The 56788-nt window shown below is 43.0% G+C and carries 65 protein-coding genes and 7 tRNA genes (1 of these 72 cut by a window edge); 5 read left to right on the top strand and 67 right to left on the bottom strand.

The genetic code is table 11. The features are described 5' to 3' along the window. The 15 genes from AN618_RS05100 to hisC all read right to left on the bottom strand — a co-directional run. Positions 1-257 carry the start of a TrkH family potassium uptake protein gene (locus AN618_RS05100; RefSeq protein ID WP_245628408.1) on the bottom strand. Its footprint begins 1117 nt before the window's first position, so 257 of the gene's 1374 nt are visible here — the first part of the coding sequence; it begins with the start codon at positions 255-257; the stop codon falls past the left edge of the window. Between the two features lie 18 nt (positions 258-275). Further along, entirely contained in the window at positions 276-632 is a 357-nt protein-coding gene (rplT, locus tag AN618_RS05095) for a 50S ribosomal protein L20 (protein WP_066352834.1), read from the bottom strand. 15 nt (positions 633-647) lie between these two features. Further along, on the bottom strand, positions 648-845 hold the full coding sequence (gene rpmI, locus AN618_RS05090) for a 50S ribosomal protein L35 (RefSeq protein WP_066352829.1): 198 nt from the start codon (positions 843-845) through the stop codon (positions 648-650). Between the two features lie 7 nt (positions 846-852). Next, positions 853-1434, bottom strand: coding sequence for a translation initiation factor IF-3 (gene infC / locus AN618_RS05085; protein ID WP_342670463.1), 582 nt, complete (start codon positions 1432-1434; stop codon positions 853-855). A gap of 149 nt (positions 1435-1583) precedes the next feature. Continuing rightward, on the bottom strand, positions 1584-3497 hold the full coding sequence (gene thrS / locus AN618_RS05080; protein ID WP_083515055.1) for a threonine--tRNA ligase: 1914 nt from the start codon (positions 3495-3497) through the stop codon (positions 1584-1586). Positions 3498-3805: 308 nt separating this feature from the next. After that, positions 3806-4414: a DUF445 domain-containing protein gene (locus tag AN618_RS05075; RefSeq protein ID WP_066352827.1), complete on the bottom strand. Its 609-nt coding sequence runs from the start codon at positions 4412-4414 to the stop codon at positions 3806-3808. Positions 4415-4525: 111 nt separating this feature from the next. After that, a tRNA-Val gene (locus AN618_RS05070) sits at positions 4526-4600 on the bottom strand. Between the two features lie 8 nt (positions 4601-4608). Beyond that, positions 4609-4697, bottom strand: a tRNA-Leu gene (locus AN618_RS05065). Positions 4698-4711: 14 nt separating this feature from the next. Then, positions 4712-4785: transfer RNA gene (locus tag AN618_RS05060), tRNA-Cys, on the bottom strand. Positions 4786-4799: 14 nt separating this feature from the next. Next, positions 4800-4874 (bottom strand) — tRNA-Gly (locus tag AN618_RS05055). A 6-nt stretch (positions 4875-4880) separates the two neighbouring features. Continuing rightward, positions 4881-4956, bottom strand: a tRNA-Phe gene (locus tag AN618_RS05050). A 10-nt stretch (positions 4957-4966) separates the two neighbouring features. Then, a tRNA-Asp gene (locus AN618_RS05045) sits at positions 4967-5044 on the bottom strand. A 12-nt stretch (positions 5045-5056) separates the two neighbouring features. Further along, positions 5057-5132: transfer RNA gene (locus tag AN618_RS05040), tRNA-Val, on the bottom strand. A 162-nt stretch (positions 5133-5294) separates the two neighbouring features. Then, positions 5295-5504, bottom strand: coding sequence for an alpha/beta-type small acid-soluble spore protein (locus tag AN618_RS05035; RefSeq protein ID WP_066352825.1), 210 nt, complete (start codon positions 5502-5504; stop codon positions 5295-5297). Between the two features lie 65 nt (positions 5505-5569). Next, positions 5570-6658 carry a histidinol-phosphate transaminase gene (gene hisC, locus AN618_RS05030; RefSeq protein ID WP_083515054.1) on the bottom strand — a complete coding sequence of 363 codons (1089 nt, stop codon included), beginning with the start codon at positions 6656-6658 and terminating at the stop codon, positions 5570-5572. A gap of 160 nt (positions 6659-6818) precedes the next feature. Between hisC and AN618_RS05025 the strand changes: the two genes are divergently transcribed. From AN618_RS05025 to mnmA, 5 genes are all read left to right on the top strand, one after another. Further along, positions 6819-7043: a NifU family protein gene (locus AN618_RS05025; protein ID WP_066352871.1), complete on the top strand. Its 225-nt coding sequence runs from the start codon at positions 6819-6821 to the stop codon at positions 7041-7043. A 146-nt stretch (positions 7044-7189) separates the two neighbouring features. Then, complete coding sequence (locus AN618_RS05020; RefSeq protein WP_066352820.1) at positions 7190-7642, top strand: RrF2 family transcriptional regulator; 453 nt, start codon at positions 7190-7192, stop codon at positions 7640-7642. A 47-nt stretch (positions 7643-7689) separates the two neighbouring features. Then, complete coding sequence (gene nifS, locus AN618_RS05015; protein WP_066352818.1) at positions 7690-8868, top strand: cysteine desulfurase NifS; 1179 nt, start codon at positions 7690-7692, stop codon at positions 8866-8868. A 2-nt stretch (positions 8869-8870) separates the two neighbouring features. Continuing rightward, positions 8871-9263 (top strand): Fe-S cluster assembly scaffold protein NifU, encoded by a 393-nt coding sequence (gene nifU, locus AN618_RS05010; RefSeq protein ID WP_066352817.1) that lies wholly within the window; start codon positions 8871-8873, stop codon positions 9261-9263. After that, a complete protein-coding gene (mnmA, locus tag AN618_RS05005) occupies positions 9250-10338 on the top strand; it encodes a tRNA 2-thiouridine(34) synthase MnmA (protein ID WP_187694881.1) in 1089 nt (362 codons plus the stop codon). Before nifU ends, mnmA begins: the two co-directional genes overlap by 14 nt. Positions 10339-10347: 9 nt before the next feature. Here mnmA and AN618_RS05000 read toward each other — a convergent pair whose 3' ends face one another. The 52 genes from AN618_RS05000 to AN618_RS04750 form a co-directional block, all read right to left on the bottom strand. Further along, complete coding sequence (locus tag AN618_RS05000) at positions 10348-10620, bottom strand: hypothetical protein (protein WP_066352812.1); 273 nt, start codon at positions 10618-10620, stop codon at positions 10348-10350. A gap of 5 nt (positions 10621-10625) precedes the next feature. After that, complete coding sequence (locus AN618_RS04995) at positions 10626-12050, bottom strand: flagellar assembly protein A (protein WP_066352811.1); 1425 nt, start codon at positions 12048-12050, stop codon at positions 10626-10628. A gap of 16 nt (positions 12051-12066) precedes the next feature. Beyond that, complete coding sequence (locus tag AN618_RS04990; RefSeq protein WP_066352809.1) at positions 12067-12807, bottom strand: sigma-70 family RNA polymerase sigma factor; 741 nt, start codon at positions 12805-12807, stop codon at positions 12067-12069. Between the two features lie 17 nt (positions 12808-12824). Continuing rightward, positions 12825-13310, bottom strand: coding sequence for a chemotaxis protein CheD (locus AN618_RS04985; protein ID WP_066352806.1), 486 nt, complete (start codon positions 13308-13310; stop codon positions 12825-12827). Further along, on the bottom strand, positions 13276-13914 hold the full coding sequence (locus tag AN618_RS04980) for a chemotaxis protein CheC (RefSeq protein WP_066352804.1): 639 nt from the start codon (positions 13912-13914) through the stop codon (positions 13276-13278). Before AN618_RS04980 ends, AN618_RS04985 begins: the two co-directional genes overlap by 35 nt. Before the next feature lie 10 nt (positions 13915-13924). Further along, the gene (locus AN618_RS04975) at positions 13925-14377 is read right to left on the bottom strand and encodes a chemotaxis protein CheW (protein WP_066352802.1); all 453 of its coding nucleotides are present in this window, start codon (positions 14375-14377) and stop codon (positions 13925-13927) included. Between the two features lie 20 nt (positions 14378-14397). Continuing rightward, positions 14398-16374: a chemotaxis protein CheA gene (locus AN618_RS04970; protein ID WP_066352800.1), complete on the bottom strand. Its 1977-nt coding sequence runs from the start codon at positions 16372-16374 to the stop codon at positions 14398-14400. Positions 16375-16407: 33 nt separating this feature from the next. Beyond that, entirely contained in the window at positions 16408-17046 is a 639-nt protein-coding gene (locus AN618_RS04965; protein ID WP_066352799.1) for a flagellar brake protein, read from the bottom strand. A gap of 15 nt (positions 17047-17061) precedes the next feature. Next, a complete protein-coding gene (locus AN618_RS04960; protein ID WP_066352798.1) occupies positions 17062-17931 on the bottom strand; it encodes a MinD/ParA family protein in 870 nt (289 codons plus the stop codon). Further along, on the bottom strand, positions 17931-19046 hold the full coding sequence (gene flhF / locus AN618_RS04955) for a flagellar biosynthesis GTPase FlhF (RefSeq protein ID WP_066352796.1): 1116 nt from the start codon (positions 19044-19046) through the stop codon (positions 17931-17933). The genes AN618_RS04960 and flhF overlap by 1 nt, the downstream gene beginning before the upstream one ends. Continuing rightward, positions 19047-21062 carry a flagellar biosynthesis protein FlhA gene (flhA, locus tag AN618_RS04950; protein WP_425402671.1) on the bottom strand — a complete coding sequence of 672 codons (2016 nt, stop codon included), beginning with the start codon at positions 21060-21062 and terminating at the stop codon, positions 19047-19049. A gap of 11 nt (positions 21063-21073) precedes the next feature. Then, positions 21074-22153, bottom strand: coding sequence for a flagellar biosynthesis protein FlhB (gene flhB, locus AN618_RS04945; RefSeq protein WP_066352794.1), 1080 nt, complete (start codon positions 22151-22153; stop codon positions 21074-21076). After that, positions 22150-22914 (bottom strand): flagellar biosynthetic protein FliR, encoded by a 765-nt coding sequence (gene fliR, locus AN618_RS04940; protein ID WP_066352793.1) that lies wholly within the window; start codon positions 22912-22914, stop codon positions 22150-22152. The genes flhB and fliR overlap by 4 nt, the downstream gene beginning before the upstream one ends. Before the next feature lie 15 nt (positions 22915-22929). Further along, a complete protein-coding gene (gene fliQ / locus AN618_RS04935) occupies positions 22930-23199 on the bottom strand; it encodes a flagellar biosynthesis protein FliQ (RefSeq protein WP_066352790.1) in 270 nt (89 codons plus the stop codon). Positions 23200-23213: 14 nt separating this feature from the next. Further along, positions 23214-23987: a flagellar type III secretion system pore protein FliP gene (gene fliP / locus AN618_RS04930; protein ID WP_066352787.1), complete on the bottom strand. Its 774-nt coding sequence runs from the start codon at positions 23985-23987 to the stop codon at positions 23214-23216. Continuing rightward, entirely contained in the window at positions 23984-24535 is a 552-nt protein-coding gene (locus AN618_RS04925) for a FliO/MopB family protein (protein WP_066352785.1), read from the bottom strand. Before AN618_RS04925 ends, fliP begins: the two co-directional genes overlap by 4 nt. A 13-nt stretch (positions 24536-24548) precedes the next feature. Then, positions 24549-24908, bottom strand: a complete 360-nt coding sequence (locus AN618_RS04920; RefSeq protein ID WP_066352778.1) for a response regulator — start codon at positions 24906-24908, stop codon at positions 24549-24551. 20 nt (positions 24909-24928) lie between these two features. Further along, positions 24929-26026 carry a flagellar motor switch phosphatase FliY gene (gene fliY, locus AN618_RS04915; protein WP_425402670.1) on the bottom strand — a complete coding sequence of 366 codons (1098 nt, stop codon included), beginning with the start codon at positions 26024-26026 and terminating at the stop codon, positions 24929-24931. After that, positions 26016-27014 (bottom strand): flagellar motor switch protein FliM, encoded by a 999-nt coding sequence (gene fliM, locus AN618_RS04910; RefSeq protein ID WP_066352772.1) that lies wholly within the window; start codon positions 27012-27014, stop codon positions 26016-26018. The genes fliY and fliM overlap by 11 nt, the downstream gene beginning before the upstream one ends. 16 nt (positions 27015-27030) lie before the next feature. Continuing rightward, positions 27031-27456 carry a flagellar basal body-associated FliL family protein gene (locus AN618_RS04905; protein WP_157081630.1) on the bottom strand — a complete coding sequence of 142 codons (426 nt, stop codon included), beginning with the start codon at positions 27454-27456 and terminating at the stop codon, positions 27031-27033. 14 nt (positions 27457-27470) lie between these two features. Further along, positions 27471-28238 (bottom strand): OmpA/MotB family protein, encoded by a 768-nt coding sequence (locus AN618_RS04900; RefSeq protein WP_245628406.1) that lies wholly within the window; start codon positions 28236-28238, stop codon positions 27471-27473. Further along, positions 28204-29013, bottom strand: coding sequence for a motility protein A (locus tag AN618_RS04895; RefSeq protein ID WP_066352769.1), 810 nt, complete (start codon positions 29011-29013; stop codon positions 28204-28206). Before AN618_RS04895 ends, AN618_RS04900 begins: the two co-directional genes overlap by 35 nt. Continuing rightward, positions 29006-29206: a flagellar FlbD family protein gene (locus tag AN618_RS04890; RefSeq protein WP_066352767.1), complete on the bottom strand. Its 201-nt coding sequence runs from the start codon at positions 29204-29206 to the stop codon at positions 29006-29008. The genes AN618_RS04895 and AN618_RS04890 overlap by 8 nt, the downstream gene beginning before the upstream one ends. A gap of 57 nt (positions 29207-29263) precedes the next feature. Beyond that, entirely contained in the window at positions 29264-30526 is a 1263-nt protein-coding gene (locus tag AN618_RS04885) for a flagellar hook protein FlgE (protein WP_066352765.1), read from the bottom strand. 84 nt (positions 30527-30610) lie between these two features. After that, on the bottom strand, positions 30611-30997 hold the full coding sequence (locus AN618_RS04880) for a TIGR02530 family flagellar biosynthesis protein (protein WP_066352763.1): 387 nt from the start codon (positions 30995-30997) through the stop codon (positions 30611-30613). A 29-nt stretch (positions 30998-31026) separates the two neighbouring features. Beyond that, positions 31027-31416 carry a flagellar hook capping FlgD N-terminal domain-containing protein gene (locus tag AN618_RS04875; RefSeq protein WP_187694880.1) on the bottom strand — a complete coding sequence of 130 codons (390 nt, stop codon included), beginning with the start codon at positions 31414-31416 and terminating at the stop codon, positions 31027-31029. 14 nt (positions 31417-31430) lie between these two features. Continuing rightward, positions 31431-32672 (bottom strand): flagellar hook-length control protein FliK, encoded by a 1242-nt coding sequence (locus tag AN618_RS04870; protein WP_066352761.1) that lies wholly within the window; start codon positions 32670-32672, stop codon positions 31431-31433. A 38-nt stretch (positions 32673-32710) separates the two neighbouring features. Continuing rightward, a complete protein-coding gene (locus AN618_RS04865) occupies positions 32711-33274 on the bottom strand; it encodes a MotE family protein (protein ID WP_066352760.1) in 564 nt (187 codons plus the stop codon). 5 nt (positions 33275-33279) lie between these two features. Further along, positions 33280-33732 (bottom strand): flagellar export protein FliJ, encoded by a 453-nt coding sequence (gene fliJ, locus AN618_RS04860; RefSeq protein WP_066352759.1) that lies wholly within the window; start codon positions 33730-33732, stop codon positions 33280-33282. Positions 33733-33738: 6 nt separating this feature from the next. Then, positions 33739-35064: a flagellar protein export ATPase FliI gene (gene fliI, locus AN618_RS04855; RefSeq protein WP_066352758.1), complete on the bottom strand. Its 1326-nt coding sequence runs from the start codon at positions 35062-35064 to the stop codon at positions 33739-33741. Continuing rightward, entirely contained in the window at positions 35057-35821 is a 765-nt protein-coding gene (locus AN618_RS04850) for a FliH/SctL family protein (protein ID WP_066352756.1), read from the bottom strand. The genes fliI and AN618_RS04850 overlap by 8 nt, the downstream gene beginning before the upstream one ends. Next, a complete protein-coding gene (fliG, locus tag AN618_RS04845; protein WP_066352754.1) occupies positions 35814-36821 on the bottom strand; it encodes a flagellar motor switch protein FliG in 1008 nt (335 codons plus the stop codon). The genes AN618_RS04850 and fliG overlap by 8 nt, the downstream gene beginning before the upstream one ends. A 12-nt stretch (positions 36822-36833) precedes the next feature. Next, positions 36834-38375, bottom strand: a complete 1542-nt coding sequence (fliF, locus tag AN618_RS04840; RefSeq protein ID WP_066352752.1) for a flagellar basal-body MS-ring/collar protein FliF — start codon at positions 38373-38375, stop codon at positions 36834-36836. A 19-nt stretch (positions 38376-38394) separates the two neighbouring features. After that, a complete protein-coding gene (gene fliE / locus AN618_RS04835) occupies positions 38395-38682 on the bottom strand; it encodes a flagellar hook-basal body complex protein FliE (RefSeq protein ID WP_066352750.1) in 288 nt (95 codons plus the stop codon). Between the two features lie 34 nt (positions 38683-38716). Continuing rightward, positions 38717-39160: a flagellar basal body rod protein FlgC gene (gene flgC, locus AN618_RS04830; RefSeq protein WP_066352746.1), complete on the bottom strand. Its 444-nt coding sequence runs from the start codon at positions 39158-39160 to the stop codon at positions 38717-38719. Positions 39161-39165: 5 nt separating this feature from the next. Further along, the gene (gene flgB / locus AN618_RS04825; protein WP_245628405.1) at positions 39166-39585 is read right to left on the bottom strand and encodes a flagellar basal body rod protein FlgB; all 420 of its coding nucleotides are present in this window, start codon (positions 39583-39585) and stop codon (positions 39166-39168) included. A gap of 187 nt (positions 39586-39772) precedes the next feature. After that, positions 39773-40558: a GTP-sensing pleiotropic transcriptional regulator CodY gene (gene codY / locus AN618_RS04820; protein WP_066352741.1), complete on the bottom strand. Its 786-nt coding sequence runs from the start codon at positions 40556-40558 to the stop codon at positions 39773-39775. Positions 40559-40600: 42 nt separating this feature from the next. After that, complete coding sequence (gene hslU, locus AN618_RS04815) at positions 40601-42004, bottom strand: ATP-dependent protease ATPase subunit HslU (RefSeq protein ID WP_066352739.1); 1404 nt, start codon at positions 42002-42004, stop codon at positions 40601-40603. Between the two features lie 14 nt (positions 42005-42018). Next, positions 42019-42549, bottom strand: a complete 531-nt coding sequence (gene hslV, locus AN618_RS04810; protein WP_066352738.1) for an ATP-dependent protease subunit HslV — start codon at positions 42547-42549, stop codon at positions 42019-42021. Next, positions 42549-43463, bottom strand: coding sequence for a tyrosine recombinase XerC (gene xerC, locus AN618_RS04805; RefSeq protein WP_066352736.1), 915 nt, complete (start codon positions 43461-43463; stop codon positions 42549-42551). The genes hslV and xerC overlap by 1 nt, the downstream gene beginning before the upstream one ends. Positions 43464-43582: 119 nt before the next feature. Continuing rightward, complete coding sequence (gene trmFO / locus AN618_RS04800; protein ID WP_066352735.1) at positions 43583-44896, bottom strand: methylenetetrahydrofolate--tRNA-(uracil(54)-C(5))-methyltransferase (FADH(2)-oxidizing) TrmFO; 1314 nt, start codon at positions 44894-44896, stop codon at positions 43583-43585. 3 nt (positions 44897-44899) lie between these two features. Next, positions 44900-46981, bottom strand: a complete 2082-nt coding sequence (gene topA / locus AN618_RS04795; protein ID WP_066352733.1) for a type I DNA topoisomerase — start codon at positions 46979-46981, stop codon at positions 44900-44902. A 9-nt stretch (positions 46982-46990) separates the two neighbouring features. Continuing rightward, on the bottom strand, positions 46991-48073 hold the full coding sequence (gene dprA / locus AN618_RS04790) for a DNA-processing protein DprA (RefSeq protein WP_245628404.1): 1083 nt from the start codon (positions 48071-48073) through the stop codon (positions 46991-46993). Between the two features lie 11 nt (positions 48074-48084). Next, on the bottom strand, positions 48085-48612 hold the full coding sequence (gene cobO, locus AN618_RS04785) for a cob(I)yrinic acid a,c-diamide adenosyltransferase (RefSeq protein ID WP_066352726.1): 528 nt from the start codon (positions 48610-48612) through the stop codon (positions 48085-48087). Positions 48613-48735: 123 nt separating this feature from the next. Next, the gene (locus AN618_RS04780; RefSeq protein WP_083515052.1) at positions 48736-50196 is read right to left on the bottom strand and encodes a YifB family Mg chelatase-like AAA ATPase; all 1461 of its coding nucleotides are present in this window, start codon (positions 50194-50196) and stop codon (positions 48736-48738) included. Continuing rightward, positions 50096-51739 carry a recombinase family protein gene (locus tag AN618_RS12595; protein ID WP_083515051.1) on the bottom strand — a complete coding sequence of 548 codons (1644 nt, stop codon included), beginning with the start codon at positions 51737-51739 and terminating at the stop codon, positions 50096-50098. Before AN618_RS12595 ends, AN618_RS04780 begins: the two co-directional genes overlap by 101 nt. A gap of 91 nt (positions 51740-51830) precedes the next feature. After that, positions 51831-52022: a hypothetical protein gene (locus tag AN618_RS04775; protein WP_066352724.1), complete on the bottom strand. Its 192-nt coding sequence runs from the start codon at positions 52020-52022 to the stop codon at positions 51831-51833. A gap of 142 nt (positions 52023-52164) precedes the next feature. Then, positions 52165-53220, bottom strand: a complete 1056-nt coding sequence (locus tag AN618_RS04770; protein ID WP_066352723.1) for a DUF3854 domain-containing protein — start codon at positions 53218-53220, stop codon at positions 52165-52167. 62 nt (positions 53221-53282) lie between these two features. Next, positions 53283-54533, bottom strand: coding sequence for a recombination directionality factor (locus tag AN618_RS04765; RefSeq protein ID WP_066352721.1), 1251 nt, complete (start codon positions 54531-54533; stop codon positions 53283-53285). 223 nt (positions 54534-54756) lie between these two features. Beyond that, positions 54757-55227, bottom strand: a complete 471-nt coding sequence (locus AN618_RS04760) for a hypothetical protein (RefSeq protein WP_066352719.1) — start codon at positions 55225-55227, stop codon at positions 54757-54759. Between the two features lie 17 nt (positions 55228-55244). After that, on the bottom strand, positions 55245-55973 hold the full coding sequence (locus AN618_RS04755) for a hypothetical protein (RefSeq protein WP_066352717.1): 729 nt from the start codon (positions 55971-55973) through the stop codon (positions 55245-55247). A gap of 73 nt (positions 55974-56046) precedes the next feature. After that, entirely contained in the window at positions 56047-56565 is a 519-nt protein-coding gene (locus AN618_RS04750) for a hypothetical protein (RefSeq protein WP_066352714.1), read from the bottom strand. Positions 56566-56788 lie beyond the last annotated feature (223 nt).

Genomic DNA, 56788 nt, shown 5'->3' with positions numbered 1-56788 from the left:
TGTCCAAAAATCGAATACTGGGTATACGTGTCAACCACCACGAGTCCCGTTACGCACGTGGCGGAAGTAGCAGTAAAAAGCGCGTTTAAAAATCCCACGCTCTCGCCGGTTCTCGACGCTACCGGCAAGGTGAGGAGCAAAGCGCCACTCAGGATCACCGCAGCAAACCCTAAAACCAAAATCTGAGCTGGTTTTAATCTCAGATTATGACCGAAAGCTACTGCTTTGATTTTTGATCGCCTCCTAATATCAGACAAAGCGATCGGAACTTAAACTTATTTTACATTTGCTTTAGCGATTTCCACCAACTGATTAAATCCCTCTTTATCGTGTACAGCCATTTCAGCCAGCATCTTGCGGTTTATCTTTATGCCTGCTTTCTTAAGCCCGTTTATGAATTTGCTGTATGAAATTCCGTTAGCTCTCGCGGCCGCATTAATCCTCGTGATCCAAAGTCTCCTGAAATCACGCTTCTTCAATTTTCGCCCGACGTATGCATACATCAGGGATTTTAAAACTGCCTGGTTCGCCATTCTAAAACGCTTGCTTTTTGCACCGTAATATCCCTTTGCTAATTTTAAAATCTTCTTGTGTCTTCTTCGAGCTGTAACACCTTTCTTAACTCTTGGCATCAAATATCCCTCCGTTTACTTATATGGTATCAGCTGTAGAATTCGCTTGTAATCCGCCTTGCTCACAAAAGCCGGCTTTCGCAAGTGCCTTTTCCTCTTTTGAGATTTGTGAGAAAGAAGATGGCTTTTAAACGCCTTTGCTCTCTTTATTTTTCCCCTTTTCGTAAGATTGAACCTTTTAGCAGCGCCTCTGTGGGTCTTCATTTTGGGCATCGTATCCTCACTCCTTAGTTGTATTTTGTTTTGGCGAAAGTATCATCACCATATTTCTCCCCTCTATCACCGGGGGTTTTTCCACAATTGCTTTTTCTTTTACACTTTCAGCCAATCTCTTTAATACATCCTCCCCCAGCTGGGTATGGGTTATCTCCCTTCCTCTAAATCTTACCGTGACTTTTACCTTGTTGCCGTCGTCCAAAAATCGCAGAGCACTTTTCACCCTTACCTGAAAATCATGCTCTTCTATGTTCGGGCTCATTCTTATTTCTTTCACGCTTATAACTTTTTGGTTTTTGCGAGCTTCCTTTTCCTTTTTGCTTTGCTCGTATTTGTACTTGCCATAGTCCATTATTTTGCACACCGGCGGTTTTGCCTGGGGAGCAACCTTGACTAAATCCAATTGTCTTTCCTGTGCGAGCTTTAAAGCTTCTTTTAGGGGCATTATCCCCAGTTGTTTCCCATCAACGTCAATAACTCTGACCTCTCGCGCTTTAATTTCATAATTTACTTCCAGTTCTTTTTCTTTTGTAATACCGTTCACCTCCAAAAAAATTAAATAAAATAAAGGGCAGGAAGAATCCACCTGCCCCCTTTTCCTTGTAAGAACCTTATAGGCTTTCGCCATAAGGTGAGAAGATGAATTCTTCTACTTTCTAGCTAAAATATTCTGTTTTCGATTACCTAGACTAATATATCATACGGCGTTTTATGATGTCAATCACTTTATCCGTTTTATTCTTTGTTTTTTATCCTTTCCTTTATCTCTTGGACAAACTCCTCTAAACTTTTCGTTCCTACGTCACCTTTTTCCCTTATTCTTACCGACACGGAACCTTCAGCCTCTTCTTTTTCCCCTACGATAAGCATATACGGGATTTTTTGCATTTGTGCTTCCCTTATTTTATAACCTACTTTCTCGTTTCTTTCATCTAATTCTACTCTAATATCGTGAGCTTCTAGCTTTCTTTTTACCTGCCTTCCGTACTCTAAAAATTTTTGACTTACGGGTATTACCTTTACTTGCACCGGTGCTAGCCAGACTGGAAACGCTCCGGCATAGTGTTCTATAAGGATTCCTATAAAACGTTCAAGGCTCCCGAAAATAGTCCGGTGAATCATTACGGGACGGTGCCTTTCACCATCCGGACCGATGTAGGTAAGGTCGAAGCGTTCTGGCATCATGAAGTCTAACTGAATTGTGCCGCACTGCCAGGTTCGACCAATGCTATCTTTCAGGTGAAAATCTATCTTCGGGCCATAGAAAGCTCCATCGCCTTCATTTATTTTGTAAGCGAACCCTTTTTTCTCCAAGGCATTTTGCAAAGCCGATGTGGCTTTTTCCCAAAGTTCATCAGGTCCCATAGAATTTTCAGGCCGGGTTGACAACTCTACGTGGTAATCAAAACCGAAAATCTTGTAAATATAATCCGCCAGTTCTATTACGTCCAAAATCTCTTCCTCAATCTGTGATGGCATGACGTAAATATGGGCATCGTCCTGAGTGAAGCTCCTCACCCTCATCAAACCATGTAGAACTCCCGAAAGCTCATGCCTGTGGACAAGACCTAACTCCGCCAGTTTCAAGGGAAACTCTCTGTAGCTATGGACCTGGCTTTTATATATCAATATCCCGCCGGGGCAGTTCATGGGCTTTATAGCGTACCCTACTCCGTCTATCTGGGTAAAATACATGTTCGATTTATAATGATCCCAGTGTCCCGAGCGTTTCCACAGTTCTTCGTTCAATATTATGGGAGTTTTTATCTCCTGATATCCTCTTTTTTGGTGTTCCTTTCTCCAGAAATCAACTAACGTATTCCAGAGTATCATTCCTTTGGGATGGAAGAACGGGAAACCGGGGCCTTCCTCATGCATGCTAAAAAGATCGAGTTCCCTCCCCAGTTTTCTATGATCCCTCTTTTTAGCCTCCTCCAGATTCTTTAAGTATTCTTCCAGCATCGATTTTTTCGGAAAAGATGTGCCGTAAATCCTCTGCAGCATCTTATTGCGTGAATCGCCCTTCCAGTAAGCACCCGCAAGGCTCGTCAGCTTAAAGGCCTTTATCTTGCCTGTGGATGGTATGTGAGGGCCTGCACATAAATCGAGAAACTCTCCGTTTTTATAAAAGCTTATCTTGGCGTCTTCCGGCAGGTTTTGGACCAATTCCACTTTGTAAGGCTCTCCCATTTCCTGCAATTTTTTTATCGCTTCTTCTCTTGTCACTTCCATACGGATGAATGGCTGATCTTCCGCTACAATTTTTTCCATTTCCTTCTCGATTTTCTCAAGGTCTTCAGGCGTAAAGCTCTCCTCCCTGTCAAAGTCGTAGTAAAAACCTTCTTCAATAGCAGGCCCAATGCCCAATTTAACGTCGGGGAAAAGTCGTTTTACTGCCTGAGCCATTACGTGAGAAGTGCTATGCCTGAACGCATTCCTTCCTTCCTCGTCCTCAAAGGTCAGAATTTCCACTTTAGAATCCTTATCCAGCTTGTAACTCAAATCCACAAGTTCGCCATTAACTTTGGCTACCAAAGCTTCATTTGCCAATTTGGGACTTATGTCCTTCGCTATATCCATAACGGTAATGCCTTTGGGATAAATTCTTTCTTCATCTCCCCTTAATAATACTCTCACTTGTTCCTGCATTGCCAACCACCTCTTTTCATATCAATTTTTTTACTAAAATTGAAAAACCTCCCGCCCCGCAAGGGACGGGAGGTTTGCTCCCGTGGTTCCACCCTTATTTTTTGACTCTTATGGCGTTAAAGGTGCCACCTGAGGACTCCGAGGCGGTTTTCGGCTTACTATTCTCAGGACCTTTCCAGCTGCCGGCCCCTCTCTGGGAGAAATCGTAAGCCTACTCTTCTCTTCATAGCCCCTCGATATTATTTAGTTTTAGTCAATTATAATCCCTTTAAATTGTAATGTCAAGTTTTAGAAGATGATTTCATGTATTAGTTGAAGAAGTGCAAAAAGACAGCCTGGATGAGGCCTATAAAGAATCCTATAACCCCGCCAAGCAACTCGATTTGTCTTAACTCTTTCTTTGAAAGCTTTACTATAAGTTCCTCAAGCTGATTTAAGTCAAGAGAATTCAATTTTTCTTCCACCATTGAACCTAATTTGAATTTTTCTTTTACCTTTGCTGTCAAGTCTTTCTTTAATTCCTCATAAACCATTTCGCCATTTCTGTCCACTGCATCTAGTAAAAAATTCGCTATTACCGTCTTCAACGAGCCAGGCAAATAAGCCAGCTTTTCATTGATTTTCTGCTCTATTATACTCTTAATACGCGACAGTATTTGAAGCTTCATTTCTTCCGCCGTCAATCGGTTTATTATATCATCTGAAGAGATAATCTCTCTTTCTAAAACTTCTCCTATATTTTTAGCTAGTTCCTTTCTCCTCTTGGGGATAAGGCCCTGAAATTCCATCCCCAGAATTTTTATCGGCTTCAAAGGGCGGAATATCAACCTTATCGCGAGCACGTTAGTCTGCCAGCCTATGAAAGCCCCTATTAAAGGTGTAAATACCAATTGAAAAATGGGGTAAATGCCTTCCATTCCTCAAACCTCACATTATTCCGCGTGACTTTTCCTCAAAGGCAGCAAATCAGCTATAAAAAAAGCCCTTATAAGGGCGTATTTCTTGCAGTTTGAAAGTTGGCATAAAAATGGTGGGCGCTGTAAGGATCGAACTTACGACCTCTTCCGCGTCAAGGAAGCGCTCTCCCACTGAGCTAAGCGCCCACTTTATGTGGTGCCGGGAACCGGAATCGAACCGGTATGGGTATTGCTACCCCCAGGATTTTAAGTCCTGTGCGTCTGCCAGTTCCGCCACCCCGGCCTATTTTCTTTTTTTGGAGGCGGCACCCAGATTCGAACTGGGGATAAAGGTTTTGCAGACCTCTGCCTTACCACTTGGCTATGCCGCCATTTAAATAAAAAATGGAGCGGAAGACGGGACTTGAACCCGCGACCCTCGCCTTGGCAAGGCGATGCTCTACCTCTGAGCCACTTCCGCACAAACTGGTGCCTTGGGGCGGAATCGAACCACCGACACGAGGATTTTCAGTCCTCTGCTCTACCGACTGAGCTACCAAGGCATGATTGATATGGCGACCCAGAAGGGACTCGAACCCTCGACCTCCAGCGTGACAGGCTGGCGTTCTAAACCAACTGAACTACTGGGCCGCATACCATTTTTGGTGGGCGAAACAGGGCTCGAACCTGTGACCCCGTGCTTGTAAGGCACGTGCTCTCCCAGCTGAGCTATCCGCCCTCGCGACAATTTTAAGTATACCCGATAATTAATTCGCTGTCAAAAACAATGAGATTTCTTTATAACTGTTTATTCGGTTTATCCATAAATTATCGCGTTTTTTCTTTGAATATCTGGTCAATATATCTGTCGTTCTTGTCTTTCCCGGCCTTCCGATTTCGATTAACTTTCTTTTTTATGCATATCTTCCCTGGCCTTGCGCATCAATTTCTTTACCATGTGCCCCCCTATTTTCCCCGTCTCTCTGGCGGTTAAGTTTTCCCATCCTCTTTTTTTAATGTCATCCTCCAGATTTAGTTCCCTCGCAACTTCAGCTTTCAATTTTTCAAGTTCTTTTTCTGATTTTTCTGCGGTCTTTTTATTTTTAGACATAGTTTCTCCCTCTTCTTTCCTTTCGTTTTTTATAAGTTTGCGCTAACGTTTTTATTTTTATGTATTTATTGCAAATGCTCTTTCAAGATGTCTTCGAGGGACTGTGCCAAAAATTCATTCTGTTCAGGTGTCCCCACGCTAAAACGCAACATATTTTCCACTTCTTTCCCTTCCGGCTTTCTTACAAGGATACCTTTTTCCAAGAGCTTTTGGTATACAAGGTCTCTTGGAACTTTGAATTTGCACAAGAGGAAGTTGGTACTGCTGGGGTACACCGTTATCCCAGGCAATTCTTTTAACTTGTTTTTTAATTCTTCCCTTGCCTTTATTATTTTCTTTTTTACCTCTTCCACCCAATCCATATGCTTTAAAACTTCAACTGCCGCTATCTGGGAAAAGAGATTTACGTTGTAAGGTGGCTTTACTTTATATAATTCTTCGATTATGTTTTCATCCGCCACCGCATAGCCGATTCGCAGACCTGCCAGGGAAAACACTTTAGAAAAAGTTCTAATTATGACCAAATTGGGAAATTGGGAAAGTCTTTTTATAAATGTCTTCCCGCCGAATTCAAAATATGCTTCATCTACGGCTACTATCCCGTTAAAATCTTTTATTAATTCAAATACATCGGGTTCCCTGAAGTAATCGCCGGTAGGGTTATTGGGATAACATATAAACATTACCTGGGGTGCATCCTTTTTAAACTGGCTTTTTATTTTCGGGACATCCAGCTTCCAACAGCAATCTGCGGAATCCTCTTCCAGCAGCAAGGGAACGCGAACTACTTTTGCACCGGATATTACAGAAAAGGTTTCGTAGCTTGGAAAAGAAGGAACGGGTATTATAACCTCCCTTCCCGGTCCGGCAAAAGCCAAAACTATATCGTATATAATCTCATCCGCTCCACTGCCTACAAATATCTTTTCCGGTTGTATTCCAAGATATCCCGACAGCGCTTCTCTCAGTTCATCACAGTTCGGGTCGTAATAATAGTTAAAGCTTTCTTTCCTAACCCGGTCAAAAATGGACTCCTTCAAATCTTCCGGCAGGTCGTAAGGGCTTTCATTAGCATGAAGCCTTATTGCTTCTTTTACTTTAGCAGGTTTATATGGAAGAAGGTTTACAAGGTCTTCTCTTTTATACTTCGTCATATCGTTATGTACCCCCATTCATACTTTAAATTAATAAAAACTATAACATGAGTTACGAAAAAAAGTCAACGAAATTGAGTAAAATAATTGATAGCAATGGAGAGTTTTGATATAATTGACCTTACCAAAAAACATTTTCCACGAAAGGAAGTGCTACATCTTGAAGGAAAAAATTGAAGAAGTTCTAAATAAGATACGCCCCTCCCTGCAGGCGGACGGCGGCGATGTGGAATTAGTGGATGTAGACGAAGAAAAGGGTATCGTTAAAGTAAGACTCACCGGAAGTTGCTTTGGTTGCCCGTTTTCAACCATGACTCTTAAAAACGGGATCGAACAGGTTTTAAAAGAGGAAGTGCCCGGAGTAAAAGAGGTACAAGCAGTTTAAAAAATAATTCATGATACCGCACCGCTTTTTAAGTTCGAACTTAAAAAGCGGTGTTTTGTTTTAACCAGCTTGACATTCTAGTTAATATGGAGTATATTATTTACAGAAAACCAACTAAAACGATAGGAATTAAGGGGCGAATCAAATTGAAACTCACGACTAAAGGCCGTTATGGTCTTACTGCCATGTTTGATTTAGCTGTCAATTACGGGAAAGGGCCTATTCCTTTGAAAAGCATCGCCGACAGGCAGAATATTTCAGAACATTATTTAGAGCAGCTCATAATGATTTTGAGAAAGGCGGGACTGGTAAAAAGCATCCGCGGCGCTCAAGGCGGCTATATGCTGGCCAAAAAACCTTCAGAAATAACGGTAGGCGATGTTTTAAGGGCCCTTGAAGGGCCGATTGGGCTTGTTGATTGCGTTCTGGAACAGGACCCGGTAGAATGTGACAAAGCAGAAACCTGCATAATGCGGCTAGTGTGGGAAAAAATAAGAGACAGTATAATTCAGGCGGTGGATTCGATAACGCTTCAGGACATGTGCGACGAAGCAGAAAAACGCAAGACCTCATCGGAAAGCTATATGTATTATATTTAGTTTACAAGAATAAAATTTCATTTTATCAAAAAAAAGGAGATGAACTTATGAAAAGAGTTTATATGGACCATGCCGGTACTACTCCGGTAAGGCGAGAAGTCTTAGAAGCAATGCTACCTTATTTTACGGAAAGATTCGGTAACGCCTCGACCATATATTCTTACGGCCGTGAAGCAAAGTCAGCCATAGAAGAGGCCCGCGAAAAAGTCGCCCACCTCATAGGAGCTGACCCACGAGAAGTATTTTTCACCGCAGGAGGTACCGAATCGGACAACTGGGCAATAAGGGGCATCGCCCATGCAAATAAGGAAAAGGGAAAACACATCATCACAAGCTCCATAGAACACCATGCAGTACTTCACACTTGCGAGGATTTGGAAAAAGAAGGTTTCAAGGTGACATATCTCCCCGTAGACAAATACGGTCTGGTAAAAGTCGAAGACGTAATAAATGCTATCACCGATGAAACAATTTTAGTCACCATAATGCACGCCAACAACGAAATAGGGACTATAGAGCCTATTGCAGAGATCGGGAAAGCACTTAAAAAGCTCGACAGAAAAATATACTTCCACACCGATGCCGTGCAGACTGTGGGGAAAATCCCGGTCAACGTCGATGAACTAGGGGTAGACCTTTTAAGCATTTCAGCTCATAAAATTTACGGCCCTAAAGGCGTCGGCGCTTTATATATCAGAAAAGGCACCAAAATTAAACCTTTCATGACCGGAGGTGCGCAGGAAAATAAAAGACGCGCAGGAACGGAAAACGTCCCGGGTATCGTCGGATTTGGCAAAGCAGCGGAATTGGCTGAAAAAGAACTTATGGAACAATATGAAAAGTTGTCTTATCTCAGAGATAAACTGATTAAAGGCATAATGGAAAGAATACCGCACGTAATTTTAAACGGGCATCCCACTCAGAGGCTGCCTCACAATGTAAACGTATGTTTCAAATATATAGAAGGTGAGTCCCTGCTCCTTAATCTGGATATGAAGGGTATTTGTGCGTCTAGCGGCTCTGCGTGCACCTCGGGTTCTCTCGAACCCTCACACGTGCTTTTAGCGATAGGGCTACCTCATGAAATCGCCCATGGTTCTTTAAGGCTCACTTTAGGAAGGGATAATACGGAAGAAGACGTAGACTACGTGCTTGAAGTGCTTCCCGGCATAGTGGAAAAACTGCGCAGCATGTCTCCGCTTTTCCCGTCAAAAGGAGGTAACTGAAAATGTACAGCGAAAAAGTGATGGAACATTTTACGAATCCCAGAAATGTGGGAGAAATCCCGGATGCGGATGGAATCGGAGAAGTTGGAAACCCGGTGTGCGGGGATCTAATGAAGATATATATAAAAGTTAAAGACAACGTGATCGAAGACATTAAATTTAAGACTTTCGGATGCGGAGCCGCCATAGCCACCAGTAGCATGGTTACCGAAATGGTAAAGGGAAAGACTATAGATGAAGCTTTAAAGGTCACGAACAAAGCGGTGGCCGAGGCTTTGGGCGGATTACCCCCAGTGAAAATGCATTGTTCAAATCTCGCTGCCGATGCTCTGCACGCTGCCATAGAAGATTACAAGAGAAAAAAGGAGAGGAAAGATGTCGCTGAACAAAAATAGAGTGGTGGTTGCCATGAGCGGTGGAGTTGACAGCTCCACCTGCGCTTATTTATTGAAGGAACAAGGCTACGAAGTTATAGGTATCACGATGCAAATCTGGCAGGACCCTTCCGAAGAATACGTATACCGGGAAGGGGGCTGTTGTTCCATCGGCGCCGTATATGATGCGCGTAAAGTAGCTGAAAAGCTAAAAATTCCTTATTACGTGCTGAATTTCAAGGAGTTATTCAACGAAAAGGTAATTGACTACTTTGTGGACGAATACCTGGTAGGAAGGACTCCAAATCCCTGCATAGCTTGCAATAAATACATTAAGTTCGAAGCCCTTTTAAAAAAGGCGATGGAAATCGATGCTTATTATCTAGCCACAGGCCATTACGCCAGAATAGAATACGACGGCGAATCCGGGAGGTACCTTTTAAAGAAGGGAAGGGATAAAACCAAGGATCAATCTTACGCCCTCTACAACTTGACTCAGGAGCAGCTTGAACATCTGCTGCTACCTTTAGGAGAATTCACAAAGAGTCAGATTAGAGAAATCGCCCGTAAAGCCGGTTTGCCCGTGGCGGAAAAGCCCGACAGCCAGGAAATCTGCTTCGTTAATACGAATTACAAAGACTTTCTCAAAGAAAGGGCGGTTGAGCGGATAAAGCCGGGACCAATTTTGGATACGAGCGGAAAAGTTTTGGGCCAGCATGAAGGAATTGCCTTTTACACCATCGGTCAGAGGCGGGGATTGGGTATTTCTGCGGGAAGACCGCTCTACGTAGTCAACATTGACCCGGAAAAAAATGCAATAATTGTAGGTGAGGAAAAGGACCTTTTTACCAAAGAATTTCAAGCGGAAAAAATCAATTGGATAGCTTTCGATTCGCTCACTCAAAAAATTAGGGCTTACGCAAAAATACGTTACAACTTTGAAGAAAAACCGGCCGAAATTCATCCTTTAGAGTCCGGCAACATAAAGGTCGTTTTCGACGAACCGCAAAAATCGGTAACGCCAGGACAGTCGGTGGTTTTTTATGACGGTGATTTGGTCTTAGGCGGTGGAATAATAGCTAAAAAGGGAGAATAACGGCAAAAGCTAAATTTTTACGTCAATATGATTGCTGCTTTTTTTAAAGGGTTTTTCCCTTTTTTTATTTTTTTCATCCTTTCTCCTTTCTTTTTCTGAAGTCACCTCAATTTTTTCCGATTTAGTGGGCGAATTTACTTTTCGCTTTTCTATTTCCTGCTGTTTTTGAAACTGCACGCCTAGCATGGTTTGAACCACTTTGCCGGATTCCTGCAGATTCTGATGTTCTTTTGCCACTTCCAAAGTCTTCGGAATAATTACCTGCATGTCAACGGGCCGCAAGGCCTTCACCTTCTTTCATACGGTCTTGACTTTATCTGACCTTCGTGATTGTAAAAGGTTACGTGTTCGTATTTGTCTTTTAGCCTCATGTTTGCATTGCCTATAACGATGTTCACGCCCGGGAAAACCGTATCGCTGGCAGAAATCTTAGCAAGCGTCATAGTCTCAATCAGCAGCGCCAGCCTTTCTTTTTCTTCTTCCAAAGCTTTCTTTTTTTCCAATAGTTCAGCTTCCGACTCCCTAAGCCTTTTTATCATATCGGTTCTTTCTGGGACTTCTATTCCTTTATTTACCTGCTTTGCTATAATGTCCAACGCAGTTTTGATTTTGGCTAAATTGCTTTCCACACTTTCAAGTTCGTGGTTTATTTCGTACAATCTTCTTTTGTATTCGGGGTTTACCCCCACCTCCACTATAGTCACGGTCGCCATCGGCGAACCTATCACGTTCGCCCTTATCTCCTTGCCTGCCCTTGCGCTGCCGCCTACCAAAAGGCCTTTTTTTCCTTTTACTTCTATTTTGTTTCCTGCCGAAACTAAGCTGTGCATTATTGCTTCATTCACTATTACATCTTTTCCGGCTTCTAAAGTGCAGTTTTCTGCAAACTTTGCCACAATGTCGCCGGCGGCTTTGACCATCCCTTTCCCCATGCCTCGTATACCCCGTTTTAAAAAAACCTTTCCGCCTGATATGAGCTCGGCCGCTTCTACATAACCTTCTACTTCTATATCTCCTTCCGCTTTAATTTTGTATCCGCTCTTTATATTTCCGTAAACTTTGACGCTTCCAACAAAATTTATATCCCCTGTCGACGGCCCCACATCCCCCTTTATTTCCATTACGGGAAGCACGCTTATTCTTTCTCCGTCAATTACCGGATGTCCATCGATGGCTGAATAGAAATATTTCCCGTCATCCGATAAAAAAACGTTTTTCCCCTGCCGCAATCTGACATTCTTGCCGTCCTTTGCCGGCAATATTTTCCCCGTCACCGTCTTTCCCGGCAAGCCCTTTTCCGGGGGAATTATTTCTGCCAGCAACTGCCCTTCCTTAACATTGGTAATAAATCCTAGGTCGTGAAAATCTACCCTTCCATCTTCGGTGATCTTCGGTTTTAATTCCTTGTAAATTTCTACGTGATACACAATTTCCCCATCCTTACCTTCTTTCGGCTCTATTCCCCTTGCTATTTCGACGGGAGTATTGTAGATGCCCTTTTTCAGCATTTCATTTATCTTGTCCGTATCTATTCCGAACACAACTCCTCTTTTATTCAGCTCTTTTAAAACATCATCGAGGCTGAGGTTTGTTCTACCCCCGGAAGATGAAATTAAAGTAAGGGTTGCACTCATTTCATCTTCCGAAATCTCAACGTTGATAAAACAGTAGCGTTCGAAATTGTTTTTATTTTCGGAATAGCTCAGTTCCATTAAATCACCCCCTTAACTAATTTCTAAAATAAGCTTTCTTCCTGCTCAGGCTTCCCCTCAGTCTCATTATGGCTTTTGTATGGAGCTGAGACACCCGCGCCGGCGAAAGATTTAAAACCGCCGAGATTTCTTTTAAGTTCAATCCCTCGTAGTAGTAAAGGGCGATAACAAGTTTTTCTTTACTCGGAAGTTTTTCTATCGCATCCCCCAACAATCTTTTCAATTCCTCTTTCTCCACATAACGTTCCGGTCTTTCATCTTCCTCGGCCACTACTGACAAAACCTCTTCAAGAGAAACTAAATTAGTTGCAGCCAATTCTCTATAGGTTTGTTGCAGTTCGTCCATGGTAATATTTAACTTCCTGCAGATGTCCTCATCCTTGACGTTTCCCTCTAATTCTTGTTCTAACTCGGAATAAGCTTGTTGCAAAATCTTTGCTTTTTCCATAGCCTTTTGGGGTATCCAATTCAACTTTCTCAGTTCATCGAGCATAGCTCCTTTAATTCTCATATAAGCAAACGTTTCAAACTTTACTCCCTTTTCTACATCGTATCGGTCAATAGCTTGCAGCAGGCCTATTACTCCAGCACTTACAAGGTCATCATAGTCCACCGATGGCGGCAAATTTATGGCCAGCCGGGCTGCTATATGTTTCACCAGAGGAACGTATATTTTTACAATCTTTTCTTTTATTGCAGAATCGCCTTTTGTCTTATATTCGATCAATAGATTTTCCGCCCTGACTGCCTCCTGCACCCGACCACCTCAAATCATCATAGTATTTTTATTCCGTGCCCTATAGTCTTTACGGTCAATTCTCCTGTCTCGCAACAAAATTCAATGGTTCTTCCGTAATTGCCTTCTACATCTTCGGCAATCAAATCTATATTCAATTGATTTAATTTCTTCCTTACTGCCTCCACATTTCTTTTTCCTATCATCATTACGCTGTTTTCTGACTTCAACTGGAACATCTGCGCTCCTCCCGCTATTTTTGCGACTAGTTTTTTGGTGTTAGCCCCCTTGTCCCTCAGCTCCGCTATAAGATAATCTATGGCCGTATCGGCAAATTTGCCGGGATTAAAGTCTCTTTTGCCGGTCAAGCTGCTATCGGGAAGCATGATATGAGCCAAACCGCCTATCTTCTTCGCACCATCGTATAACGCCACTCCTACGCACGAACCCAGCCCAAAAGACACGAGCAATGCTGGTGCTTTGGCTGTCTTATATTCTCCCATCCCCACTCGAATTATTTCCATCAGAAGCCCTCACTCCAATAGTGTTTAAAAGTACTTTAAATGCATTATCATCATCGGGTATAAGGAAAAAGTGAACCTTTATATCGTCCAAACCTTCTTCAAATTCAGTTTCCAACAAAAAAGCCGTATCTCCTATGTAGCCGTAAAGGCTCAGAGGAACACTGAGTATGGCACCGGCCATGTCAATGGCAAGGCACGGCACCGAAACCCGCAAAGATAACCGCGTAAAATCTGCAAGGGCCGCTACGAAAGCACTGGCAATTATATTTCCCATTTCTTTCAACGCGGACTCTTCTAAAGCTGTCAAATCCAATTCCGTTTTTTCTTGCCGCAGCATTATCTTTAGCAGATTTAACGTATCGGCCGGCTGCATGATGAATAAAATGTTAAAAGCAAGCTCGCCTTCGATTCTAAAGAAAATTCCCGTGACCATGTTTTCTGGTCCGCCGACTAACCTTGACACTTCGTCAAAGGGCAAGACCTTGACCTCCGGAATTCTCATTTCAACCCTTTTAGACAGAAGCATCGATAAAGCCGTCGCCGCATTTCCCGCACCTATATTGCCTATTTCTTTAAGGGCATCCAATTCTATCTCTTTGAACATATTTTTAACCTCACATTGCGGCCCGCGTCTCTGCCTCGCCGGGCCTCAATATTTTTTCAAGATTAAGTATTATGAGCAACCTGTCGCCTATTTTCCCTACTCCTTCCAAAAAATCGGAACTTATGTTTCCCGCCACCGACGGAGGCGGTTCGATGGAATCCTGTGGCAATTGAACAACTTCAGTGGCAGAATCCACTATCATTCCCACCGTCAAATCATCCAGCATGACTATAATGATTCTTGTATCGGCGGTAACTTCACCGGAAGCAAGGCCGAATCTTTTTTTCAGGTCTATTACCGGAATGATTTCGCCCCTCAGGTTTATGACTCCTTCTACAAAGTCCGGTGCTTTCGGAACTCTGGTTATAGGCATCATTCGCTCAATCGTATTTACCTGCATGATGTCCACGCCGTATTCTTCCTGTCCCAGTTTGAAAACGACGAATTGGCGAATTTCTTCCATCAAAGATTCCCCCTTCTTTTTTATATCAATGCATTTATATCCAAAATCAGAGCAACCTGGCCGTTCCCCAAAATGGTAGCTCCCGCAATGAATTTTATGTTTTTCAAGAAATTCCCCAGGGATTTAATCACTATCTCTTGTTCTCCCAAGAGGTTATCAACGATCAACCCCACTTCTTTATCGCCTTTTTTAACTATCACCACCGTCAGGGTTTCCTCGTCGGATTCACCGGCTGAAATGTCAAGTATTTGGTGAAGTCTCAGTATCGGAATCACGTTTCCCCTCAGTAAAATCACTTCGTTGTTCTGAACCTTCCTCAATTCCTCTTTTTGAAGAATTACTATTTCCTTAATTGAGTTTAACGGAATGGCGTATTTTTCTTTACCCAACTCTACCATTAAGGCCTGTATTATGGCGAGGGTCAACGGCAGCCTTATCAAAAATGTGGTACCTTCATTCTTTCTTGTCTTTACTTCTACCGAACCGCCCAGTGATTCGATCTTCGTTTTTACAACATCCAAACCCACTCCTCTTCCGGAGATATCGGTGACTTTCTCTTTCGTGCTGAATCCTGGTTCAAAAAGGAAATTCAATATTTCATTTTCTTTCAATTTTTTTCCCTGGACCTTATCCACCAGATTTAAATTTTGAGCTTTTTCCAAAACTTTCTCCAAATCTACGCCGCATCCGTCGTCGGACACTTCTATTACCACGTTATTGCCGTCGTGATATGCCTTGAGTTTCAACGTGCCTTCTTGGGGCTTTCCTTTTTTTACCCTTTCCTCTGGAGTTTCTATGCCGTGGTCCATCGCGTTTCTTACAAGGTGTATCAGTGGGTCTCCAATTTCGTCGATTATCGTCCTGTCAAGTTCGGTTTCCGCCCCTTCTATGATGAGATTAACCTGTTTTTTCAATTCTTTTGAAAGGTCCCTGACGACCCTGGGAAAGCGGTTGAACACGTTCTCTATGGGTACCATCCTCACTTTCATGACCGCATCGTGAAGGCTTGAAGTTATCCTTGCTAGGTATTCCAAAGCTTCCCGCCTTTTTTGCACATGTTCGTGAGACTTATCCTGTTCTTCCAGGCGGGTTTTTATTATTATAAGTTCGCTGACCAAATTCATAAGGTTATCCAAACGCTCTATGTCTACCCTGAGCGTCTTTGCGGTGTTTTTTATTTTGTTTTTATCACCGGTTTTATCGGCCGCAGGGGCGCTTTGCTTTGAGTCAGAAGATTCGCTTTCTCCTGTTTTATTCGCTACGGTGCTCATCTTTATTTCTTTTACGGTGACGCTTTTAATCTCCGACACGGAATTTACGGCATCCAAAATTTCCTTTTCCAATTTTGACGTAACCAAATATATGTAAAATTCATTTTCGAATTTTTCGTCTTCGATATCCTGAACATTAGGCCTAGTTTTAATAATGTCGCCCAAATTTTCCAGAGCCTTGAACACCAAAAATGCCCTGGCTGACTTCAGAAGGCAGTCATCGTTTAGTTTTACCAGTATTTCCCATATCTTTAAACCTTTTTTTAAAGCTTCTTCCATTACCCGGAGTTCGAATTCATTGAAAGACCCCTCAACTTCGTCAGAAGATTGCTTTGAGGGTAATCCACTTTCCCCTTCCAGCAACCTTCGTAATTTGTCAACGACAGGGTTGATATTTACCGGTCCTTCGTTCCCCTCGATGGAAATTTTATCTAACATCTTTTGAATTAAATCTACGCATTCCAACAGCACATCCACAACAGAGCTCGTCACTGGAAATTTGCCGCTTCTTATCTCGTGCAGCAGGTTTTCCATCTCATGAGTCAATTCGGATATCTTGTTGAACCCCATCGTCCCGGCCATGCCTTTTAGCGTATGGGCAGACCTGAAAATCTCTTCTACCACCTCATGACTGGGGTTCTTTTCTAGATTTAACAGATTGCTGTTCAGATTTTCGATGTGTTCCGTTGCTTCCTCCAGAAAGACGTTTAGGTAACGGCTATCCATTCCCTTTAACCTCCCATGATGAAGACTTCTTTTTTATATATAGCCTTTCTGACGCAGCTTTCTTTGTTCTGCTAAAACGAATTTTATTATGTCGTCCCTTTGCTGGTCGTCTATCTCTATAAATTGAACTCCGATATTATACTGATGGACATGCCTCAACTGGTCCTTTTCTATCCTTACGACCCTTGCCTTCACATCTACTTCTTTAGAATCAAGGGGCAATCTTATTTCAATCAAATCACCTTTTTCAAGTTGCTTACCGAAATAAATCAAAGCTCCACTTGCGCTGAGGTCTATCAGAAAAGCTTTCAACCAATTATCCGTATCCAAAGGTCTTATCTTAACCCTTCGCATCACCTGCACCCTGAAGTAGTTCCTGCGCTGATTTTTTTCCGGCTGTCCGAGAAGCACCACACCTATGACAGGAATGGGAGCGTATTTTTTTTCTACAACTTTCGCTTTGACGAAATAAAAACTGTTGTTTTTTGCAAAATAAATTTTGATGGTTTCTTCGGATTCCAGGAAAAAGATCTTTCCTTCGATAAAAGGCATCCCCAAAAAAAATCTGTCGCCCTCGAAATCCTCCACTTTAGTCGGCAATAATATCTTTTGTTTGTCTCTTTCCACCTCTATTTCTACCCTCATGCCAATTTCCAAAACCGAGTTGCTCATGAGCTTCCCCCGTCCTTACTTCAGCATAAAGGATAGCAATTTTTTTAGCCAACCGCCGACAGTTTGAATGTCCGATTCAATGTACGTTTCTTCTGCTAGAAGTTTTCTTGCTATATTGGTCATGCATTTAGATGACAGGCTGTCCGGGTATTTGAGAAAAAACGGAACCTGTTCCATGTTGGCTCTGAATACGGCCTTGTCCTCCAGTATGAATCCAAGATAATTCAAGGAAGTATTCAAAAATTTTTCCGAGGCGTTAATCAATTTTTGAGCGGTCGTTTCGGCAACCTTGTAGTTATCTACTTTATTTACTACGATGTGGATTCTTCCAACATCATCGTGAACCAACTTTATGACCGCATACGCATCGGCCAAGGCGGTATGTTCCGGAGTGGTAATTACGATTACCTCTTCCGATGCTCTAACGAAATTTATTACATTCTTCGAAATCCCGGCACTGGTATCTATTACCATAAAATCTACAGGCACATCGATGCTGCTGAAGGCTTTAATCAAAATACCAATTTCGCTCTCAGATAAATTCGCTAAACTGTAAAGTCCTGAAGCTCCCGGTATAATCCTTATTCCCGCCGGGCCGTGCATTATAATGTCACTTATCGATTTTTGTCCGTTTAATACGTGAAACAAGTTGAACTCCGGCGTCATGCCAATTAGAAGGTCAACGTTGGCCAGTCCCAAATCTGCATCCACGAGGAGAACGTTCTTTCCCATTTTTTGCAAGGCTATCGACACGTTAACTGCAAAATTGGTTTTCCCTACTCCTCCCTTTCCGCTAGTTACCGCAATAACCCGAACAGAATTGGGCATTTTCAATCGAGAGTGTTTTTTTTCCAAATTTCGCAATTTACTTGCCTGGTCGTTCATCAACTGCATCCCCCTAAGATAAGGTCTGCAATCTTCGAACCGGATGCTACTTCTATGTCGTCCGGTACGTTTTGCCCCGCAGTGAGGTAAGAGGGACTGCAATTGCTAAAAATGATGGCGTTTAATATCAATCCGTAGCTGTTAGTCTCGTCCAGTTTTGTAAACACAAGTTTTTGGTAGTTGAGTTCCTTGTAACTTTCGAGAATGTCGTATACATCCTTTGCCTTTGTGGTAACACTTATCACCATATGGATTTCCGTCGGCTTTACCATCTCGATTAAACTTTTAATTCTCTTAATTTGCATTTTATTTCGAGGGCTTGTACCCATAGTGTCTACCAAAACAAGTTCGCAGTCGGAAAGTTTCTTCATAACCCTAGAAGCATCCGCAGGCTCAAATATTACTTCTACAGGAATTTCAAGTAAGTCACCGTAGGTCTTCAATTGTTCTACAGCACCAACTCTATATGTATCCGCCGCCACAAGACCTACCTTTTTACCCATATTTAAACTGTACACCGCCGCTAATTTTGCTATAGTCGTGGTCTTCCCCACCCCTGTCGGACCTATAAAAACCACTTTGCTCGGCTTATCCTCTGTGAAATTTATGGGCTCGGTTACCTTAATCATCGTCGCTATTTGATTTTTTAGACAAGTTATCACCGCGCTTTTATCCAATCCATCTTCTGCAACTTGCGATTTCAACCCATCGATCAGTTTATCTATTAGACTTTGCTCTAGTTCAGCAGATGACAATTCTTTATATACTTCGTCTAAAGGGGGCGGTAAATCTCCTAAAGATTTCCTGTATATCTCTCTTGCAGACAGGCTTTTAAGCAAATCCTTTACCTCGTTAATCTCGTTTTTTATGTCCTCCAGTTCGCGACTATTTTCGCGAACAGGCATTTCGTAACTGATAGGTTTCAATTGGGGCTTTGGCGCCTGGACAATGTCACTTGCCGCTATAACCTCCACCTTTGGTTTTGAAAAAAAACCCAGTATACCGCCTTTTTTAATTTGCCTGGTCTGCAGAATTATTGCATCCTTCCCAAGTTCGCTTTTCACCTTATAAAGAGCTTCCTGGATATTGTCCGCCACGTAGGTCTTTATCCTCATCTACAATTTCACCGTCCCCACAGACCTTATCTCAATATTCGGGTCGATTTCCCCGTAAGACAGAACAGGAATATTAGGCAGACTGTTTTCGATTATCTTTTTAAAATGCCTTCTTACAAGAGGACTGGTCAGAACCACCGGTTGAATCCCGAGCCTTGCCGCTTGATTTATTTTTTCAATCAGAGAACTTATTACCTTTTGCACCACGTCGGGTTCGATAGAAATGTAAGTTCCGTTTTCAGTCTGTGATATTGAATTCAATATGTATTCTTCTAGGTCCCTGTCCAAAGTTATCACATTAGCCTTTTTGTCCGGGAAAAAGCGGGAGGTTATTAGCCTCTTTAACCTCTGTCTTACGTATTCCGTAAGAAGTTCGGTATCTTTCGTGAGGCTCGAATAATCGCCTAACGCTTCAAGTATTGTAACCATATCCCTTATTGGAACGTTTTCCCTCAATAGATTGGAAAGTACCTTTTGAATTTCTCCCAAAGTCAAAACCTTCGGCACCAGTTCTTCTACAAGGGATGGGTACTGTTCCTTTAAACTGTCAAGAATATTTTTGACATCCTGCCTTCCGATTAGCTCATGGGCGTACGCTTTTATTACTTCAGTCAAATGGGTAGCTAATACTGAAGCGGAATCCACCACGGTATATCCCAGCATTTCCGCCTTCTCTTTTTTCTCGGTAGTTATCCATTTAGCAGGTAGACCAAAAGCAGGTTCTCTAGTTTCAATGCCCTCAACCTCTATCGGACCACCTGAGGGGTTCATTACCAGATAGTGGTCTACCTTAAGTTCTCCCCTTGCCGCTTCTACCCCCTTGATTTTTATCACGTATTCGTTGGGCCTCAATTGGATGTTGTCTCTCAGCCGCACCATCGGCACTATCATACCAAGGTCCAATGCGCACTGTCGCCTTATCATGATAACCCTATCAAGCAAGTCTCCCCCCTGATTGACATCGGCCAGGGGAATTATGTTGTAGCCGAATTCCACTTCGATTGGGTCAACCTGAAGAAGCGAGAGCAAGTTTTCAGGTTTTCTCATTTCTTCCAATTCTTTCTCATGCTTCATTTCTTGCTCTTTTATCCTCTCTTTTTCCGATATCCTCTGGACGGAAAAGCCTATATAACCGAGTACACCTGCCAGTATCAAAAAGGGCAGGTGGGGCAGACCCGGCACCAATGCAAAAAAAGCAAGTAAACCTGAAGCCATAAAAAGGACCCTGGGATAGTAAAGAAGCTGCTTTATAAGCCCTTCACCCAGATTGCCTTCACTTGCGGCTTTTGTCACAACAATGCCGGTTGCGGTGGATACAAGAAGTGCCGGTATTTGACTCACGAGCCCGTCGCCTACTGTTAGAAGAGCGTAGCGATTCAGCGCGGTAACGGCGTCGAGTCCCTGAAATACTATACCCGTAATCAAGCCGCCGATGATGTTTATAACGGTAATTATGATGCCGGCTATTGCATCACCCTTGACAAACTTGCTGGCACCATCCATGGCTCCGTAGAAATCGGCTTCTTTCTGAATGTTCATTCTTCGTTCTCTAGCTTCAGCTTCCGTTATCAGGCCTGAATTGAGGTCGGCATCGATGCTCATCTGCTTACCGGGCATTGCATCAAGGGTAAATCTTGCGGCCACCTCGGCGACCCTTTCAGCACCGCGCGTAATTACTATGAACTGGATTACGACGATTATAAGGAAAATGATAAAACCAACCAAAACGTTTCCCCTGATTACAAAATTGCCGAATGATTCGATGACCCTCCCGGCATATCCGTTTAAAAGGATCAACCTGGTCGAAGATACGTTAAGGGCCAGCCTGAAAAGCGTCGCGATTAGCAATAGCGTCGGGAACGTCGAAAAATTGAGGGGTTTTTCTACATTCATGGCCACTAAAAGAATTATAAGGGAAAAGGTTATGTTGAACGAAAGTAAAATATCGAGTAAACTCGAAGGAAGTGGTATGATCATCATAACGACGACAACTACGGCCAAAATAGCAACAGCCATATCATAGGACTTCAACCGCTCACCCTCTTTCCTTTCAAACTGTATACATAAGCCAGTATCTCTGCAACGGCATTGTATAATTCTTCAGGGATTGTTTCTCCCACTTCCACCGATTTATACAGTGTTTGGGCAAGGGGCTTGTTTTCTACAATCGGAATGTCTCCCTCTTCTGCCATCTCTTTTATCCTTTCAGCAACTAATCCCGTTCCCTTCGCAAGTACTACAGGCGCCTCATGAATCGACGCATCGTATCCCAAAGCGACGGCTATGTGGGTGGGATTTGTGATTACTACGTCGGCTTTTTTTACATCCTGTATCATTCGCCTCCGCAATATCTGCCGCTGGGCCTGACGTATCCTGGACTTAATTTGGGGATTACCTTCCACTTCCTTAAATTCTTCTTTGATATCTTCTTTTGACATCATGAGGCTTTTTTCGTATTCATACCACTGGTAAGCATAATCGAAAACTGAAAAAACGAGTAATGCTACGCCTGCCTTTAACCCTACTTTAAAAATCAAATTTAAAAAGTAACCTATCGATTCTCCCAAGCTCATATCCAACATAAAAACCGCAGTATCTTTTAATTCATTAAAGGCACCGTAGAATACATAGATGATCAGGGTTAATTTCATTACCGACTTTACAAATTCAATCAGACCTTTTTTAGAAAATATCCTTTTAAAACCTTCAACAGGGCTTATTCTTTCGAGTTTTGGGGAGAGTGGTTCCAAGCTAAACACAAAACCAACCTGTGCCAAGTTGGCTACTATGCCCGTTAAAACCGTGCCCATACCAATTGGAACAACGAGTTTGATAAAAAGCACTGTTGAAGAATATAACACTTCACAAATGTCGTCGAAGGAAAAGTCCTTCTTTAAAAAATTTTCTATGAGAACATGCTTCAAATAGGAAGCTGTATTTTCAAGAAGGTAACTGCCGTAAACTTTTATTGTAACCAACCCTGCTAAAAGCACCAGCGTTGAAACGAGCTCCCGACTCGAAAAAACCTGACCCCGCTCTCTGGCTTTTTGCCTTCTCCGGGGAGTCGCCCTTTCCGTCTTTTCTTGTGCAAAAAGTTGCAGGTTCATGGCTTTTTCGTCATTCCCTGAAGTATTAACTCCAACATTTCGTAACTGCCGTTGAATAAAACATCCAAAGCTGTCACAAACGTGGGAAGTATTATGATTAAGAAAAATACCCCTATGACTATCTTAAACGGCAGTCCAACTATGAACACGTTCATTTGAGGCACGGTCCTTGCCATTATGCCCAGAGCAAAATCCGCAAGAAATGTGGCGGAAATAAGCGGAAGGCTCATTTTAACACCCGCTTCAAACATAGCATAAAAACTTTCCAAAATACCGTAAAGCAGATTCTGCGTTAAAACCGGTTCCCCAGGAGGCAATACTTCAAAACTTCTAATCAGTGTGCCCAACAATACATGATGGCCGTTGATGTTCAGAAATATAAGAATCGTAAGTATGTAAAAGAAATTTCCCAGAATCGGCACCTGCGTATTGATTTGCGGGTCTAGAACGCTGACTATGCCAAATCCCATTTCGAAATCTATAATTTCACCCAAAATATATACTGCCGAAAACATTAAAAACACCACAAATCCCATCAAAAAGCCCACGGCTGCTTCTTTTACAAAAAGAGCCACCGTTTCCCAAAGAGAACCTTGAAATGCAACTTTGTTTACAACGGGATATATTAATGAGGTTACAAGAGCTGCCAATCCTGCCCGCGCCTGAAACGGAAATTCCCGCCGGCCGAAAAAAGGTGCGGTGGCAAAAAAACCAAAAATTCTTGTGAAAACCAGCAAAAAAGTGGTTATTTGTGCTTCCATTTTTCTCCCGCCGTTTTAATAAATGAAGTGAGGAATGTCCCGAATCAATGTTTCAGTAAAATTGACCATAATTCCGAGCATCCAAGGACCGAAGAAGAGAAGGACCGCAACAACCGCCAATATCTTCGGTACGAAGTTAAGTGACTGTTCTTGAATTTGCGTCGTCGCCTGAAAAATGCTAATCAAAAGCCCTACCGCCATCCCGATACCCAAAATGGGTGCTGAAACCAGCAGCAATACGCTCAGCGCTTCCCTCGCCAGGTAAATCACCGTGTCCTGCGTCATGACTATTTCTCACCTCAATTGAAACTCGACAAAAGCGAGCCTATTACGAGATTCCAGCCATCCACCATCACAAAGAGCAATATTTTGAACGGAAGAGAAATCATTACAGGCGGTAACATCAACATGCCCATCGACATAAGTGTACTTGCCACAACCATATCTATGACGAGAAAGGGAATGAAAATCATAAAGCCCATTTGAAATGCTGTCTTCAATTCGCTGATAATAAAAGCGGGAATCAATACATATGTAGGGACGTCATCCAAAGTTTTTACCTGATCTTGCATCTTAGCGTAGTGCAAGAACAGCGCCAAATCTTTTTCCCGGGTCTGCCTGAACATAAAATCCCTTAAGGGTTTTTGCGCCTCCTCGAAGGCCTCCTGAAAACTTATTTCTTCCCTCAGATAAGGTTGAAGGGCATTTTTGTTTATATCGGAAAAGACAGGGGCCATTACAAAATAAGTTATAAAAAGCGCCAATCCTATGAGAACCTGGCTCGGCGGAACCTGTTGAAGACCCAGGCTGTTTCGTACAAACGAAAGAACGATAATTACCCTTATGAATGAAGTCATCATTATGAGGATGGAAGGCGCAAGGGACAATACGGTGAGAGCTGCAATTATTTGCAGGGTCAGTGCCGTTTCTTCAGGGGTATTGGCCGTCCTTACAAAGTCGAAAAATGGTATTGGAGCTTCGGGCGCAGCAAATGCTTTTACGGGATTGAAAAATATAATTCCCAATAATATGGCCGAACACCAAAAATTTATCATCCTTCTATTCTTCTTCATGATTTGTCATCACCGTCTTTTGTACCGGGAAGACTTTTAAATTTCTTGAGGAAATATTCCAGCTGCATACCAAAATTTCTGCTTAGGTTGCCCGACTTTTCGGCTTCCTCTATTAATTCGGCCGTCTTTTCATCCAGCTCCCCTATCATATCTATTCCCTTATCCGATACCCCCAGGAGTTTCACGCCTGCCGGAGATTTTACTATGTATATGCGGTTTTTCGAATCAAAATAGAGCACGTCCAATACTTCCATATACTTGCTCTTCCAACCCGACGGCTTAGCATACTTTGCCATCCATCGCAAGGCCAAAATTGCCAATGCACATACCAGTGCTACCGAGCCAATGTAGATTGCAAAACTCATAAAGCTTTTTTCATAAAAGCTCGTTCGATTTTCTCTGCCGGACTGTTCGAAGTTGTAATTTTGCAGATTTTTTATGTCTATTGACGGAACTTCACCGTTGTCGGCCAGCACCTTTGAATTACCAATGAATGAAAAAAGCACGATTAGAACTATTACGGTATATGAGAAAATTTTTGGTTTCATACCTTTACCTTCTTCACGAAAGTGCTTTTTTAACAGCCTCTACCACCCTATCGGGCTGGAAGGGTTTCACGATGAAATCCCTTGCTCCGGCCTGTATGGCATCTATGACCATAGCCTGCTGCCCCATTGCCGAACACATGATTATCTTTGCGTCAGGGTCTATCGCTTTTATTCTCCTTACTGCCTCAATTCCATCCATTTCCGGCATCGTTATGTCCATCACCACGAGGCTGGGCTTCAACGCTTTGTACTTCTCCACGGCCACGGCGCCGTTTTCGGCCTCCCCCACCACTTCAAACCCATTTTTGGTGAGAATGTCTTTTATCATCATCCTCATGAAGGCTGCATCATCTACAATCAAAATTCCCGCCATTTTGACTTCCTCCTTAATCTTTACTGTAAATAGTCAATTTTCTCACTGGAATTTATGATTTCTGTTATTCTCACTCCGAAATTTTCGTCAATAACCACGACCTCTCCTTTCGCTATACGTTTACCGTTTACCAGGATATCTACTGGCTCTCCAGCCATTTTCTCCAGTTCGATTATGGAACCTGGCCCTATTTCCAGTATCTCTTTTATCTTTTTGACTGTCCGCCCGAGTTCGACAGAAATTTCCAAAGGAACATCCATTATGAGATCCAATGAAGATTTCCTGCTCGAAGTTGCCCTATCATCGAAGTCTTCAAGTTCAATCGGCTTAACTTCAACTTTGTCCTTCTCCTTTTCGGAAAACTGCTTTTGCTTTGCTCTATTTTCTTCCGAGAGGTGTTTTTCTTCTTTCTCGAGTTCTACATTTTCCATATTCTCTGCAGCGCTTTCCGACGACGCTTCATATAATTCCCTTACCATTTTTTTCGCAAACGGAACCGACATCAAAAGCATGATTTGGCTTTTTATTAATTCTCCCACCTCCATTTGGAAGGAAACTACCACGATCTTTTCTTCTTTTTTGAAATAATTCTTGAGGGAGTCATCGTCAAAGCTAATCCGCTGGAGCTTGGGAGGGGAAATGTTAATATTCCTTTTTAACAGCGTAGATAGGGATGTCGCAGAAGATCCCATCATCTGATTCATGGCTTCGCCTACGGCACTCAGCCTTAACTCATCCAATTCCGCATCGGTGTTAGTACCATCTCCGCCCATCATCAAGTCGGCTATAATTTTAGCATCCTCTTCCTTTATAATAAGAATGGTGCTTCCTTCAATACCTTCCGTATAGTCCACTATTACCGCTATAAATGGAATAGAAAATTTCTTTTGCAATTCTTCGATGGTAGTTACCATCACATTCGGTGTTGTAATTATGACCCTGTTCCTCAATAACGTATAAAGGGTCGTAGCCGATGTACCTATGGATATATTTCCTATCTCTCCTAAAGTATCCTTTTCCTCCTGAGTGAGGACCTCTTCCTCACTTTTTTTAGAAAGCGATTTGGCCAGGAGTTCATTTATTTCCTCTTGCGATAAGATTCGATTTTCATCCATCATTTGCTTCATCCCTTTCGCTCATAACTTTCGTAACCCTTACCGCCAGACGTCCATTTCGTTTGCCCATTATTCCCTTGTACTTGAGGATGTCGTGTACGAAAATATCAATCTCCTCGTTTACCCGCTTATCCAATTGTATAACGTCTCCCACGTCCAGGTTTAGAAAATCTCTGACCGATATCTTGGCTCTGCCTATTTCGGCCCTTATTTCCGCACTGACCCTTTCCAGCTTTTTAGCAATCATTTGAGTAAAACTTCCGCCGCCTTCTCTTTTGCTGGTGGAAAGCCATATTTTGGCGGACAATTTAGGCATAACAGGCTCAATTACTATGTACGGAATGCAAAAGTTTATCATTCCGTCGGTTTGCCCGACCTTTGCGTTGATAGTTATTAGAGCGACAGCTTCATTTGGGGAAACCAGCTGAACGAACTGGGGGTTGGTCTCGAGTTTGTCAAAAACGGGGTCAAGTTCCAATATATCCTGCCAAGCTTCTTTTATTAGTTTTGCGAGCTTTGAATACACCCTTTGCAGGATGTTAGATTCGATTTCGGTAGGTTCTCTCGGCTTATCTTTGTATTCCCCGCTTCCTCCGAGCAATCTTTCGACTATTGAAAAAGCCAAAAAGGTATCCATCGCAAAAATTATAGCGCCTCTTAATGGTTGAAAATCTATTATTCCTATGATTGACGGATTGGGAATTGAAGATATAAATTCCGAATAAGGCATCTGATCTACACTAGAAGCGTTCACCTGGACAAGAGTCCTTAACTGTGCCGAAAAGTAAGTTATTAACTGCCGGGCAAAGTTCTCATGAATAAGGTGCAATGTGCTGAGCTGTTCTTTCGAAAACTTGTTAGGTTTTCTAAAATCGTAAACCTTTATTCTCTTTTCGTAGGCTTCTTTTTTTATCTCTTCAGCCTTTATTTCGCCCGCTTTAAGTGCGTTTATAAGAGCGTCGATCTCGCTCTGGGAAAGTATTTCGGCCAAGCCCTTGACCTCCTCGTCAGTTTACAATTATGTTCGTAAAATACACCTCTTCGACTTCCCCGCTTTCAATCAATTTATTTACCGTATCTTTTATTTCCTTTTTTAGTACTTCCATGCCTTTTGAGTCTTTTACCGAGTCATAAGTTTTTGAGCGCAGGATGGCATAAACCCTGTCCTTTATCTGGTATTCTTTTTTCGCCAATTCTTTTTCTACTTCCTTTCCGTCAAGAAGGCACACAATAGAAACCTTCACATAACCTCTATCCGCCAGATTTGTGAGGTAATCTCCCAAGGGGTAAGTTACGAATTGGTTTTCCTGCTGCTTTTTAGAATTATCCGCCAGTATGTTTTTTGCAACGAAGTAAGTTACAACGGTGGTGACCAGCAAAAGCAAAATCACAAGTACCAAGAGTTTTAACGCTGAACGCAATTTATTGGCCATGTATTTACCTCCATTCACTTAGGCTCCTGTGTCATTAAAGAAGAACTGAGTATTATGATTTCTACCCGCCTATTTCGTGAACGATTTTGATCCGTGTCATTTGGCGCAATAGGATGGTATTCGCCGTAGCCCGCGGCCGAAATCATCCGCGGTGGAATTCCGTGGTTTTCGACGAGGTACCTCAACACGCTCACCGCTCTCGCCGTAGACAGTTCCCAGTTTGTGGGGAACTCTCTGGTATGTATCGGCACATTATCAGTATGGCCTTCCACCCTAATGGGGCGCCGGCTTTGCTTTAATACGGGTGCGATTTTATCTAATAGCCTTATCGCTTCACTTTTTAAGTCGGCCTTTCCGGAATCAAACAGAACTCCTTCCATGAACCTTACCGCAAGCCCTCTTTCATCTATACTAACCGTTACCCCCTCGTAACCGCTTCTCTTGACTATTTCCAATATTGTATCTCCCAATTCTTTCAGCTCTTTTTCCTCTTGCTGCTCTCCAGTAAATAAATTTTCACCGGCAAGGCCTTCTTCCACAAACTCTCCCTCTATAAGCGATTTTCCACCTTCCAATATGCCCAGAGAACCTTGCACTGAAGTTATGGCTAGGTCGAATTTTTTTGCATCCACATTGGAAAGCGCAAACAACAGGACGAAGAATATTAATGTCTGCGTAATAAGGTCGCCGTATGTGGTCATCCACAGAGGCGCACCCGGAGGCGGGGCGTCTTCCGATTTTCTTCTTCTAGCGCCAGGCAAGGCTATCACCGCTTTCAGCACTTTCTTTTTCCTTTTCCTTAAAGGACCTTCTAATTTCGGGCGACAGGAAAGCCTTCAGTTTCTCCTCTATTATTCTCGGGTTTTCACCCGCCTGTATTGAAAGGATGCCCTCTATCATAATTTCCTTTAAGAGGATTTCCTGCCTGCTTCTAACTTTGAGCTTTCCCGCAATCGGATTAAAAATAAAATATGCGAGAAACGCCCCGTAAAAGGTGGTAATAAGCGCTACTGCCATACCCGGCCCTACAGAACTGGGGTCGTTTAATTTACTCAACATCTGTATAAGGCCAATTATTGTACCCAGCAATCCGTAAGACGGCGCAAGCGAACCCATGGTTTCGAAAATGCTTTGCCCCTCTTTGTGCCTTTCTTCGAGAAAAGCAAGTTCCGTTTCCAAGATGTTTTTAACAAGCTCGGGGTCGGTACCGTCCACCACCAGCATCACGCCCCGTTTCATAAAATCATCTTCCAATTGTTCTGCCGTTTCTTCCAGTGCCAAAAGACCTTCCCTTCTTGCGATATCGGCAAGTCTCACAATGGTCTTTATGATTTCTTCAGCACTTACGCTTTTTTCTACGAATACATTTTTTAATATCTTCAATACTCCGATGAATTTCGAAAGAGGAAAGCTGATTAAAGTGGAAGCCATAACGCCTCCAAGCACTATCATCAATGAAGGAATATTTATGAAAGCTTTAAGGTCTCCTCCCATGTATATAGCCCACAGAAAAAGTCCAAGTCCTCCGACTATACCTATCAGCGTCGCTCTATCCATTAACTTCACATCCCCTTACAATCCTTCTTTTGTATGCTACGATTTTATCCACTATCTCAAGGGGCGATTCTTTTACAATATACGTCTTTTCATTGGTAAGTTTTATAACGGTATCCGGTGTCGGTTCTATGGTTTCGATTAAGTCCACATTCAGGAAAAATTTTTTGCCGTTGAGCCTTGTGAGTTCTATCAAGGTCACACCTCTTTTCAAAGGCTTTAACCGGCCCGGGCTTAATCCCCGGGCCTTAGGTTATCTCTTTATATTCACCAGTTCCTGCAGCATTTCATCCGCTACAGAAATTATCCTAGAGTTAGCCTGAAATCCCCTTTGAGTAACTATCATGCGGGTAAACTCTTCGGCCAGGTCCACGTTGGACATCTCAAGGGAACCGGGACTTATTGTACCCCTTCCGCCGGTTCCGGCCATGCCAATCTGGACTTCTCCCGAATTGTTGGAAGCCGTGTAGGTGTTGCCTCCCGCCTTCGTAAGTCCCGCCGGGTTATCAAAAACCGCCAAAGCCACCTGGGCAAGTTCCATGTTCTGGCCGTTGTCAAAAACCCCGGTAATCACACCTTTGGAGTCCACTGAAATCCCCAACAAAGTTCCCGCAGCATAGCCGTCGTGGTAGGATAGGTCGACCGTAGTTTCTTTTGCGTACTGAGTTAAATACGAGAAGTCAACTTTAAAAGAAAGAGAAGTACCATTCGAGAGGGTTACATTTATATCTTTTTTTATTTCCGAACCCTGAAAAGGCTCATTATTTTGGTCAAATAAATCACCATCAATAGGATCAAAAATCAAAGTCCCATTTGACGTTAAGTTTTGATAATCGATATTTTCACTATAAGGAATGACAGTGTATTCCCATTTATTTACATCCGTTTTATTAAAAATTATTAGCAGTTCATAAGAATTTCCTAATGAATCATAGACTTTAAATGGAATTTTATAGCCCTTCTCTTTATCCAATTCTACGGGAGCTGAAGCATCTAAATTCTTTGCGAATCTCACTTCGCCTGTAGCTTTGGCCGGCATCATCATGCCTTTTTGTATTCTTATGGATGTTATGTTCTGTGGGGTCTTATCCGCAGTGCCCTGCCACCCCATGACTTTGAGGCCGTTAGAGGTGCTCACCAGATTGCCCTCTTCGTCGAATCCGAAATTTCCGGCCCTTGTGTAGTAATAGTTCTGGCCGTCGGAAAGGATGAAAAATCCGTCTCCTTCTATGGCGAGGTCCGTCATGTTCCCCGTGGCCTCGAGGCTTGAAGGAGTGTGGAGCGTATCTATGGAGGCTACCGTCATCCCGAGCCCCACCTGCATGGGGTTGGTCCCACCCCTATTTCCCTGGGCAGAAGACGCACCTTTTATCGTTTGGTATAAGGCATCCTGAAATGTAACGCGGCTCTTTTTAAAGCCCACCGTATTGACATTGGCTATGTTATTTCCGATAACATCCATCATCGTCTGGTGATTTCTCAGACCCGTCACAGCCGAGAACATCGAACGCATCATGGTTTATTCCTCCTCCTAGATTTATCATCGGTGCCTTTACTCCCTCGGTCGTTCGGGAGTCCCGAGCCCCCTTAAAGGTCCGGCTCACATTATCACGGCACCGTCTATATTAGTAAACACATTCTCCTTTAAGTTAGGGCCGTCTACAGCGGTTATGATTGTTCTGTTTTTGATACTGACCACGAAAGCTACATCGTTTATCAGGATTAACGACTCTCTTACCCCTTTTTTCTCGGCCCTTTCCACCGCAGCACTCAGCTTTTCCAGCTGCTCGGGTGTCAAATTTATATTTCGAGATGTCATTCTAAGCATGGCGTGCTTGGAAATCTTCAGCTCTCCTCTTAGTTTTTCTTCCAGTATTTTTTGGAAATCTCCGGTCGTTTTTCCTACTTCCTGCTTTGGCTTACTCTGTCCTGCAGGTTCTATTCTATTTACCGGTAAATTGAAGGACAATTTCATGTATTCGTCCATTTTCACCACCGCCTAACGTCAGTCGCCCTTTAGCTTATTTCAAATACATCCTTTAACGAAACCAATCTTCCTTCATCGCCCAAGATAAGCTTTAACTCCCCTTGCGCAAACGATACTCCCTTTACCACTCCGGACACATAACCTTTTTCATCGGCGGCCTTCGCATTTTTACCAATGAGGCTTATAGCCGACATGGTGGAAATCTGCTCATTCAGGTTCTGAAGCTGTTCTAATGTCGAAAAAGTTGCAAGCTGGGCTATGTATTCCTTGCTTTCTAGAGGTTCAAGGGGGTTTTGAAACTTCAGCTCGGTTATCAGCAGCTTTAAAAAGTCATCCTTAGAGAGAGCAGATTTCTTCGTCGTGTAATTACCGCTATTGGCAGTCGTTCCTAAAATTCCACCATTTTCAATAGTATTCAAGGCTTCACTCCCTTTCAGATGATGTAATTTATCATGCTCAAACCTTCTACAATACCGTAAGGAGCATTAACCGGAACTACTTCTTCAATGTTTTTTGTTATCTTTCCTTCTTCTCCTTCACCAGTTTTAAGGAATTTTCGGTAATAGCCGGTATTATACTGGCCATTTTCGTACCTTTTTTCGCTTTGTTGCTGCATATCAAATCGCATCGGAAAATCGTAAATTTTTATATCACTGAGTTCGTAACCCTGCTTTGATATTTGACCTTTTATTTCTTGAACGCTTGACTGCAGGAGTTCTTTCAAATGGGCGTTTTTTACGAAGAACTCTGCGTTCAGTTCTCCTTTTTCCTGCGTGATTCTCACCATCATTTCGCCTAGATGTTCCGGCTTTATTTTTATCTTTATTTCTCTCATCGGACCTTTTATGGCAACTTGGATTTTTTCGACCAGCTCATCGAATATCGCGTTTTTTAAAAACGGGATTTTTTCTTTGTAGTTTTCCGGAGCCAACATTCCCTTTTTATCGGGAACATCCGCGTCTGAACTGACTTTTTCCCTTACAGGAGCGGAAAGGATGATTTCAAAAGTTTTTACAGGGCTTTCAGGTATTTTCAATACTTCTTGGAATACTCCCTGCTCCTCATCGCCAGCTACGACCTTCGCAAAATCGTAAACTTCTTTTTTTTGCTTATGTAGGAGTTCAGTCCCTTTTGGCACCTTCGGTTGTTCTTCTACATTATTATTTTTCATTGTGCTCGATATTTCTGCCATGTCATCTACTCTTGATAACTCCCTCAAAGGCGATTTAAAATTCGTTATCAAAACCTCACTTTTTTCGTTAGAGGGGTTTTCTGAAGAAAGAAGCTCCATTTTATCGGGATTTAATAATTGGTCAATCGCTTTTGTTTTCTCGTCGATCTTTTCCGTAATATTTAATCCGGCTGCCGCATCGTTATTCGCAGTATTCGATTCCCATGACGTTAATTCGATGGCTGTCACCCCTTCACCGTGGGTGGCTGTATTTAATAGCTGCAGCAGCAGGGTGTAAATATCGGGCGGTAAATTATCCTTTCCCAAACCTTCAACTTTTTCGGTCTTCCCCGAAAGAAGTTCAAGCAACTGTTTAAAACTTGAACATTCTGCACAACTAAGGTCAGCATAAGAGGTGATTTTTGCCTTCTGCCAGGCAGCAAGAGCATTAAGTTTTTCATTATCGATTGGAAAATTTTCAGCGGTAATCACGTAGCCTATCACTTTTTTCACCTCCTTTCGTAAATCTTTTAAATTCTAAACTATTGTTCACCCGATAATTTTTTGGTTATTGCTGCTGCTCTTTTTGGGTCCATATTTGCCAAAATTTCGGATACAGCTTCTTTTTTCATATTCTTGAAAATCCTTATGACCACTTCATCTTCCAATGTTTCCATGATAGCTGCAGCTTTATTGGGAGCCATCAGCTCGTAATATTGGGCAACATTTTTGATGTTCTCCAAAGTTTCTTCAATTTTGGCCTTTTCCTGATTTATCTTCATTTCCCTTTCATTAAGTTCCAGCTCTTTTTTTTCCAACTCCTTTTGCTTTTGATTTATCTCGCTAGCCTGCTTGTTTATTTTTTGCCATTCGGCGTCGAGCAAGCTTTTTTCCTTTTCTAACTGCTCTAAAAGGCTCTGTTCTTCCGACGAACCTTTCGCAAAAAGAGCACCTATAACGGGAATTTTTGCCGCTACACTGCTGAATGGAAGACTTTTTGCCCTGGTTATTAAAAACCACCCAGCAAAAATTATCGCCAAAAGCAACAACACGATTAAAACAACAATCGCTATTTTGGACTGCGAACCTTTGTTTTCACCGTTCACTTTTACTATTCCTCCCCTCCTCGCCTGATGTAAGCGAGTGAGGCAATATCGTCCAAAATCTTTTGTTCCTCCCGGTTCAGTTCTACAAGATAATGAGCATACCTTTTCTCTTTTAATTTTTCCATTACTTGTCTTTCTCGCCTCGCCGCCAAATACAATTCCATTGCTTCTTTCGATTTTTCCCTGGCACGCTCAACCCTGGATTCCTGATTTTTTAACCTGTCATTTAGGGTGTTCATCATAGACTCGTAAAGCATTAGCTCAGCCGCTTTCAGCGATTGCTGCAATTCTCTTTCCATCACCTGCTTTATATCGTTCTTTTTCTCTTTTAAAGCTAAAAGCTCCTGTTTTTCTCTTTCAAGGGCCATGCGGGCTTCTATCAGCTGTTGTTCCCTAATCTGTTCAATTTTTTGCTTTATTCTCAATGGGGTATTTAAGTTGAATTTAAACCGCCTCATAGGCTTTTATAACTCTCCTTCAAAAATCCTCTTCAATCGCAACAGAGTTTCTTCGAAATCCACCTTTTCGTCCACATCCTGGATTAGAAACTTTCTAATTTCGTCGATATATCTCAACGCTTCATCGATTCTAGGATTACTCCCCTTAACATAAGCACCAAGGTTAATAAGGTCTTCCGATTCGTTGTAAATGGAGATCAGGCTCTTTACTTTAGCGGCAAGCCTCTTATGGTCTTCGGAAATAACGTCGTTCATAAGCCTGCTGATACTCGACAAAACGTCGATAGCCGGATAGTGGTTCTTATTCGCAAGAGTTCGCGAAAGCACAATGTGTCCGTCGAGAATACCCCGCACAGCATCCGATATGGGTTCGTTTAAGTCGTCGCCATCTACCAAGACCGTGTAAATTCCGGTAATAGAACCTTTGCTCGATGTACCCGCTCTTTCCAGCAGCTTAGGTAAAACTGCAAAAACCGAAGGAGTATAACCTCTCGTCACGGGAGGTTCGCCCGTTGCCAAACCCACTTCCCGCTGCGCCATGGCAAACCTGGTAACGGAATCCATCATCAAAAGTACATCGAGCCCCTTGTCCCGAAAATACTCAGCAATAGCTGTAGCCGTAAAAGCCGCCTTAGTCCTTACAAGCGGAGGTTTATCCGATGTGGCAACGACCACAACGGACCTTTTTAATCCGTCTTCTCTCAAATCCTTGTTTATAAAACTGTTTAGTTCCCTTCCCCTCTCACCTACCAGGGCTATAACATTTACATCTGCCTTTGTGTTTCTTGCAATCATGCCCAATAGAGTGCTTTTCCCAACTCCGCTGCCCGCAAAGATGCCTATCCTTTGCCCCCGTCCACAAGTTATTAGAGCGTCTATGGCCTTTATTCCCAGCGGCAAGGGGGTATCTATCGGAGCTCGCTCTACCGGATTTGGAGGAGAGTTATACAGCGGATAATAATCACGGCTTTTTATAGGCCCTTTCCCGTCAATCGGATTGCCCAATCCATCCAAGATTCTGCCCAGCAGCTCGTCTCCGACCGGCACCATTAATTTTTTCCCCGTGGCTTCCACTTCTTCCCCCGGTGCAATGCCCTCCATATCTCCGAGGGGCATTAATATTATCCTGTCGTCGTGAAATCCGACCACTTCCGCCAGCAACTTTTCCCCTGACCCGCGGGAAGGTTTTATTTTGCAAATCTCTCCAATTTCTGCGGGAGGACCCTGGGATTCTATTGTAAGGCCAACAATTTTAGATATTTTCCCTTTTATCCTCAAAGTATCTATACCATCTATAATTGCCTTGTAATTTTCAAAGAGGCTCCTACTCATACAATACTTCCATTTCCATCAATTCTTTCTTCAGGTTTTCAAGCTGAGTGCGTAACCCGGCATCGATTTCAAAACAGTTCCCTAATATTATGCACTCACCTTCGGAAAGCGTCGGGTCATTAACAAAGTTGACCTTTTTGGTCTTCGCCTTTTGGCAGATGTCTTTTATTTCTCCCTCAAGTCTTTGAAAATCCTTTTCGCTTATCCTCACCAACACGTCTTTTTCCTGCCCGATTTTTTCAAGGGCTGACTCGACTATGCTGAGTACATATCCGCTATCTACCCGGGCGTGCTCCATTAATATTTTTTCGGCCATGTAAAAGGCCAATTTCAGGCATTCCTTTTCCACAACCTTCAAATACTCTCTGTTTTGATTCAAAAGGTTCTCCCTCAATCCATTAAACTGCTCCAGATATTTTTCAAAGAGGGCCCGCATTTTCCTTTCAGCATCTTCCTTCCCCTTCCTAAAGCCCTCTTCATAACCTTTCTCGAAAGCTTCTTTTTCTATTTCTCCCCGTTTTTCTACAGCTTCTTGGATAATGGCTTTACTATGTTCCTTTGCTTTTTCGATTATTTCCGATGCTTTCTGAGCAGCATCGTCAAAAAGTTTGCTAGCCTTGCTCTTGTAAAACGCTTCAAGCGAAAAGCAAGCCCTATCTTTTATGGTATTTTCGGTTTTTAAGGTTCGAAAATGTAAATCCTTTATTTTATATGGAGTTTCCCTTGAAACCTCGACGCCTTTCAAAACTTTAGACAATTATGTCATCGCCTCCTCCGCGGGAAATAATTATCTCGCCGGCATCCTCGAGCTTTCTTATGACGTTCACAATCTTTTGCTGGGCTTCTTCCACATCTCTCAGCCTTACGGGACCTAAATACTGCATATCCTCCTTGATCATTTCGGCCTGGCGTTTCGACATATTGCTGAATATCTTGTTTTTGACCTCTTCACTCGCTCCCTTAAGAGCCAGCACCAAATCCTGGTTATCTATTTCCCTCAATATCCGCTGCACCGACCTGTTATCGAGGGTTAGGATGTCTTCAAACACAAACATCCTCTTCCTTATCTCCTCGGCCAATTCCGGATTTTCCATCTCAAGGGCTTCTATTATGTTCTTTTCCGTACTGCGGTCGACTCCGTTTAAAATGTTCACTATAGCCTGTATTCCTCCCACATTGGTGTAATCCTCCACTACCACCGTAGACAGCTGTCGTTCCAAGACTTTTTCCACTTCCATGATTACTTCGGGTGAAACCCTTTCCATTGTAGCAATGCGTTTTGCTATATCCACCTGTTTTTCCGGCGGCAGTGAAGAAAGGAGCAGTGCGGCTTTTTCCGGTTGAAGGTACGCCATTATCAGGGCTATGGTCTGAGAATTCTCGTTTTGGATAAAGTTCAAAAGTTGGGAGGGATCGGCCTTTCGGACAAAGTCGAAGGGCCTGACCTGTAATGTCGAAGTTAACTTGTTGATGATTTCAAAGGCCTTCTGGGTGCCCAATGCTTTCTCCAGTATTTCTTTGGCGTATTCTATCCCGCCCTGAGCTATGTAATCGTTGGCCACCATCATTTGGTAAAATTCTTCAAAAACGGCTCTCCTTTCTTCCTCCCTAACCTTTCTTAAACTTGCTATATCGATTGTCAATTGCTCTATCTCTTCTTCCTTTAAGTAGCGATATACTTTCGAAGCCACCTCAGGGCCCAGGGCAACCATGAGGATTGCCGCTTTTTGCCTTCCGCTAATTTTGGACAAGGGCATCTTAAACACCTCTTACTCTTCGTTTAACCAGTTTCTAATGATTTTGGCAACCTCTTCAGGCCGCTGCCTAGCAAGCCGTTCAATGTTTTTAAACAACTCTTCTTTTTCATCGATTTCTACCGAGGCAGCCTGTTGAGCTTCCGCAAGTTTTTGCGCAAGTTTTTCCTCCTCCATTTGGAGCTTCCGTCGCATCAAATTGCGGTATACAACAGCAAGTATTGCGGCAAAAGCCAGACCGGTTACGATGATTATTACCCTCTGCCTCTGCCGGCTTCGGGCTTCTTCGCTCAGCTGCCTCGAAAGCATGTCGGCAAGCTGGGTGTCAAAAGCCATCCCCTCAACCGTAATCTGGTCCCGCTGTATGTCGTAACCCACTGCATTTCCAACGAGAGCAACTATTCTGTCTTTTTCATCATCGGTCAGTTCCCTATTTATCACAACCGAAACCGTAAGCTTTTTAACCGCTCCAGGAGCAACCGCAATATTTTCCTTCGATTCGTTCAATTCGTAGTTGCGTATTACTTCGCTCTTTTGATAATCGGAGGTTCCCTCTGCATTCTGCTGCTGATACGTCCCCACGTTACTTCCCGCTCCTGGTTCTCCCTGAGGGACGTTGCCCTGTCCCGAAAAATATTCCCTCAATTCCTGAACGCTTCTAAGCAGTCCTTCGTTAAGTTCCGGATTCGGCGGAGCAAACGTGCGGTTTTCAACCGTTTTTTTATCGAAGTCTAGCTGGACATTTACCCTTACGGCCACATTACCTGGGCCGAAAATCTGCTCGAGAAGTGACTGCACGCTAGATTGCAGCTGTTTCTGAAAATTTTCCTGTATGGCAAGCCGAGCGTTGACTATTTCCTTCGTATTCTCCTCTTCCGAAAGGGGGATATTCGATAGTATCCTCCCGTACTCATCTACAATGGTAATGTTCTCCGGTTTAAGTCCCTCGACGGAGTGGGCAATTAAATTTATGATACCCCGCGTTTCCTCCTCAGTGAGTTCTTTCCCTGGTTTCAATTTCAGAAAAACCGCGGCCGATGGTTCTCTTTGGGCGTTTGGCTCTATGAAGAGGCTTTTCTGGGGTTGGACAATATGTACGCGGGCCGTCTCTACCTGTTCCATTTCCTCTATGGTCCTTGCCAGTTCTCCCTGCAAAGCCTGGGTATATTGAATCTGTTTTTCCCATTCGGTGGTCCCCAGCCTGGTTTTGCCAAAAATATCGCTGAAGCCTATCTGTCCGCCTTTCGGTAGCCCTTCTCTTGCAAGTTCCAGCCTCACTTTGTAGACGTCCTTAGCATCGGTGAGAATTGTTCTTCCGCCATCGGTAAGCTTGTAAGGAATTTTCATATCATCCAGCTTTTTTACAATTTCTCCCGCATCTTTTTCATCTAAATTGGAATAAAGTATCACGTAATTCGGCCTTGTCATGAAATAACCCAATATAGCTACCACCAAAACAACAAGGGCTGCGCTCAACCCGAGCCTTATCTTCTGAGCTTTGCTCTTAGATTCCCAAAACTCCTTCAACTTTTGCCTTAGACTGTTAATAAATTCCATTAAATTCCACCTTCACCTGTTATATCTGCATCCTCATGATCTCCTGGTAAGCTTCTAGGGCTTTATTTCTCACTTGTATTGCCAGATCTAAAGAAAGTTTCGCCTTTTCCGCAGCGATCATTATTTCATGGACGCTTACATCTTCTCCCGCAAGCATTTTCCTGAGGACATCATCGTAATTTTTTTGATAACCGTTAATCGTTTCAAAGGCTTTTTTCAATAATTCACTAAAAGAATTGTTGCTTTTGCTGTCGGTGGGTTGTGCATACAAATTGCCGGTTGACTCTCCGATCCTACCAACAAGCACGACGATTACCCCCTTTTTCCTGCATCGACATTCGTTATGCCCTTCCTATCTCTAAAGCCTTACTTATCATGCTCTTGGCCGCGTTTATCGCCGTTACGTTGGCCTCGTAACTTCTGGTTGCCGATATCATATCGACCATTTCTGTTACAATATTTACGTTAGGCATCCTCACGTATCCGTTGTCGTCGGCATCGGGATGCGACGGGTCGTATACCAGTTTAAAAGGTGCAGGATCTTCTTCTATAGCCACTACCCTAACCCCTTCTCCTACGGCTTTCGACAGCGAGTCATTAAGTATTTCTTTAAAGTTAAAATCTGGCCTTTTCTCCTGAAAAATGACCCTTTTTCTCCTGTAAGGGCCTCCCTGTTCAGTGCGGGTGGTATTCACATTAGCTATGTTGTTCGAAATCACATCCATCCTGAGCCTTTGAGCGGTTAGACCCGAAGCGCTAATCTCCATTGCCCTGAAGATACTCATAACCGTTATCTCCTTCCTTCGGTAATTGCCGACCTCAATAAAGAAAACTGCCTTTGAACCTGCTCGGCTATTATATTGTAAGATAGAGCATTCTCGGCAAGTTCGACCATTTCTTTATCTATGTCCACGTTGTTTCCGTCGTTTCTCAAGGTTCTATCGTTTTGGACAATAATCTTCGGCTTTATATCTATCATCGACCATGTATTTTGAATATGCTTTTCGTTGGTAGTGGAAAGGGGAAGCTTAGAACCGTTTTCCTTTAAATAGTTTTTCAGTAAATCTTCAAAAACCACGTCGGACCTCTTGAAGTTTGGTGTATCCACATTCGCGATGTTGTTAGACAACACTTCGTGCCTTAACCATTTTGCATCCATATATTTCTTTAAAAGACCGGGCATTTCAAAAATATCCATCACGTACTTCACCTTCTTTTTTCGACAATATACGCGATTCAATCTCTTAACTTCGCCAAAAATTTGTATTTTCCTGCTTTTACCTCAAAATTTAATGTCTTGTTATGTCATATTATAACACACATGGATATTTTTGTATATGATACTTTGGGACTACCGAAAAGCAAAAAAAATGCGTGAAATAAAATTTCACGCATTTTTATGAGCGAACTTTTTTTAGTTCTTCCAGCAGTTTGTCGTTTAAAACTTTTATATATGTTCCTTTCATTCCCAGCGACCTGGATTCTATAACTCCTGCGCTCTCTAGTTTTCTCAGCGCGTTTACTATTACGGAGCGAGTTATTCCAACTCTATCGGCGATTTTGCTTGCCACGAGCAATCCTTCGTTTCCGTCCAACTCTTCGAAAATGTGCTGCACGGCTTCAAGTTCCGAGAACGACAGGGTACCTATGGCAAGCTGCACCACCGCTTTCTTCCGGGCTTCCTCTTCTATCTCTTCAGTCTTCGACCTCAGTATTTCCATTCCTACGACCGTTGCGCTGTACTCCGCGAGAACCAGGTCATCATCGGTAAATTTGTCGCCGAACCTGGCAAGGACAAGAGTGCCTAACCTTTCCCCTCCTCCGTTTATAGGCACGATAGTCACCAATTTCCCGGGATGCGGACATCTCTGGGTGCTGTCAAACACGCACTCTAGTTCTTCCTGAGGTATATTCGGCATCGTCTCGTGAATTTCCAGCAACTTGTCATTGTACTCTTTTGGAAACATCTTTTCTTCCAGGACTCTGTTTTGTATTACGTCGCAGTCGTATTCGTTGAGAAGCGCGTAGCCCAAAACCTTTCCTTTTCGGCTAGCCACGTAAGCGTTGGCATTTAAGACTTCGCTCAAAATTTTGCAGACTTCGCTGAAATCCACAGGATAACCCGCAGATCTTTGTAGTAATTTGTTGATTCTCCTTGTTTTTTCTAGCAAATCACTGCTCATTTTATATTTCCTCCTTTTCCGATTTTTTTAAAATTAATTGTATCACAAAATATACATGCTTAAATCCTTATCTTTGACTATATCTTTTAGTTTTTCATCGACATAATTTTTGTCGATGACAAATTCGGGGCTGTTTTCTTTGATTTCGGAAGCGTTGAATGATATATCCTCCAATAGCTTTTCCATAATGGTATGGAGTCTCCTTGCACCAATATTTTCCGTATGCTGATTGACATGTGCTGCTATACTTACTATCTCATCAATAGCATCTTCCGTAAAATGGATTTTTATTCCTTCAGTTTCCAGTAAAGCCTTATATTGTTTTATCAGCGAATTTTTGGGCTCTACTAAAATTCTCTTTAAATCTTCCTTTGAGAGGCTCTTCAGTTCCACGCGAATCGGAAATCTTCCCTGTAGCTCGGGTATGAGGTCCGAGGGCTTCGAAATGTGAAAAGCTCCTGCAGCGATAAACAGGATATGATCGGTCTTTACGGGTCCGTACTTCGTTACGACCGTGCAGCCTTCCACAATCGGAAGAATATCCCTCTGAACGCCTTCTCTCGATACATCGGGGCCTGTCCCGTGCTCTCTTCCGGCTATCTTGTCGATTTCGTCTATAAAGATGATGCCTGTTTCTTCGGCCCTTTTTATGGCCTCCGATATAACTTCGTCCATATCTATGAGCTTCTGGGCTTCTTCTTGGGTCAATATCTTCCTTGCAGTTTCGATGGTGACTCTTTTTTTCTTTTTTCGCCTTGGAATAAGGCCGCCGAATAAATCCTGGAAATTTATGCCCATTTCCTCAATCCCGTAATTTGAAAATACCTCCAGCACGGGCACGGAATTATCCTCAACCTCTATTTCTATCATTTCATTATCTAGTTTACCGGACTTTATATCCTCAAGCAGAGCCTTACGCTTTTCTTTGGCCATTTTCAGCTTTGACTCGTATTCCTCGTCGCTTTCATCTATTCTGGATATATTACCGAAAAGGACTTCAAAGGGATTTTTAAAACCGCTGCTCTTTGCGGGGTCCGGCTGCAATATTTCCGCAATTCTAAGCTCTGCCAGTTCTTTCGCCCTGTCTTTTACCTGTTCCATTTTCTCCGCTTTGACCATCCTTATGGAGGTTTCCACCAGATCCCTCACCATCGAATCCACATCGCGCCCGACATAACCGACTTCAGTAAATTTAGTGGCTTCAACCTTGACGAAAGGAGCGTTCACAAGCTTTGCAAGTCTTCTTGCTATTTCCGTTTTACCGACTCCCGTAGGTCCAATCATCAATATATTTTTTGGCATTATTTCATCTTGAAGCTCCTTGGGTAGCTTTTGCCTCCTGTATCTATTTCGAAGCGCGATGGCCACGCACCGTTTGGCTTCCTGCTGACCAACTATATATTTGTCCAGTTCTTCAACAATCTTTCTCGGGGTTAAGTCTTCCAAAATTCTTTCCCTCCTTAGAGAACTTCCACTGATATGTAATCGTTCGTGTAAACGCATATATCTGCTGCAATTTTTAAAGCTTCCTGGACTATTTTTTCAGGAGGTAAATCCGTAAATCGGGAAAGTGCTCTGGCAGCTGCAAGAGCATAGGGCCCTCCGGACCCTATTGCCGCTATGCCGTCGTCGGGTTCCACCACTTCTCCGCTTCCCGAGATGATGAAAATATGTTCCCTGTCGGCTGCTATCAGTAAAGCCTCCAACTTCCTGAGCATTCTGTCGGTGCGCCATTCTTTCGCCAGCTCTACGGCAGCCCTTACAAGATTGCCGTGAAATTCCTCAAGTTTCGACTCAAACTTCTCGAAAAGGGTCACCGCATCAGCCACCGAACCGGCAAAGCCTGCCAGCACCCGACCGTTATATATTTTCCGCACCTTTTTGGCATGGTGCTTCATTATGGTGTTCTGTCCGAAAGTAACCTGTCCGTCTCCCGCCATTGCGGCGCCCTTTTGATTTACTATGGCTACTATTGTAGTCGCGGAAAACATCAGCTTTCCTCCTTCTTTTTTGCGCGGGGAAAAACCTTATCGTATATTTCCTTTAGCCTCTCTTTTGTCACATGAGTGTATAGCTGCGTTGTAGACAAGCTCACATGTCCCAATAATTCCTGGACAGTTTTAAGATCGGCCCCATTGTTCAGCATGTGAGTTGCAAATGTATGCCTCAAGGTATGGGGACTGATATTTTTGTTCAAAGATAATTCTTTCACGTACTTATCTATAATCCTCCTCACGCTTCTATCGGTCAACCTGGTTCCGTTCTTGTTCAGAAAAAGATACTCGCAGCTTAAATTTTTTACAAGATAAGGCCTGCTTTTTTTCAAATATTCTTCCAGGCTTTCCGCCGCCTTCGACCCGAAAAACACCATTCTCTCCCGGGAACCTTTGCCGTATACTATTATGAAATTGGCACCCATGTTTACATCCTTCAGCTTTATCGATACGAGTTCGCCAACCCTCACGCCGGTGGCATATAAAAGCTCCATGATAGCTCTATCGCGAATCCCCAGCACGTCATTTTTCGGAGCCGAAAGCAGCGCTTCTATTTCCGCGGGGTATAAAAACAGCGGCAATTTTTTGGGGAGTTTCATCCCCTGCACCATTTTGGTAGGGTCTTCGGATATTATTCCTTCCGTAGTGAGATATTTAAAAAAGCTCCTCAAAGCCGAAAGTTTTCTGGTTATGCTTTTTTTTGCAACCCCTTTTTCCTTTAAATAGGCCAGAAAACCTCTTATATCCAGGTGAGTTATATTCTTCAAACTCTTTGTTTCGGACATTTTATTCTGTTCCAAATATTCTATAAACTGCCCCAAGTCATTGGCATAGGCTTTCAGGGTATTCTCCGATTGGTTCTTAGCTGCTTTTATGTAATTTAAAAAGCTGTCTACCACCTCGTATTCCATGGCTTTTCAACCTCGCAGCGAACAACTAATATACTACCACAACCTTTGATTTTATGCAAGATTAAATTCTAAATTATTTTTAAATTATATGTTAAATTTTTTTGAAATTATGACCTAACCTACATTTTTAACCCATTTGCTTTTATAAATTTCTTCAGTACTTCTACGGAACGCTCGGCTAAAAGCTGATTTCTCTCCTTTTTTGACTTTACCCTCACGTCAAGCGGGGGGAGCAAACCGAAATTGGCTTTCATCGGCTGAAAATTCCTGGGATCGGCAGTAGCCACATAATTGCAAAGCGACCCTATCACGGTCTCCAATGGGAACGGAATGGGGGTTTGCCCTTTCATGCGGCGAACCATGTTAATTCCTGCTACTATTCCGGATGCCGCCGATTCTATATACCCTTCCACTCCGGTTATTTGCCCTGCAAAAAATAGCCCCTGAGCCGACTTTACTTCAAGCCAGGGATGTAAGAATTTAGGGCTCATTATAAACGTATTCCTGTGTATAAAACCGTAGCGCACGAACTCGGGGTCTTTTAAGCCCGGAATTTTACTGAAAACCCTTTTTTGTTCCGGCCATTTTAGGCTCGTCTGAAAACCTACCATGTTGAATAGAGTGCCTTCTTTGTTTTCTTTTCTGAGCTGAACTACAGCGAAAGGCTGCTTGCCAGTTCTCGGGTCTATTATTCCTACCGGCTTTAACGGCCCGAAAAGAAGCGTCTTGGGGCCTCTTTTCGCCATCACTTCGATGGGCATGCACCCTTCGAAAAATACCGGCTTTTCAAATTCTTTAAGGGGATGTACTTCGGCATTTATCAGTTCGTTGTAAAACTCCATATACTCCTCTTCTGTCATCGGCAAATTCACATAATCTTCGTCACCTTTGTTGTACCTCGAACCCCAGAAAGCAACATTCCAATCTATGGAATCCCTAGTAATGATAGGAGCAGCAGCGTCGTAAAAGTAAAGGTATTCCTTCCCCAAAAATTTGCTTATAGCTTTAGATAATGCCTCTGAGGTTAGAGGGCCAGTCGCTATAATGGCAGGAGGCTCGGGTATATTAACCACTTCTTCCCTTTTTATCTCAATTAGGGGGTGTTCCTCAATTGCAGCAGTTACAGCCGAGGAAAACCTTTCCCGGTCAACGGCAAGAGCCGCACCGGCCGGAACGCTGTTTTCCTCGGCTTTTTCTATGATCAAAGAACCCAAAAGCCGCATTTCTTCTTTTAAAAGCCCCGCAGCATTGGTGAGCTCGTTAGACCTAAGAGAATTGCTGCATACAAGCTCGGCCAGTTTGTCGGTATGGTGGGCCGGAGTAGTCTTTAACGGCCTCATCTCGTAAAGTTCTACCTTAAACCCCATATTTGCGATATGCCATGCCGCTTCGCATCCAGCCAACCCGCCGCCAATGACCTTTATCTTTTCCATCTTTCATCCCTCCGATTTTTTATAGCCGCATTCGGGATTAGTGCATACTGCGATCTTTTCGTTTCTCACAGTCTTTTCCACCATCAAGCTGCCGCAACGGGGACAAGGGATTTCGCTGGGTGGATCCCACAATACAAAATCGCAGTCGGGATAGTTGCTGCATCCGTAGAATTTCCGTCCTTTTTTTGATTTTCTAACTACTATATCGCCGCCGCACTTGGGGCATTTGACGCCAACCTGCTCTATTAGCGGCTTTGTATTCCGGCATTCCGGGAAGCCGGAACACGCCATGAATTCGCCGTACCTTCCGCGTTTTATCACCATATTTCTGCCGCATATCTCACACTTTTCATCAGTAACTTCATCTTCAATCTTCACTTCCTCGATTTTTTCTTCTGCTACCTTAAGCTTCTCCTTGAAAGGTTCGTAAAAAGATTCTACGATTCGCTGCCAGTTTTCCTCTCCCGATTCGATTTTATCCAGCTGATTTTCCATTTCTGCGGTAAAATCGAGGTCCACTATATCGCTAAAGTATTCCTTCAATATTTCGGTCACTATTTGCCCCAATTCCGTCGGCTTAAACCTTCCCTTTTCCTTTTTTACGTAACCCCTTTTTTGAATTGTATCTATAATGGGCGCATAAGTGCTCGGACGACCTATACCCCTTTCCTCCAGCGCTTTTACCAGCATGGCTTCAGTATACCTGGGTGGCGGCTGGGTAAAATGCTGTTCGGGTTTGATTTGTAAGAGCACGAGAGTCTGCCCTTCAGTAAGTTCGGGCAGCAAACCTTCTTCCCTTTCTGTTTCTTCGTCGGCTCCTTCTGTATAAACGGCCATGAAACCAGAAAATTTAAGGGTTGAACCTGAAGCCTTAAAAACATAGTCCCCCGCTTTTATTTCCGCTGAAACAGTATCGTACACCGCCGGTGCCATCTGGCTTGCCACGAACCTTTCCCATATCAATTTATAGAGTTTGTACTGGTCAGCAGTCAGTGAGTTCTTAATAGATTCGGGATGCCGGAAAACGGAAGTGGGTCTTATGGCTTCATGTGCATCCTGAATATTCTTTTTGTTCTTTTGAGCCGACGTACCGCTTCCTATATATTCTGTTCCATAATTTTTCAATATATACTCTCTGGCCTCTTTTTGAGCTTGTTCCGATATTCTAGTCGAATCGGTCCTTATATACGTTACAAGGCCGACAGTGCCCTCTCCCTCGATATCAAGTCCCTCGTAAAGCTGCTGGGCTACCATCATCGTCTTCTTGGCGGTAAAGCCCAGTTTTCTTGATGCTTCTTGCTGCATGGTGCTCGTCGTAAAAGGCGGTGACGGGTTGCGGCGACGCTCGCCTTTTTTGACCTCTACTACCGTAAAGATTTCTTTTTGCAAATCGGCTACGATTTTTTCCACCGCATTACGGTCTTTTAGACTTAGTTTTTCGTCGCCCCTGGAATGAAGCTTGGCAAGGAAAGCATTGCCACCTTCCTGACATGCAAGTTCTGCCTCAATCGTCCAGTATTCTTCAGGGACAAATTCAGCTATCTCCTTTTCCCTGTCGCATATCATCCTCACGGCCGCCGATTGAACCCTGCCGGCACTCAATCCCCACTTGACCTTGCGCCACAAAATCGGGCTTATTTTGTAACCCACCAGTCGGTCCAAAATTCTTCTCGCCTGCTGGGCATCTACCAGATTCATATCTATCTTTCGAGGGTGGCGCAAGGATTCGGAAACGGCATTTTTTGTTATTTCATGGAATTCCACTCTGCACGGGGATTCAAGTGGAAGCTCTAAAAGATGCGCAAGGTGCCACGATATGGCTTCACCCTCCCTGTCCGGGTCGGTAGCAAGCAAGACGTTTTTCGCTTTGGCAGCCTCTTTTTTTAAGTTTTCTATCAAGGGCCCTTTCCCTCGGATGGTTATATATTTTGGCATAAAGCCATTTTCAATATCAATGCCGAGCTGGCTTTTCGGCAGGTCCCTGACATGACCCATAGAGGCTACTACCTTGTATTCCTTTCCCAAAAAACGGCTGATAGTCTTTGCTTTGGCCGGAGATTCAACTATTATGAGCGACTTTGCCATATCATCACCTCAAATTTTCATTACATATCCTCCAGGCAATAATGTTATCATATTTTTCAGTTGAAGTCGGGTTATTACGGCGTTTATTTCCCCAGGAGGTTTATTCGTTTTTTGCACGATAAATTCTATATTCACGGGAGTATAATCTATCATGTCTAATACTTCCGATTCCTCTAACGTAAGGTCGGGCTCTTTTATTTCTGCAGAATCATTTTTCCTTAAATTCAGTTCCTCCAATATATCGTTTGCGCATTCTACTAATTTCGCTCCCTGCTTTATAAGCTTGTGAGTACCGCGGCTGTAAGGGCTGAATACACTCCCGGGCACCGCAAAAACGTCCCTGCCCTGCTCTAAAGCAAAATCGGCAGTAATCAACGCACCGCTTTTTTCAGCCGCTTCTACCACCAGCGTCCCCCTCGTCATACCGCTTATAATTCTATTTCTAGCAGGAAAATTAGATGGCAAGGGTTTCGAATTGGCAGGAAAGCTGGTAATGACACACCCCTTTTTAACTATCTTTTTCATAAGTTCGTGATTTTCCAGGGGATAAACAACGTCTATACCGCATCCCAGAACGGCCGTGGTGGGGCCGCCAGCTTTTAGAGCGCCTTTATGGGCAAAAGAATCGATGCCCCGGGCCATCCCGCTTACGACGTTTATATTGAATTCTGCAAGTTCCCCGGCTATTTGCTCCGCTATTTTTTGCCCGTAAGATGTGGGTTTTCGCGTCCCCACTATCGCAATAGATTCCATATTTAACACAGATGCTTCTCCCAGAACGTAAAGTACCACGGGCGGATCATAAATTTCCGCCAAAAGCCGGGGATACTCTTCGTCTTCGATGGTTATTATTTTAGCTCCGAGTTTTTTTATCCTTTCTATCTCATCGAAAGGATTAACTTTTTTTCTGAATTCCAATATTATATCGCATATTTTGGGAGTGACTTCCGGCACGCTCAGCAATCTTTCTCTCGTCGCGTTCATAAAATCCGAATAGGTGTTAAAGCAATTTAATAATCCCCTTATCCTCACTGGCCCGAGGTAGGGGATCATATTCAGAGCCACCAACAACTCAAGCTCTGCCATTGCCATCCCTCAGTATATTAGTATTCTATACCAGGTTGCGCAGATATACCTTTTTTGTAATGGTGCTTTATTTCTTTTACTTCGCTCACCATATCAGCTTTTTCCATCAATTTTTCCGTAGCATAACGACCCGTCAGTACCAGCGTGGTCCTCTCGGGTTTTAAATCTATCAAATTCAGAACCTCTTCTTCGGGTATCAGGCCGTAATCTACGGCCACGTTTATTTCATCAAGTATGACAAGGTCATACTCTCCACTGGAAATGACATCCCTGGCCAATTCAATACCTTCTCTGGCTATTTTCAAATCTTCCGGGGCGGGATTTCCCTTTTTAACGAAACAATCTCTCCCCTTTTGAACCAGCTGGAAGTTGGGTAAATACTTTGCGGCCTGCACTTCACCGTAATCGGGGCTCCCCTTCATGAACTGAATCATATATACCTTTTCCCCGTGTCCGATTGCCCTCAAAGCCAACCCAAAAGCCGCTGTAGTCTTGCCCTTGCCATTTCCTGTATAAACCAAAACCAGTCCCTTTTTGGATTTCATATGTATCACTCCTTTAACAAAAAATGATAACATATATTCCCTTTTTGGTCAAAGATTATTGGGGCAAAACATCGCTTGTCACAAAATGGTATTTTTTGCTATGTCCCGGGAAATTTTTTCCCCTCATACCTTTAAATATTGGAAGTATTTATCCAGGTTCCTAAATTGCAAGGCCTCGGCCAGGTGAATTTCTTTGATGTTTTCCGACTGATCCAAATCCGCTATGGTCCTCGCCACCTTCAGAATTTTATTGTGAGCCCTTGCACTTAACTTTAACTTTTCGAAAGCCTCCTTCATTAAAAGTTTTTCAGCCTTGCCCAGCTTGCAGTATTTATTTACCATAGCCGGGGTAAGCTGGGAATTATAGAAAATGTTTTGCCCCTTATAACGCATAAGCTGCAATTTTCTTGCCAGTTCAACCCTGTTTCTTATTGTGGCCGAATCCGTAGAGTTGACTTTTTCCAAATCGGAAAACGCAACGGGTAAAACACCAACCTGCATATCTATCCTATCGAGCAGCGGCCCTGAGATTTTGCTCAAATAACTATGCACTTTGTGTGGCGGGCAGGAACATTCGTGGAAAGGGTCCTGAAAATATCCGCACGGACATGGATTCATAGCCGCAACCAGCATGAAACTTGCAGGATAGGTAACCGTCGCGTTCATTCTTGAAATGGTTATCTTGCCTTCTTCCAGCGGTTCGCGAAGCAGTTCCAAAATTTCCTTCGAGAATTCCGGCAACTCGTCTAAAAATAAAACACCGTGGTGTGCAAGGCTTACTTCGCCAGGCCTTGGTATTCGACCGCCGCCCACCAACCCCACCGGGGTAATACTGTGGTGGGGTGCCCTGAACGGCCTAGTCTTTATCAAAGAAGATTTGCCCGCCAAAAGCCCGGCAATACTGTAAATTTTTGTTAATTCTAAGGATTCTTCAAAAGTCATGGAAGGTAAAATCGTGGGAATACGCTTTGCTATCATCGTCTTGCCCGAACCGGGAGGTCCAACCATTATGAGGTTGTGATGGCCGGCTGCCGCTATCTCCAAAGCTCTTTTTATAACCTCCTGCCCTTTTACCTCCGAAAAATCCCCTTCGAAATCTAAGCTAAACGCGTCCTGGACTTTGGATGCTATATCATCCGGTTTAAATTCACCTTTAAAATATTCCACTGCTTCTTTCAAGCTTTTTACACCTATTACCTCTATACCTTTAATTACAGCAGCCTCCTCGGCGTTTTCCAATGGAACAACTATCCCTTTTAAAGCTTTCTGCTTTACCTCTATCGCCATAGGTAAAATTCCATTTATCGGCCTTACCCTTCCATCGAGAGATAGTTCCCCAACAATCGCATACCCTTCTAGCGCACTTGCCGGAACTTGTTCGGTAGCAGCTAAGATACCCAAGGCAATCGGAAAGTCGAAGTGAGGGCCTTCTTTTTTTATGTCAGCCGGTGCAAGATTCAGCGTAATCCTTTTTATGGGAAAATCAAAATCCTGATTTTTTATAGCTGCTCTCACCCGCTCCCGCGACTCCCTGACCGCCGTGTCCGGAAGTCCCACAATATCCAATGTTGATATAATTCCCACATGTTATATTCTCCTCAAAAGGCCAATTTATTTCAACTTCCCCGCCAGGTTTTACAGTAACAGTTATATCCAACATATCTATTATTTCTCTTTTTTCTTTAAAAGTCAACGTTTCTAGATGTTCTGAATACTTCTTTATGACCTCCTCAAATCTCAACGGGTGCTTCTTTTCAAATTCCATTTCTTCCAACTTCATCTCTTCTATCCTTATTTCTTCCATTAAGGCATCAATTTGCTTATTGATTGGTTCAATTCTTCTAGACAAATCTTCTTTTGTAATTATGTTGTTTAGATACAGATCTATAAGTCTATCTTTTTGTCGTTCCAGTTGAGATAAACGGTTTCTTTTTTCCTTTATCTTTTCCTTTATCGCGTCGGTTTCCTCAGTTATCCTTTCGCTTGCCAGTTTTTTTAATTCTTCGATAATAATATCAGGGTTTTTGAGTCTCTCTTTTACTGCCGCCCAGACTATATCGTCAACGCCGAGTGTTTTTCTGTTGGTATGAGCTGGGAGGATGGGGGATTTGCATGTCTCTAAACTTACAATTCTTTTTTTGCCTGAGCACCTGTAGTATGGCTTCCCGCTTTGAGGCGTGGTGTAGTATTTTCTGCCGCAAAACCCGCAAACTATCCTGCCAGCCATTAAGTATTCATGTTTGCGTCCCACTCTTGTTTTAATCCCGTTTTCCTTTATTTTGGCATGTGCTTCTTCCCATAGTTCTTTCGGAATAATGGGGGGAACTTGCACCTTTATCCATTGATCTTTCGATCTCTTCCGATACCTTCTTTTTCTGTCTTCGCTTATTTCTGTTTTAAACTTGAAATTATAAAAGTTGCCTATATAAACCTCATTGTGGAGAATTCTATTCACCGTTGACGTATACCACTGTTTCCCGTGAGGAGGCGGGATTTTTTCTTCGTTAAGCCTTATAGTTACAGCACCTATTCCTAGCCCTTCTTTAGCAATCCAGTAAAACATCTTCCGGACTATTTCGGCTTCATGTTCGACTATTTCAAATTGAGGGTTTTCACTGTCGCCGTTGTAAATATAGCCGTAAGGCCCGGGGTGCCCAGGCCATCCACCGGGAATAACTATTTTGCCGGAGTGTGCTTTTGCATACCGCCCCGCCATAGTTCGCTGTTTTATCTTTGCCCTTTCATACTGGGCGAAAGCCCCTTTCATCTGGAAAAATAGGTTATCTTCAGGGCTGTCCGGGTCGCCTCTTGAATGGGTTACGAATTCGAGTTTAGCATATTTTTCCACTATTTCTGCAAAAGCTAACTGGTCGTACAGGTCTCGTGCCCACCGGTCTACATCGTAGCACACTACGAGGTCAAAGAACCCCTGCTTTACCTTTGAAATTAGTTCTTGCAGTGCAGGTCTGTTAGGGTCTGCACCGCTGTAGCCCTCATCTTTAAAAATAGTAATTGATGTTGCGCCAAGCTCTTTAGCTTTTTGCGTAGCTTTTTCGATTTGGTCTTGTATTGAGTATCCTTTTGTTTGCTCTTCAGTCGATACTCTGGCATATATGGCAGCTCTCATAACGACTTATACCGCCGGGGATTTATCATTTGTTCGATTTATTCTATGATTTTTGTCCCTACCGGCGGGGCTACACCTCCTTCCCCTGTTCTTATGATATCATAAATGATTTGTTATGAGATGTTGTTAAACCACTTAAATCTTTATCGTGAATAATTTCCTCTACATCAATAATGTTATATTTCTCTAAAAATTTTTTTAAAACGAAATCGTAAGCCTTTCGGATCTTCTCTTCAGCGCCATCTTCATTTGTAATCCCTTTTCTGAATTTATATTCTATCATTTATTTCATCGCCACACATAACTTATTTTCTATTTTTTCTCTACCAAGCAAAATGGTGGCGTTCTTATTCACCTCCCCGTAATACAGAAGAGAAAAAGAGTTTAAGGAGTTTATAGAAATAAAAAAAGGCAACCCGGCCGTATTACGACCGGATTGCCCTGTCTAATTGATTCCTCTTCTGCCAATTTTCAAAGGATACAATATTTGGATAACATCCGTTCTTAAGGAGATCGTCAATCCCCTTACCTTTCTCTATTTCCCACCATGCAAATTGTACTTGGATACCTTTACTTCTCAGTGCCTTATAAAGTTGGTATGCCGCTTCAGCAACGTATATATTGGTTGCAGCATCGGCATCGTAGCAAATAATAGCTTCCTGTATCTTTTTTCGTTTTAACTCTTCCACTATTCTAGTACGTTTCCACGTATTAACACCTGGCACACAAATAAATATTTCTCCCATTTTTTCTGCAGAGTAGTCACCTTTAAGCGGGCCTTCGGTTATCCAGACCCGTTTCGGTACATTTTTTGTGTTCACTAGTTTTGTTGGCACTGCAACATGATATACCGCTGTTGCTTTTGTGCCGTTTTCCCTTCCTGCCGATGATAGCCAGCAGTACTTCCTGCCTTTTGAGCGATCGTCTGTCCTGATTTGTATACCCCATATTTTACCTTCAAAATTCCTACAAGGAATCAAGAGGCCATTGTCTTCTACCAGCATCCATCTGCCATCTTTCTGATAAAATCCCGGGATGTCAGCTACGCTGGTCGTACTTGCAATTCTTTCTGCTAATTCTGCTAGGTCTTCAGAGGAATTTAATGACTTATATCCTTTTATTCTTATTAATTCTCCCGAAAAACCTCGCCCAAGTAAATGATAGTAATGTTCTTTTTTTAGGTCGAGACATCTCAGCAATGTATTGTAAACTTTGTCGAGCTGTTTTATATTTAATTTTGTTGTTTGCCTTTCTCGCGGAAAGCGATATGAACACTTATCGATCTGCCCTTTCTGTATTATTTTCTCAGTAATTTTCCCTGCTGCAGCACATCGTTGGCAATAGAACACCCCCTTAACTGGATTTATATAGAGATGTCCCTTATGGTCGTTGCAGAAAGGGCAGTCACCACGCAGTTCGTCTCCTGCGGCACGACGGAGGTTGCGCACTTCACTAATGCTAAGTTCATACATCTGGAGCATTCAGTAACCCCTCCACATTTAGGAATGGGGCTTCCCATGCTTTGTGGGAAGCCCCGTCTTTCTTACGCGCTCTTTTCAATCAACACATTATCTACAAGCACAGCTCCATCTTTATATGAAAGGATCTCTGCACTGAAATCCTGATATGGTGCAACTTCCAACAGCCCGTCCCCTACTGCATAGACTTCGCATAATTCGCCTTTGCCGAAGGGGCCTTTCATGCATGCCGCCCGTATATATGTGAACACTCCTTTAGACGTTACTTTCTTTTTCGCTGGAGTTAGAGCTTTGAATATCCCCTCTTTCTCATCTCTTTCTTCTTCATCTAAATGTTCTTCGTTTAAATATTCCTCGGGTGTCCCTCCCTCTTGTATGGAGAATACTTCTTTGCTTTCGTCGCCCGTTTCCATGGTTTTTTCGTCATATTCGGTTTCATATTCTTCGTCTTCTTCATCGATGACATCCTCATTGACAGGTGGATAAAGCAGTTCAGGTTTTTCATCTTCATCGGCAGGTTCTATCCCTATGTTGCAAGTGATGGGGAGAAAGTCTAGGTTAAAATTAAACTTTTCGGGCTTAAGTTTATTTTTTATCATTGCAGCTACCTGTTCGAAGTTAAGGTCGCCCATATCAATATATAAGACGGGTTTAACGGTCTTTATTCTTTTACCTTTAACAAACGGATGTAGTTCCTGCATTCTCACCTTAAGCTTTAAGGGGATGAAGCTGACTTTTCCGAAGATGCCACGGAGAATAGTTAGTGCATTCCTTATATTAACGTAACTATTAAAGCTGCCGGTATCGAGACTGTATACCCCGAGAATGCCCGGCACCTTGTAGAGTATCACGTTGAGTGTGGCAACTTCGGTGCATCTTTGAGTTTTGTAGAACTTGCATTCTTTATACGGGCACGGGTATTTTACCCATTTTCTTCCGCTGCCGTCCTCCACTTCCAGTTCTTCGCCCGTTTCTGCATGTATGAAACGGCCGTTGTTGTAGATTATGCCGTATTCTTCGCCTCCGCCGCTTACAATATAGTCTGCTGAAACCGATGCGACTTCACCATCGCCTCTGCAAAGCAATCCGTATTGTTCGCCGTAACGTTTAAGGAAAATGGGGAAAAAGCTGTCTATATCTTCAGAGGGTATTAGTATATCTAGCTCTTTTGGTTTTGGCCCGTATATTGCTTGTACTTCAGGCGGCACTACGAAATAATCGACAGCCCGGGGGATCCCCTGTTCGTCTTTCACCCCCAGGGCTATTTTCCCTAACCTGGGCAGACGTACAACGTCACTCCAACCCTTTATAGCCATGGGAAAACCTCCTTTATCGAAAATTATCGAAAATACGCAAAATAACCTTATAATCTCCTCACATTGTTCTTATGTTTTTATTTTATGCATTTTAAACTAATAAAACAAATGTTCGCTCTCCTCAAATTTGCAGTTTTCATAATAGGTTTAATAATTTTTCTTCCGCTTTCTCAAATTTTTTCAATTTTTTATCGAACATTTGTTTGTTTTTTAAAAGAGCCAGCTAATGAGCAACCGAATCGTGGGCCAATGTTATAAGTATAGAAAAAGCCTGTTTTGCTTCGTTTTTAGGCCCGCTGTAAAGCGCATATGCTAAAGAAGATGTTATATCGTCAAGCGGAGAAATGTATAGGACTTCTTCAGGTTCTTTCGGAAGGAGGAGAATATCATTACCCTTCTTAGCAAACGGCACGCGAACGATAGACAAATACGACCATTCCTGGTAATCCTCTGCGGTAACACCGAACAGGCCGTCATTAGTGAGGACAAGTATCATGTCAAGTGGGGTGTCAAAGTTGCTATCGCATGCCGAACAATGGCACTGGCTCTCGGTATTCTTATTCACCAAGCCGATCAACCTGCACCGACCTAACTTATCTCGTTTGACGGTATTCATGATTTGGCGGTAAGGAACGGAAATATATGGCGAGCTGCATATAGGGCAGGCTTCGGCTTGTAAGACGTGAAATGACATCGGCTTTCCTCCTCCACTTAGCAGAATTCCAAAATTTCATCATGCTCAAGACTGGACAAGGCATAATACATAAGGATTTTAAAAGACCACAATATATTCCCTACACTGGCTTTATCCCTAAACTTATTATTAAGTATATCTATTGCACCACTTGAATAGAGCCGAACTAATTCAATGGCTAGCTTGTATGAAGAACTGTGTTCAAAGTCAAATGGTTCGGTGGTTGGAAGGTAATATCCTTCGCAGTCGGAATGGTAACACAGCGCAGGGCAGTGCTCATAACTATAGTCACAACCGTTCTTGGCGCATTCTTCCAATATTTCGCGTACGGTTTCTTCTGTATTTGCCGGAATGCCTTTCTTCAAGTATTCGAAAACCTTGTCGCAGAAAGAACGCAGATAGTGGATAGTGGAATAAGAGCCCACCTTGGATTCGAACATGAGTGCTTCATCATCAATTATGAACTTATACTTAGCAAGTAATGGTTGTAAGTCAGGCAATTGGCTGTTTGGACCGTATAAATGGTAGAACAAATTAATGAAATACGTATCTTCCTCTGTACGGCTGGACAATCGTCCCAGCGCTACCAAATATTCAAGAGTCTGCGGTGAAATGGTTCTATAGTAAGTTGCTGCATCTTGTATTGCCTTTCTTATTGTTTTCTTTATTTCACCGTGAAAAGATGTTTCATCAAGCCTTGCGATCAAATATTCATCCTTTGGGATTAGAGTTAAATCTAATCCCATCTTAACCCCTCCTATCTTTTGAAACATAACTCAAGTTTAACCCCACAACGATTTCCTCCCTGTTGTTTGGTAATCATCCGCTTAGTTTGATCGTAGCTATAGCTTCTAGGATATTGCCGCTGCACAATTTTCCCCAGAACAGTTTGCGGCATTCGCTGTTAATGTTGGTAGCTTGTCGAAGTGCAGCCGAGATGTCATCGTAGGCTTCGGCAATGATTTGGGCAAGTTCCTTCAGTTTGTCGGCTTCGTTGAGACGTTTATACAAAGTTATCAGAAGTTTCCTGTCTTGAGGTGGGGCGAGCCCATATAACTGCCAGAGCGGGTAGAGCCACTGAGGCCCCCAGTAACCATACTGAAACTTTGACTTGTGTCTATACCATCCCTTTGTGTATCCGACAATATCTCTCTTAAAGAGGTCGTTGAACATCGTAAAGAACGGTGAATTAGGGCGCAGGTATTTAAACACGGTAAGCCCAGCGGCTTTATTTTCTCTATAAGTACCCTTGGTGACACACTCGTAGCTACCCTGATGGCTCTTAAGCCCCCGTGCGTCTACGGTGCGGCCGCACAAAGGGCATTTAACATCGGCCATTTCTTTCACTCCCTCCTACTTTAACGAAAAATAAGCAATTCATCTCCACCTTCTATAAGGTGGAGATGAATTGCTTGATCCACGGGGCAACCCATTCTCATGAAGCAAATTTACACTGTGTGACTTCCTGGTTCAAAAAACTTGACTGTTTTTATCTCCAGCCAAGCCGGCCCCCAGACCAGGCTTTCGCCTCCTTCCCGGATATTTGATTTGCCCTCCGAGG

This window comes from Fervidicola ferrireducens (genome assembly GCF_001562425.1).
Lineage (GTDB): Bacteria > Bacillota > Thermosediminibacteria > Thermosediminibacterales > Thermosediminibacteraceae > Fervidicola > Fervidicola ferrireducens.
The sequence above is the reverse complement of the archived record's forward strand: the minus strand, read 5'-3'. Positions and strand labels throughout refer to the sequence as shown.

Coding starts and splice junctions, on each gene's coding strand:
- rplT (WP_066352834.1), bottom strand. CDS start 632: ATGCCAAGAGTTAAGAAAGGTGTTACAGCTCGAAGAAGACACAAGAAG.
- rpmI (WP_066352829.1), bottom strand. CDS start 845: ATGCCCAAAATGAAGACCCACAGAGGCGCTGCTAAAAGGTTCAATCTT.
- thrS (WP_083515055.1), bottom strand. CDS start 3,497: ATGCAGGAACAAGTGAGAGTATTATTAAGGGGAGATGAAGAAAGAATT.
- AN618_RS05075 (WP_066352827.1), bottom strand. CDS start 4,414: ATGGAAGGCATTTACCCCATTTTTCAATTGGTATTTACACCTTTAATA.
- AN618_RS05035 (WP_066352825.1), bottom strand. CDS start 5,504: ATGTCTAAAAATAAAAAGACCGCAGAAAAATCAGAAAAAGAACTTGAA.
- hisC (WP_083515054.1), bottom strand. CDS start 6,658: ATGACGAAGTATAAAAGAGAAGACCTTGTAAACCTTCTTCCATATAAA.
- nifS (WP_066352818.1), top strand. CDS start 7,690: ATGAAAAGAGTTTATATGGACCATGCCGGTACTACTCCGGTAAGGCGA.
- nifU (WP_066352817.1), top strand. CDS start 8,871: ATGTACAGCGAAAAAGTGATGGAACATTTTACGAATCCCAGAAATGTG.
- AN618_RS04995 (WP_066352811.1), bottom strand. CDS start 12,050: ATGGAACTGAGCTATTCCGAAAATAAAAACAATTTCGAACGCTACTGT.
- AN618_RS04985 (WP_066352806.1), bottom strand. CDS start 13,310: ATGGAAATAATTCGAGTGGGGATGGGAGAATATAAGACAGCCAAAGCA.
- AN618_RS04980 (WP_066352804.1), bottom strand. CDS start 13,914: ATGTTCAAAGAGATAGAATTGGATGCCCTTAAAGAAATAGGCAATATA.
- AN618_RS04975 (WP_066352802.1), bottom strand. CDS start 14,377: ATGGAAGAAATTCGCCAATTCGTCGTTTTCAAACTGGGACAGGAAGAA.
- AN618_RS04970 (WP_066352800.1), bottom strand. CDS start 16,374: ATGGATAGCCGTTACCTAAACGTCTTTCTGGAGGAAGCAACGGAACAC.
- AN618_RS04965 (WP_066352799.1), bottom strand. CDS start 17,046: ATGAGCAACTCGGTTTTGGAAATTGGCATGAGGGTAGAAATAGAGGTG.
- AN618_RS04960 (WP_066352798.1), bottom strand. CDS start 17,931: ATGAACGACCAGGCAAGTAAATTGCGAAATTTGGAAAAAAAACACTCT.
- flhF (WP_066352796.1), bottom strand. CDS start 19,046: ATGAGGATAAAGACCTACGTGGCGGACAATATCCAGGAAGCTCTTTAT.
- flhA (WP_425402671.1), bottom strand. CDS start 21,062: ATGGCTGTTGCTATTTTGGCCGTAGTTGTCGTCGTTATGATGATCATA.
- flhB (WP_066352794.1), bottom strand. CDS start 22,153: ATGAACCTGCAACTTTTTGCACAAGAAAAGACGGAAAGGGCGACTCCC.
- fliR (WP_066352793.1), bottom strand. CDS start 22,914: ATGGAAGCACAAATAACCACTTTTTTGCTGGTTTTCACAAGAATTTTT.
- fliQ (WP_066352790.1), bottom strand. CDS start 23,199: ATGACGCAGGACACGGTGATTTACCTGGCGAGGGAAGCGCTGAGCGTA.
- fliP (WP_066352787.1), bottom strand. CDS start 23,987: ATGAAGAAGAATAGAAGGATGATAAATTTTTGGTGTTCGGCCATATTA.
- AN618_RS04925 (WP_066352785.1), bottom strand. CDS start 24,535: ATGAAACCAAAAATTTTCTCATATACCGTAATAGTTCTAATCGTGCTT.
- AN618_RS04920 (WP_066352778.1), bottom strand. CDS start 24,908: ATGGCGGGAATTTTGATTGTAGATGATGCAGCCTTCATGAGGATGATG.
- fliY (WP_425402670.1), bottom strand. CDS start 26,026: ATGATGGATGAAAATCGAATCTTATCGCAAGAGGAAATAAATGAACTC.
- AN618_RS04905 (WP_157081630.1), bottom strand. CDS start 27,456: ATGGCCAATAAATTGCGTTCAGCGTTAAAACTCTTGGTACTTGTGATT.
- AN618_RS04895 (WP_066352769.1), bottom strand. CDS start 29,013: ATGGATAGAGCGACGCTGATAGGTATAGTCGGAGGACTTGGACTTTTT.
- AN618_RS04885 (WP_066352765.1), bottom strand. CDS start 30,526: ATGATGCGTTCGATGTTCTCGGCTGTGACGGGTCTGAGAAATCACCAG.
- AN618_RS04880 (WP_066352763.1), bottom strand. CDS start 30,997: ATGGACGAATACATGAAATTGTCCTTCAATTTACCGGTAAATAGAATA.
- fliJ (WP_066352759.1), bottom strand. CDS start 33,732: ATGAGGCGGTTTAAATTCAACTTAAATACCCCATTGAGAATAAAGCAA.
- fliI (WP_066352758.1), bottom strand. CDS start 35,064: ATGAGTAGGAGCCTCTTTGAAAATTACAAGGCAATTATAGATGGTATA.
- fliG (WP_066352754.1), bottom strand. CDS start 36,821: ATGCCCTTGTCCAAAATTAGCGGAAGGCAAAAAGCGGCAATCCTCATG.
- fliF (WP_066352752.1), bottom strand. CDS start 38,375: ATGGAATTTATTAACAGTCTAAGGCAAAAGTTGAAGGAGTTTTGGGAA.
- flgC (WP_066352746.1), bottom strand. CDS start 39,160: ATGAGTATCTTCAGGGCAATGGAGATTAGCGCTTCGGGTCTAACCGCT.
- codY (WP_066352741.1), bottom strand. CDS start 40,558: ATGAGCAGTGATTTGCTAGAAAAAACAAGGAGAATCAACAAATTACTA.
- hslV (WP_066352738.1), bottom strand. CDS start 42,549: ATGTTTTCCGCGACTACAATAGTAGCCATAGTAAATCAAAAGGGCGCC.
- xerC (WP_066352736.1), bottom strand. CDS start 43,463: ATGGAATACGAGGTGGTAGACAGCTTTTTAAATTACATAAAAGCAGCT.
- trmFO (WP_066352735.1), bottom strand. CDS start 44,896: ATGGAAAAGATAAAGGTCATTGGCGGCGGGTTGGCTGGATGCGAAGCG.
- topA (WP_066352733.1), bottom strand. CDS start 46,981: ATGGCAAAGTCGCTCATAATAGTTGAATCTCCGGCCAAAGCAAAGACT.
- dprA (WP_245628404.1), bottom strand. CDS start 48,073: ATGGCAATGGCAGAGCTTGAGTTGTTGGTGGCTCTGAATATGATCCCC.
- cobO (WP_066352726.1), bottom strand. CDS start 48,612: ATGAAATCCAAAAAGGGACTGGTTTTGGTTTATACAGGAAATGGCAAG.
- AN618_RS12595 (WP_083515051.1), bottom strand. CDS start 51,739: ATGAGAGCTGCCATATATGCCAGAGTATCGACTGAAGAGCAAACAAAA.
- AN618_RS04775 (WP_066352724.1), bottom strand. CDS start 52,022: ATGATAGAATATAAATTCAGAAAAGGGATTACAAATGAAGATGGCGCT.
- AN618_RS04770 (WP_066352723.1), bottom strand. CDS start 53,220: ATGCTCCAGATGTATGAACTTAGCATTAGTGAAGTGCGCAACCTCCGT.
- AN618_RS04765 (WP_066352721.1), bottom strand. CDS start 54,533: ATGGCTATAAAGGGTTGGAGTGACGTTGTACGTCTGCCCAGGTTAGGG.
- AN618_RS04760 (WP_066352719.1), bottom strand. CDS start 55,227: ATGTCATTTCACGTCTTACAAGCCGAAGCCTGCCCTATATGCAGCTCG.
- AN618_RS04755 (WP_066352717.1), bottom strand. CDS start 55,973: ATGGGATTAGATTTAACTCTAATCCCAAAGGATGAATATTTGATCGCA.
- AN618_RS04750 (WP_066352714.1), bottom strand. CDS start 56,565: ATGGCCGATGTTAAATGCCCTTTGTGCGGCCGCACCGTAGACGCACGG.